Raw genomic sequence first — 57,442 nt, 5'->3', positions numbered from 1 at the left:
CATAACGTACATAATACGCAGTCATGTGTGATTAATTTCAAAGATAGTATTATCATCGTTTCGCCTTAAAACCCTTGTTCCAACTGACTCTCACGCTTCTTGCGTCGACCAGAGTTTTCTTATGGCACTTGAAATCTAATAATTATATGTGCGGCCAGCGTCTACACAATTCAATCTTCATTCAGCAAATCTAATTGACGAGAAACTTTGTCCATCTGGTTTAACTTATCTTGCCACTTCTCTGTTTGCACTAACGAACCGCCGCGCTGTGTGTGATTCTTGTGAGCATTGGTGTTGCTTATTTTCCAGATTTCACACACGCGACCAATGTTTATTATCAACTGCACATGCTAGCTCTCGTTTAAATCTATCAACTAATAAAGTTCGTCTTTTTACGTAGATTAGCACACAGATTTTTCAAACCTGTCTAACGACGCTCTAGCGTTATACTTTGTGTTTAGTGAGATTATTAAACGGCAATGTATATCCTATGTTGTTTGTAATAACATGCCAAACAAGCGCAAACATGTTTGTATAGATTCATTACACTTATTCGTTGGTACACAACACCGATACTTGGGAGATCCATAATCACGGTTTGCCCTGATATTACGTTCAATTGGATTTAGGTAGCTTTGGTAATAAACCTAAGAGTTACTTTAAACCCATTGCGCTTAGTTTTGCTTTACTTGTTTTCTCTAACTGATATGCCCGCTTTTGAAGTCGCAATGGTGTTACCGCCTGAGATTAGAAAGCTTATAAAGCGTTTAATGGTTATCGACACATGTAATCAACAAAAAAGTGACACTGTAGCTATCTGTACAGGTAAAAGCTTGATCGTATGGAACACAAAATCAAGACCTTAACTAATAACTGTATGTTTATACAGTCAAATTGTTAACCCCACAAAAACGTCACCTTTCGTATAAATACCGAACAAAAACAACGCTATTTAGGCATATATCGATCGCTGGGCGCGTATTTTTTGGTGAAGAACGACTGTATCTAGCTTGTTGACCAAACGATACTAGCCAAAATCGAATCCCTAGATACTCCATTATGCATAATGTTACAGGTTTACGTACGAAATATATTATGAGCGACAAATCATTCCGAAAACTCAACATATTCCTTTCGATTTTTTGCCTAGCAATCACGCTAGTGTCGTTGATCTCTTTTAGGATAAGAACTACATCATCACACCAGACAGATAGCCTACGCGCGTAAATACAGACAGAGACCACGATGGTGGCACCGTAGGATCATTACATAAGTCAGAAGATGGAATTGAGTTACAGTGTGACTTTTAACGAACCTATAGCTTACCCTTCTGTGAAATTGAGTTCGTTATATCGACCCAAAATAAAGGGCTCGATCTCTCAACATTCGATTCGGTCACCATCAATATGGAATATGAAGGTCAAGAGGATCCAAGGTTTCGATTCTACATACGTAACCACGACGACAACTACAGCGCTCAAAGCGACCCTATTTCTAACAAGTTCAATCGCTTAGACTTATCACTCCCCGATAGAAAACACATCGATTTAGCATTCTCAAATTGATACGCGTCGCAATCCTTAATCGACTTCTACACAACTCCTTACGCCTCGTAAGCTTTTTAAATACTTATTCTGTACAGCACATATGTGGAAACGAAGCTTACTCTAAGCGGTGGTAAGTCACTCTCGCTGCGAGTCTTTATCATTACCGCTGTGGCTTGTCTCGCTCTGTTCTTCGATGAAATCCTTATTTGTCTGCTTCTGAACATTGAACACTCATGCACTCGCATCCGTTCAAAATACAAGTCACAACGTCACTAGCCTTAAAAAACGCCTTATATTTAGTAACTTAGGTATGGTGACATAAATACTGACACCTAAAGTGGCGATTGTTTTACTTTCAGATCTTGCTGTAATTTAATTACAACTAAACGCCAAGCAAGGCCTTAAAAGTGAATTACTCTGCTATAACTTACTGAATAAAATGAATTTAAGGATTTTGGAAAGGTCGTGGTTTAGGTTGAATAAAAAGTTGGTATGTACGAAATAATATACTAGAGGGTAATTCTTTTAGTTATAGTGCACTAAGGGGTAAAAAAAGAAGGGCTGATGCCCTACTCTTTTTTATTACTCATTTCTTCACGAATTTGCTCAGCGACGATTTTGATAGCTTGTGCTGTACTGATTCCCTGAGTCATCATTTCTTGGATACGTTCAACAGCTTTCTGTTGTTCTTCGTGAGAAAGGGTTGGTAAATCGTTTAACATGCTCTGCTCCTTTGTTTAGGAGCAGAACTATATAAGGAGTGCTAGTAACTAGCAAGGAAATTGATTGATGCACCCATAGCATTTTCATTTGTGTAGTTGGCACTTAAATCTAACTGAAACAAATTGAGTGGCGAAAGACCAATACCGGCTGTCACGGTTCCTTCTGAATCTGAATAAGCCAGATTTTTGTAGTACCCTCCTCTTAACTTAAGCTGACGTAGCAGATCAACTTCAGCACCCACACGAATCATCTGTTCATTGTCTTCAAACGAAGTAAACTTTTCAGTCTCGTTTAGGTCATAATCCACACTAAAAGAAAAGTAATCTGATACGATTCCTGCACCAACCGTGTAAACCGGTTCTAGTTGGTAAGTGTACTTACCGCCCACGTCATTATACTTGCTTGAATCTGTGCTGCTCACTATTCTTTTTGATGTATCTTTGGTCTCTATGTCTCTTGAGAACAAGTTCGTTGCAGCAACACCCACTCGGAATGGGCCGAAAAACCAAAGTGCACCTGCATCCATGTTGAATGCGCTTTCACCATCACTGTTTTCTCGTACGTCAGATAAATCGTAATCATTAACCGATGCAACATAGTTATACGTGTAAATACGCTGGATCTTAGGTGTAATACCAAATGAGATATGTTGCCCCATAAAGGTTTGGTATTTTGCTAAAGAAAGGCCGACTTCTGCGACACCGATTGAAACCGCTTCAACTGTAGACAACTCTACTTTATCTTCGTCTGAACCTATCGTGTAAACGTTAGGCGTAGCAAATGATTCTGTATAGGCTTTAGCGAAAAGGTTTGCTGCTACAAACTGATTAGGAAGAGCAAATGCGACAACACCACCAAGTTCTACATTAGCTTGGTTACCATCAAGTTTATTAAGCGCTGCATCCAAGTCTGCGGTACTTGACGCATCAACGACACTATCGATGTTCGATTTCATGTCGTTAGGATCGTTATAGCTACCGCCAAAGCTTGGCGTGATCATGCCCATGTCATCGTTACGACGATATATTGCAACCAGTGCTGGATTATAAAATGGAGCGGTTAGGAAGTTTGCAGAAACAACACCAACACCACCCATAGCATCACCACGCGCTTCAATGGCGTAGTTGGCTGCTGAAAGAGGAAGACTGGCGAATGCAATTGACGTTGCGAGTAGTTTAGTAGTTTTTTTCATGCCGTTTATCTTTGTTAGATCCCTTACATAGTTAACGGCTCAATTTTAAATTACTTTAACTCTTCTTCGCTAGAAATATCATAAGTTTTACTGATAGTTTGTGCTTGTTCTATCGCTATGTCGCCCTGCCAGCGATAATGCACCATTGAAATGGCCAAAACATAGCGATCATTGGGTAGCTCTTCACCTGTGAGGTTCATCGGATAGTCAGATTCATAGCTCTTACCCCACACCTGCTCATAGTGCTCGTCGATATAATCGTACAAACCGACTTCAAGCTTAGGCAGTGGGCAATAAGGGTTAAGGAGTTCTTTTTTATCGATTCGCCAAGTGTCTTTAGATGCCCAGCGAACTTGCTGACGCATGGCGACCTCACCAAGAATAACCCAAGTACTCCAAGAATTGCCGTCATCACCTTTTACGCTTAAACGATATAAACCAGAGTCGAGTTGAGACGCTAAGTTATAACGCTTGAGATATAAATTGACTGAGGCATTGTTGACGACTTCGCTTTCCTTAGTAAATTCGCTATCAGACGAAACAACTTTATCGACCCACTTCTCGAAGGTGATATCTTGAATGTTGTTATCAGATTCGACCTCAATCGCAACGCGAAATGTATCTCGCCCCGGGCTTTGGATGACGTGCCTTTTTACGACCACCGAACTGATCCAATCAGGTAGTGTTTTTTTTGTGAGGGTTTTACCGCAATCTTTATTCAACGCTTGGTCGAACAGTTCATTTAGGTGATCTTCTCGAGACTGAGAAGCATTGATTTGCCAAACTTCCACTAATGAATCAAACATAAGGGATAAGTCATTATCCAATAGATGTTTGTGCACTTGAGTTAGAGCATCGCTATTTTTAAACCAATCTGTTGCTTGCGCGGTATTCACCACGCAAGACAACATTAATAATGGAAGTAAGGCTTTTTTCATTACGCTTTCATCTTGTAACCAACGCCACGTAGCGTTTCGATTTCTAGACCCGGCAGTTTCTGTCTAAGTTGCAAAACATGGGTATCGACTGTACGTGTTGTTGGGAAGTGGTTGTAACCCCAAACGTGGTCAAGCAACTCGTCACGGGTGAATACGCGGCCAAGATTACTTGCCAAGAACAATAGCAGGTCAAACTCTGTGCGCGTTAACGTGACTTCTTGCTCGTTAAAAAACACTTCACGAGTCGCTTTATCGATAACAAGATTTTGAGCGATTACTTTTGATTCATCCTGCTCTTCTGCGTCTGGTAGGCGAAGTTGAGCACGAATACGAGCAAACAACTCAGCCTCGGCAAATGGCTTTGTTAAGTAGTCGTTCGCACCTGAATCGAGACCCGCTACTTTGTCTTTTACTGTAACGAGAGCTGTCAGCAAAATTACGGGGATATCTTTCTTCTTTTTCCAACCGGGAAGAGCATCTACTGAGTCACCATCAGGAAGCTGACGATCTAGAATCACTAGATCCGCTTGCTCCCAATAGGCATCAACTTCAGAGACTAGTTCTGCATGCAAACATTCATACCCAGCTTGCTCAAGGCTAACTAATAGACCGTCAGCTAAATTTTTATCATCTTCAACGAGAAGCAATGTCTGTTTCACAAGGTATCTCCAAAATAAATGTTGTTGGGGGGCCGATAAGCGTCATGTGACCGCCCATTTTTCCAACCATAGATTCCACTATCGTCAGACCTAAACCGAGTCCACTCTTACTAACAAATGGCTTTCTTAGTTGCCCCCAATCTTTGCGGGACAAGTCTCCATTATCTATAACTTTGAATGTCAGCTTCTTGTCAGAAGTATTCAGTTCTAGTATCACTGGTGCGACACCGTATTTAACAGCATTCCTGATCAGGTTATCGATGCACGTCCCTAACCAATATACGTTCACTTTTGCGGCAATGTCTTTATTCACACGGAGTTCAATTCCCGGCGCGAAATCTTCTTCAACTTTGTATTGAAGCCACTCTTCGACACTTGGTACCCACTCAGTTGCGAGTGGTTGATTATCTGATTGCAAATAGTCTTTACTTGCTTCGGCTAACTGTCTTAAACGACGAGTATCTTCACACAGCCTACGAAACTCATCATATACCGATTCTGGCAAGTGTTCGAACTCGCGTCTGAACCCTTCAACCGTCAATGATAAACTCGCAATCGGCGTTCTTAATTCATGCGTTAAAATTTGAAGAACAAGCATGCGGCTCTTCATTTCTTGTTTTTTGCTGTTCCAACGATACACGGCCCAACCGAGTACAAGCATGATGTTGGCAATCACCAAGATAAACATCGCGATTTGCAATAACTCTGAATGATCTTCTATTTCCCAACATACATTACCGCGTTGCACAAAACAGCTGTTACCTTCAAAAGATAAACTGAACGCTAACCCAGCAGCCGTTGCATTTTCGTTCCACACAGATTCGTTATACAGATAATATCTGTCGCCGCGCTTCACCCACATTTCATCAAGCTCAACAAACATGCTTGCCCCAGCTAGCAGCGCCGCTATGGCTTCATTGTCCATTTTTTGTAAACGAGATAACAGTTCATCATCTTCAGTATTTGGACGCTCTTGAATATGCATAAAACGCTTCAAAGAATCGAACTTTTCTGGGTACTTCTCAACATAACGTGCCGCATAAGACCCACCACCAGGATGAATCAAGCCACTGCGACTAAACCAACGGTCGGAAAGTTTCGTTCCCTTACATAATGCACGAGTGAAAACTAAAGGCTCTGTGATCAAAGGACTTAACGGCAACTTTCCGCTGCAAGTTTTAGATAATTGGTATAGGCGTTGGATATCTTTTAATGGATACTCTGCCGTTTGCGGCAGCATTGAAGACGGCATGATCAAGCGAGTTGGATAATCAGCCTGAAGCAGTCGAATGTCATAAGATTCAACTGCCGTTTCATGATCAAAAAGTTTGGTGAAGTTATCGATACGCTCAGGCAAAGAGTCAGCAAATGCGTTTACTGAAACTGACAACGTAATAATAAGAAGCGTAAATTTTCTTTTGATGATCACAAACCAGCGCAAATTCATATAGATCAGACAAATATATACCATTCGCTATCAAAGATAAATTTTTAAGCGCATGAAAAGCAGCGAAAGCAGCGAATATCAATGATTAATTCCATCTCCATCATCATATGGATACATTGTAAGGGTGTACCAGTGCGTTGATTTAATAATCCAGCAATCCAAGCGAGTGTGCTATTACGTAGTTTCTTTCCAATCGTTTATGAATAATAGTCAACGATCACTTTTACCGAGCAAAAAAAAGAGCTCAAATGAGCCCCTTTTATTTAAAGGTGTTTGTCAGACAGATCTTTACAGGTGTTCTAGAATTCCTAGACAGCTCTGTTTCGCATCACCAAACAACATCTGTGTATTCTCTTTAAAGAACAGTGGGTTTTGCACACCTGCGTAACCAGTGTTCATCGAACGCTTGAACACGATAACGTTTTGAGAATTCCAAACTTCAAGTACAGGCATGCCAGCAATTGGGCTGTTTGGATCTTCTAATGCTGCTGGGTTCACAGTATCATTCGCACCAATAACCAATACAGTGTCTGTCTCATCGAAGTCATCATTGATTTCGTCCATTTCAAGAACGATATCGTAAGGTACTTTTGCTTCAGCAAGCAGCACGTTCATGTGACCCGGTAACCTACCAGCAACAGGGTGGATACCAAAGCGAACGTTAATACCTTGTGCTCTTAGCTTCTCAGTGATTTCATGCACTGGGTATTGAGCTTGGGCTACTGCCATGCCGTACCCCGGAGTGATGATGACTGACTTGGAGTTCTTAAGCATGTCAGCCACGTCTTCAGCTGAGGTTTCACGGTGTTCGCCCTGCTCTTCATCGCCATCAGAAACTGTGACTTCTTGGCCAAAGCCACCAGCGATAACACTAATGAACGAACGGTTCATTGCTTTACACATAATGTACGACAGAATTGCACCTGACGAACCAACTAGTGCACCGGTTACGATAAGCAAGTCGTTCGCAAGCATGAAACCTGCCGCCGCCGCTGCCCAACCAGAGTACGAGTTAAGCATAGAAACCACCACAGGCATATCTGCACCGCCAATCGATGCCACTAGGTGGTAACCGAATGCAAACGCGATCAATGTCATCACCATAAGTGCGAACATGCTGCCGTCTGCTTTCACGAACATGATCATTAGCAATGTAGAAACAACAATAGCCGCTAGGTTCCACTTATGCTTATGAGGGATATTCAGTGCCGACGAAGAGATAACGCCACGAAGCTTACCAAACGCAACAATCGAACCAGTGAACGTAACCGCACCGATAAACACCCCAAGGAACACTTCCACTAGGTGAATCACATGCTCTGCGTGTGTTGCCGCTTCAGGAGCATCAATGTAACTGTTGTAACCCACAAGTACCGCAGCCATACCCACGAAGCTGTGCAGAATAGCCACTAGCTCAGGCATTTCCGTCATTTCAACTTTCTTAGCGTAGTGGATACCAATACCACCACCGATCACCATTGCGATGATGATCCACACAATACCTGTAGAGTGAGGGCCAAAGATCGTTGCGATCAATGCGATTGCCATACCCGTAATACCGTAATAGTTACCTGCACGTGCAGATTCCTGTTTCGATAATCCAGCCAAGCTCATGATAAAGAATACAGCAGCAACAATATAAGCTGCTTGTACTAATCCTTCAGACATCTGTTACTCCTTAGTCTTTACGGAACATTTCAAGCATACGTTTGGTCACGGTAAAGCCACCAAAGATATTGATACTTGCAATTAATACGGCAATAAATGATAAGAACGTGACGACGCCACTTCCTTGTCCTATTTGTAACAGTGCACCTACTACAATGATCCCTGAAATCGCGTTAGTCACGGACATCAAAGGCGTATGCAGAGAATGGCTTACATTCCAAACTACGTAATAACCCACCACACAAGCGAGAACAAAAACGGTAAAGTGAGATAAGAACGCAGCAGGAGCAACCGAAGCTACCCAAGCGAATGCACCAACAGCTACCGCCATACCCGCTACTTTCTTAATTGGAGAAACAGGTTCTTCAACTTTAGGCTCTGGTTTGGCCGCTTTTGGCTTAGCTTGTTGTGGTTGAGCTGAAACTTGAATTGGTGGAGCTGGCCAAGTGACCTCACCCTCCTTAACGACAGTAACACCACGCAGAACAACATCTTCAAAGTCTATATTGATGTTGCCATCTTTCTCTTTGCAAAGTAGTTTCAGCAAGTTAACTAGGTTCGTTGCATACAACTGAGAAGACTGAGTCGGTAGACGACCAACCATATCAGTGTAACCAACCACCTTCACGCCGTTTGCCGTTGTAATGACTTGATCCGCAACCGTGTATTCACAGTTACCGCCATTGGCTGCCGCAAGGTCTACAATCACACTACCTGCACTCATACTGTCTACCATCTCTTGGGTAATCAGCTTCGGAGCCGGGCGACCTGGGATCAGCGCTGTTGTAATGATGATATCAACGTCTTTCGCTTGAGCTGCATAAAGCTCTTCGGCTTTCTTATTGAATGCTTCAGACATCTCTTTTGCGTAGCCGTCACCAGCACTGGTATCTTCTTTGAAATCCACTTCCAAGAATTCAGCGCCCATCGACTCAACTTGTTCTTTAACTTCAGGACGAACATCGAATGAACGAACGATCGCACCTAAGCTACCCGCAGCGCCAATTGCCGCTAGGCCAGCAACACCTGCACCAGCAACCAGTACTTTTGCTGGTGGAACTTTACCCGCAGCCGTAATCTGACCCGTGAAGAATCGACCAAACTCGTGCGCCGCTTCAACAACAGCACGATAACCCGCGATGTTTGCCATAGAACTCAATGCATCTAACGCCTGAGCTCTTGAAATTCGTGGTACAGAATCCATCGCCATCACGTTGATGTTACGACTGGATAATTGTTCCATTAACTCTGGATTTTGAGCAGGCCAAATAAAGCTGACCAATGTTGCGCCATCTTTAAGAAGATCGATTTCATTTTTAGACTCGTCAACGATCGGAGCGTTAACTTTAAAGATAATATCGGATTTCCAAGCTTCATCTGCGGTGACAATTTTTGCTCCAGCTTGTTCATAAGCTGCATCTTCAAAACTTGCTAACGCACCTGCTTGTGATTCAACACAAACTTCAAATCCTAATTTTAGAAGCTGTTCTACCGATTTCGGCGAAGCAGCGACTCGCGTTTCACCTGCGAGCGTTTCTCTTGGTACACCAATTTGCATAGCTATTCCTTGACTATTGGCACGAATGACTTATTCGTTTGTATCTAACGACAACTAATACTTCAAGCGTTTTGTTCAAAGAACAGGAAAAGTTATTACTTATAACGATTTGGATGGAATTTGAGCGCTTCATTTGGAGAAATGACGACCGTCTCGAACGAAGAGGTCAAACCACTCGCAAATAATCCTTTTAATAACAACCTACTAGCTGTTCTTTGTCCCTAAAACTAAAAAGAGCTTTCAGCATATACACTGAAAGCTCTCTAAATTATGACCAACATCAATTCTAACCCTATTTGGTTAGCTAAATATATTGTCGCCCATTTGGTCGATGAACATCTGCGATTTTTTTAGCATCAATTCATCGGCATCTTGTTTGTTTGAAACAACATCTGAACGAATAAAACGATGAGTTTTGATTTCACCGTCGAATTCTTTCTCGATTCGCCCAGCAACACGGTATTGACCAGATTCTGCAATGGCATCTTGATAGATATTGAAACCTTTATATTCGACTGGCTCAATCTCTACTTTTTGTTCGGTTTTTTCTTTGCCACCAAATAATCTAGAAAAGAATCCCACGTTTTTTACTCCTTAAATGACCGTATTCACCGTAAACTATCATGACTGTTTACGGTTCAACAACGGCTTTTCGTACCATTGCAATTCTACGTCATCATCAAAATTGTGTTGACTAAATATAACGGGCACATTGTCGTCACGTTCACGTCTTCGATCGTCAATGATCATACTTTCAGCATTTTTGACCGCGATCTCGCTATTGCGTTTATAGAGCACCAATTTGTCTTCTGGCAATGCTGAGAGAAAATCGATATCAAAACGAATATAGATAGGTTTTAGCTGACCTAAAGCCAAGCACGCGAGGTCGGCCAACTGTTCATTGGTATAACTAGACACATATTCCTCCGTAGCCAAAACATGACCTACCAGAGTTTCCATATAGTTATGTACATCAACACTAATTTGCATACCACACCTCCATTTGTAGCGGTTGTTTATGACCTAGTTTTGATCAATCAACAACCTTATCCCAGAACTTACATTAATTCCGTTCTAGACCTTACTCGAACTTCATTACAGATTTACAGTTCTCGCTTGTTGGTCATCATGTAACCATTAAGTACAAACCACCTAGATTTTGCTAAGTATCTATAACGACTAATTAATTTCTCATATATACTGTTTAGTTCGTTCTATGGTTAATAGCAACTCAAATACATATAAAAATGGTTGCACCAATAGCGAGCTATGGCTATGTTTTTGCTCTCATTTAAGCAAAATGCTTGGCAATTGCTTGTTTAACCGTATCCTACGTATAGTATTAATTAATAAGAACATCATTATAGTTAGGCTCACCACATAAATGGCATCTTCTTTTGTAACGTCGAGCATGTTTCGATTCTGCTTTCCCTTACTTCTATTAGCAATGTTATTCGTAGGTATGAACAACGTCATTCTCGTGACAGATTCAAACTTAGGGTTTGCTAGCAACCTTCCGTATATTTTATTAAGCGTTGCCGTTTTGCTGTGTCACACATTTAGGCAAGGTCGTATGGCTATGGTGTCTCTCACCATGCTTGTCGCTTATCTGATCATCCAAGTTCGCTTACAGACGCCTCTCAATACCGGCACAACACTATTGGAGCTATCAATACTTGCTGCATTAGTACCTGTCACTTGCCTACTTGTTTATGCCTTCCCTGATAACGGCGTAAACTCAAAGTCGATGCTGCTCTACGCCATCGTTCTTATTCTGTTTATGGTGTGGGCGCAATTAATCGTCTCTCACTTCCACGCCGGCGGTTTTAAATCATGGAGTGAAGGTCTTCTGTTTATTGTTCGAGACTTCTCCAAACTGCCTTTTGTTTTGGTGTTGTATAGCCTTTGCTTACTTGGCCTTACTGCCATTCTAGTGTTGGTGTATAACCGCTCTATCGATGTTGTGGTTTATAGCGCTATCCTGCTTTCTTCTTGTACGTTCATCTTCTTCGACGTTCAGTACATCTCGAGCACCATGTTCTCGTTGTCAGGCACGTTGATCATCGTCTATGTGATGTCTGCTAGTCATGATATGGCCTTTAATGACCAACTGACTAACATTCCAGGTCGACACGCCTTAGAAGTCGATATGAAGCACTTAGGGCGTAAGTATTCGATGGCGATGGTCGATATCGATCACTTCAAGAAATTTAATGATACCTACGGGCATGATATTGGCGACGATGTGCTGAAACTAGTGGCTCGTGTATTGAAAGAAACAACAGGCGGAGCTCGTGCCTACCGCTATGGTGGTGAAGAGTTCACGATCATTTTTAAAGGTAAGTACACCGAACAAGTGAAAGAGCACCTTCAGGCTCTGATTTCTGAGATCCAGAATTACGACATCACCATTCGTAACACTCACGAGCGTCCTGATGACCATGAAGTCGGTATGAAAAAGCGTGGCAAGAATAGTAAACCAGCAGATGTTGTGAATGTTACGGTAAGTATTGGGTTGGCTGATAGTACGACCACAAGACAGCCCGAAGAAGTTTTGAAGCTAGCGGATAATGCACTGTACAAAGCTAAAGAAACCGGCCGAAACAAACTGTGTGTTAAAAGTTAGTTCTAAGTGGCAGTTAAGCGCATCTACAGTTAGCTAGAGCCTTCAACAATAAACATCAATAAATTGAGAGCCGAATAGGACAGGATAAGTTTGAAGACTAATCTTGGTTGAAGAAGATGATCAAGCTCCCTCCTTTCAAACTGCTTCCGTAATTGATCGTAAAGCCAATGCCTACATTATCAACCCATTCATTAAATAGGTTGGGGTTAAGCAACCAGCCCACACTACCTTCGTAATACGACGTCGTTCCCATAAGAGCAACTGTATCACCTCCAATATCAATTCTCCTGATACTGGAGTACATAGACGTAATGTTTTTATCCCAACGTACTAGGTCGTAAAAAATCTTCGCTTCATTGGCTATATACCAACCTTCTGGATGGCCAATATTACCGTTATTAGCTTCGCCCCAACCGACACCATTAAAGTAACGCTAACTGGTACTGAGTTTGTATTTTCCCCAATCGTTCTTGTCTTCAAAGATCAACTTGATTTTAGGCTCAATGATATAGGCCCAAGCATCAGTATTGAGATAAGTCCCGTCAAGTTGGCCAGCAAACGGCTTAAGCAGATTAGCACGATAATCGAAGTCATTACGATAGTAAGAAACATGATTACCAACCCCTGAATGGAAACTCCAATACTCATTCAATGAGAAACGTTAGCGAACTCAACATATCCCGATACTATGGTCTCTTTTTGAAAATCAGTTACTGTCGTTGAGTCATATTGAACATCTCTTTCAACACGCAATGCAGACAAACTAAGAGTCACCTTTTGATGGTTATCTTCGATGTAAGCTGGTAGTTCAAATGTGTATGGTAGGCTGAGGGACGTAATACTTTTTCGGCGACTTACGGAATCGTTCGAACCAATCGCATCATTGTCTAAACTAAATACTTTATTTGGATCAAAGTTATTGATACCAAAAGTGAAAACATCGGTATCGTTAAGCAGTACACTCGTCGCAAAACTCTGTTCGATATTTTTACGAAAAAGGTCAGATAGCGGCGTGGCAGCATTAACAACGGTAGGAACAACAAAACAAAGTACAGAAACGACCTGTGTCCAACCTCTATTAACCATAAAAAATGGCTTTGAGTGCGGCATTTTATCCCTTAAATCCTTTTCTATCTTCAACACTAATAGAAGTGTCATGTCAAATATCTAACGAGCAGATCAACTAAACTGCAACATCCAAAATGTTTCTTTGTATGTAAGTATTTCTACCACTTTGTTTGGCTTGATAAAGCACTTGATCAACTTTTTCGTAAACAAAGTCAATAGATTCATTACCACAGGGAATGAAAGATAGCACCCCTTGCGACACTGTAACTCTATCAGAAACGGTTGAGTAATTGTGTGTATAGTTCATTTCATGAAGTGCTTCTTCTACCCGATCCGCATGTAATTTAGCTGCTTTGATATCCGTATCACTCAAAATCAACACAAACTCTTCACCGCCATAACGACCTACAAACTCTCCAGCTCGAACAAAGAGGCGCTTTAATGTACTAGCAAGTTCTTGCAAACACTTATCTCCTTGAATATGGCCGTAATTATCGTTATAAGACTTAAAGAAATCTACATCTAGGAGTATCACGGTCATGGGCATATTACGCCTTCCGTGCCATGCGATGCTCTCTTCAAGCTTAGTATCCATATATCGACGGTTGTACAATTTGGTTAAACCGTCTTCGTTGGCTTGCTGTTGAAGAAGGATGTTCAATTCTTCTAGTTTGGCTGTGCTCTGCTTTAACTCACGCCTCATGTGCGCAATACGCTGCATCGCTATCAACTTAGAATTCAAAACAACTTTGTTCACTGGCTTGATCAGATAATCATCGCCACCAGCATCAATCGCTTTTGCAATCATTTCAGGCTCTTCGTGACCACTCAAAAAGATGATGGGAACCCACTCGGGGAATTGATGACGCACCTCGTTTGCAACCTCAAAACCGTCCATATCAGGCATAGTGATATCAAGCAACACGAGTTCAGGATCAAAATTAGAGTAAATATTTAGGGCTTCCTTACCACTTCCAACAGCTTCAACAATATGGCCCAGTTGCTTGAGTCGAATAGCAAGCTGCATTCTGTCTAGTTGAACGTCATCAACCAGTAATATGCGCATCGAAGCTCCCTTTTCTATCATCACATCACCTTTATATTGTGCTGAATATTCAAAGTAGCTCAATTTTGGGCTTAAATCATGCACTAATCTCTATATTATATTGACTTTTTTACAGATCTTTTTAGCATTGTTTTCTTTTTAAAGAGAAATATTATGTCAGACGCTAAAAGCAACGAACAACCAGAAATCGATTTAACCACTATCTCACCAGAGCTTCGTCAAGTTATCGAATTTGATGAAGTGCCAAAAGAGATGCACTTCATGGTTACTTCTATTCACGAAGTGTCTGAAGAAGCGGTACGTGAAGCTTGGGATAGCCTTCCAGCAAGCGCACAAAATGTTTTAGACAACTTTGAACAGTTTCACGCTCTAATTTCTGTGAGCCAAGCGTTCGCTGGCGTCAACGTGATGGAAGAGTTCCCGACTCTTAAACTTCCAGAAGACATGACTGACGAAGAAAAAGAAGAGTACCGAGCTCAACTGCTAGACCAAGTCCTACACAACTGTGTAAAAGACATGGTTAAGCAAATCAAGAAAGCGCGTCGTGATGCTATCTTGAAGCGTGATTTTAAAGAAGTTTTTACTAAGTAAATCGCTAACAGTACTATTTATGATTAAGCCGCTTACAACTTAAAAGTAGCGGCTTTCTTTGTGCCCGCGACTTTTTCTTGTCGTTGTTACTCTATAACAACCTGTGCTTAACTGACGCCCCCTAAAGTCTAGTTCACGATCTAAACTTTCAATTAACGATTTAGTGTGTAACAGCAATATCTCTCTGCGTGACACTAACCCCCTTGATCTGAGCATAAACACGCTGGCCAATTTCTAGATTGAGTTCATCCAAAGCCCATAACGTGATTGTTGCCCAAAGGTAACACCCTAACTCTAACTCCAACTTAACCCCTACACTCTGCCTATTATTGCCCTGTTGCTGCGTCTCTACGCTTTCAATGGTTACAGGGAGGATATTACGTATCGAAGTACCTTTCGGCTTATGTAGTGCGATAGAAACATCATTTGCTCTAACTTGTAATCTCACCGCGGCACCAATCTCACTCGACACCTTCTGAACCCATAACGACGTCGATTTACCAAGCGTCAGACGAGACAGAGTATAATCGTTATTGTGTTCCGTTAATGTTGCTTCAAATAGCGAGCTTTGCTCTGAGAAAGATTGCCAAGGCTGCATGGCTCTAGATGCCCATACTTTTTCGGTTACGCCCGATGAAATGACTTTACCCTGATCGATAATCACTAAGTAGTTCGCCAAGCGTAATATTTCATTAAGACTGTGTGTGACATAGATAACCGGGATTTGAACGGTTTCGGATAAGTTCTCCAAAAACGGCATCACTTCACGCTTACGAGGCAAGTCGAGAGAGGCTAAAGGCTCATCCATCAACAAAATGCTCGGCTTAGACAACAAAGCACGGCCAATCGCCACACGTTGCTTCTCACCACCAGACAAACGTGCCGGATAGCGATCAAGCAATGAGCCCAAAGACAACAGTGAAACGATTTGCTCAAAATGCGTTTTATCAACGCCCTTCATTCCGTATTTGAGGTTCGCTGACACCTTTAGATGTGGAAACAATCTCGACTCTTGGAAAACATAACCGACGTTGCGTTTGTGTGTCGGCAAGTTAATGCCCTTGTCACTATCAAATAAGGTGGTTCCCGATACGCTGATCAAGCCCTTATCTGGCTGTTTAAGACCACTAATTGCATTTATTAACGAGGTTTTACCCGCACCTGAACGGCCAAAAATCGCAGTGATACCGTGGCTAGGTAACATTAAGTCGATATCAAAAAAAGTTTCACCAAGCTGTTGTTGGTATTGGAGTATTAAGGCACTCATGCATTACCTCCTAATCGTTGTGCAGACTTTTTATTTAGCCACTCAGATAGCATCAATGAACCAAGCGCTATCACGATAGAAATGGCACATAAACGTGCGGCTTCCATCTCCGCACCAGGCGTTTCGATAAAGGTGTACATAGCCAAAGGGATAGTTTGGGTTTCACCGGGAATATTTGAAACGAAGCTAATCGTCGCGCCAAACTCACCAAGGCTTCTCGCAAAAGAGAGCATGGTACCGGTAATGATCCCAGGGAGCATCAGAGGTAATGTGATTGTGAAAAACACACGAATCGGCGACGCGCCCAATGTGGCTGCCGCTTCTTCAAGTTTACTATCGACCGTCTCTAGGCTAAGTCGGATAGAGCGAACCATTAATGGCAACGCGACAACAACGCACGCCAATGCCGCCCCCTTCCAGCTAAAGCTGAATACAATACCAAACACCTCATTGAGCCATGAGCCAATAATGCCTTGCCTGCCCATCATCACCAACAACAGATAGCCTATGACCACAGGAGGTAACACTAAAGGCAGATGCACAAAGCTCTCTACAATGCTTTTACCAAAAAATTGTTTCTTAGCAAGCAGCCACGCTAAACCAATGCCGATAGGAATCAGCCATAAGATGGCAAAACCAGCGACTTTCAAGCTCAGCATTAAGGCTTGGTATTCGTATTCTGATAAATACATAATTTAACGTACTTCAAACCCAAAACTATTTAAGGTGTCTTTCGCTTTTTCGCTCTTTAAGAAAGTATAGAACTGTTCTGCAACTACTTTATCGCTCAACTTCGCTACAGGGTAACGTATTGGAGTATGCAAATCTGCAGGGAACGTCTCGACTAAACTCACTTCTTTAGAAAGTAGAGCATCAGTTTTATAGACAATTCCAAGTTTAGCTTCATTACGTTCTACCAAAGCCAATGCCATACGTACATTGTTACTTGGTGCTAACCGATCGCTCACGTCATCCCACACACCCAAAGCTTCTAATGCTTCCTTCGCATAGATACCAGCAGGAACCGACATCGTATTTCCAACTGCAAGTCTTTCATCAGTAAGCAATTTAGTCCATTGGTCACCCTTTGAGATATCCAACGATACCGGCGTACCTTTCGGTGAAATTAGCACAAGTTCGTTCTCACACAGATTGGTGACGTTGTCACTAGATGCGTATTTTCGATCAACTAAATACGTCATCCATTTTTCATTCGCCGAGATAAAAATGTCTGCAGACGCCCCTCTTTCAATCTGACGTACCAATGAAGAAGTACTAGCGTACACAGGAATAACATCGACAGAATGGTCTTTCTCAAACTCATCAACCAATAGGTTAACCGCGTTTGTCATCGACGATGCAGCATAAACTCTTAGCTTTTCGGCCGCTAAAAGATGAGTCGAACTCAACGAAGTCGTTAACGCTAAGGTGACGAGGGTAGCTAGCTTTTTCATTATTCTCACTTATCTATTATTCGTTTTAGTTATTAACCGATATTCCCATTCAAACCCGAGCTTTAAACTCAGGCCAAAGCAATTCAAGATTTAAGTGCTCTTCGATGGCGTCAGCGATTCGATTAATACCCAACTCTTTAAGCTGTTCGTGGTCAATCGCTGTTACATCATTGGCTCCTGCCCATTCGCAGATAAGCGATAACGCATCACTGTTATCGAATATGCCGTGCAGATAAGTACCAAATATCGAGTTGTCTTGATTTATAGCACCATCAAGGCTGCCTGATTCTAACTGAACCGGTAATACTGTTTCTTTGACATCAGTGCTACCTACGTGAATTTCGTAACCTTTTACTTGTGCTGATTTTCCATCCAGCGTCATAGTACCGATCACGTTAGTTAAGGTTTTCTGCTGCGTTAAGGTAGTGTCCGTATCAAGGTAACCTAGCCCTTCACTGCTACCTGGCTCGCCCTCAACTCCATCTGGGTCGTGGATAATGTTTCCTAGCATCTGGTAACCGCCACAAATACCCATAACCTTGCCATCTAAACGGAGGTGACGCTGAATATCTCTATCCCAACCCTGTTCTTTTAGGTAGCCCAAATCTGCTCTGACTGACTTTGTACCCGGTAAGATAATCAAATCCGCGTTGTTCAGACGTTCGCCTTTGCCTACGTAACGTAAATCAATCGACGGGTTAAGTCGCAGCGCGTCAAAGTCTGTATGGTTACTTATTCGAGTTAGTACTGGCACAACGACCTTGAGCTTAGCTTCTCCATCTGACTCTTGAGCGGAGGTAATGGCATCTTCTGCTTCAAGGTTAAAACCATGCAAGTACGGCAATACACCAATCACAGGCTTGCCAGTTTTCTCTTCTAACCAATCTAGGCCAGATTGCAGCAGCGCAATGTCGCCTCTAAAACGGTTAATCACGAAACCTTTCACTCGTGCCTGCTCAGATTCAGATAATAGAGCCAATGTGCCGTAAAGGTGGGCGAAAACGCCGCCACGGTCGATATCCGCTACGATAATGACTGGGATATCCGCTCTCTCAGCAAATCCCATGTTGGCGATATCATTTTCACGCAGATTGATTTCAGCTGGGCTACCTGCACCTTCGATCATGACACTTTCATATTTTGCAGAAAGTCGGTCGAATGAATCGATAACCGTATTCATCGCGACCTTCTTATAATCGTGATAACCGGTCGCTTCCATATTGCTTAACGCACGACCTTGCAAAATCACTTGTGCACCCGTGTCTGAGTTCGGTTTCAGCAATACAGGATTCATGTGAACAGACGCTTCAATATTACAAGCTTGTGCCTGAACCGCTTGCGCGCGACCAATTTCGCCACCGTCTTTTGTCACGGCACTGTTTAACGCCATGTTTTGTGGCTTAAAAGGGGCCACTTTAATGCCTTTCCTAGCCAATACACGGCATAAACCTGCCACCAAAACACTTTTCCCAGCATCTGACGTTGTCCCTTGAACCATAAGGGCGCTTAATGGTGATCGCATTTGTACTTAAATCCTTAATTTCTTGCCGTTTGGCAATATTTATCTGCCCCTATATTAGCGTCATTGTCGAGTTGATGCCCAGCAAAATGAATGGAAAATGAATACCTTACTCACTCTGGATTCAAACTTAATGTTGTTTACTAGCATTATCGAAGCTAAACGCCTCTTCCAAAGAAATTGTCTTAGCTAAAGAAGACGTTTCAACTAAAAAACAATACTAAGGAATTCATCATGAAAAAAACTGTACTAGCAATTGTATCAACCATCACCTTAGCCCCTGCCTTCGCAATGGCTGGTGACCACAGTAATAATCAACACAAAGGCCCTATTGCTTACACAGGACCAATCGAAACCGTTTCTGTTGCTACACTGCTTGCAGACACAAGCATGTTCACAGAGCAGGACGCGATCGTAGACGGCAGGATTGTTCGTCAGATAAAAAATGACACGTTTATCTTCTCTGACGGACAGAGTGAAATTCAAATAGAGCTGGATGACGATATCCGTCTATCACAACCTCTAGCTGCTGATACCAAAGTACGTATCTTTGGTGAGTACGAAGGTGGCAAAACACCAGAGATCGAAGTTGATCATATTCAAGTTTTGTAAGCTTCAAAACTCAACTATTTAGCTTTAAATTACGCACTTCAATAAATTGGCCTGCATGTTGCAGGCTTTTTTGTATATACTGCCGAAAAATACAATTTATATGGAGTCACCATGCTAGGTCGCACAAACAAGACTGTCCTTCTGGGGTTAGCTGCACTGTGTTCATTCTCTGCGTCTGCAAACAACTTTAACTACAACACATTCGAGCTGCGCATGGGTACAAGCCCGAGTACTTTCGGTGGTGAAGTCACAACAATGTTTACTCAGAACTCACACATCATTGCACGTATCGATTCTGAATTTGAGAGCGATTGGGATGCCGCTGTAGGTATGGGGTTTAACGGTCCGATTAATCAATTTGCTGATGTGACAGGCCAAATGCTATTGCACAACATTGAACGTAATGACAACAATGACATTAAAACTGAAATAAACATCGGCATAAAAGCATGGTTAATGGCAAATGTTGAGGTTAACGCACGTCTTGGCCAATTGATCGACAACGACGATACGCGTTCAATTGTAGGGGTTGGTGCTCGCTTTCACTCGACAGATCAACTTTCTGTTGGTCTTGATATGCGAAACAACGGCACTTACGGTCACCAACTCCTAATGTCAGCTCGATTCGGTTTCTAAGCTAGGTTTCGTCACTAAGTAATACCAATCACAGTAAGTAAGTGATCAGTTATTTACTACGATTGGTATAATAAGTAGCTGGACAAATTAAATAGAAAAAGCCCCGAACAAATTAATGTTCGGGGCTTTTTGTTTGTTAGTTAGTTTCGCTAGCTTTTAGTTGTGAAAAACCTAGGCCAGCAACTTACTCTATAAATTAACCATCAGCACCTTTTTCTGGTGATCTAAGTACTCTTCATAAGTACCTTGGAAGCTCACTAGCTGTTGGTCTTTTACATCGATGATGTGTGTTGCTAATGAAGAAACGAACTCACGGTCATGACTTACGAAGATAAGCGTGCCAGTGTAAACTTTCAACGCGTCGTTCAGGGCTTGGATTGCTTCCATGTCCATGTGGTTCGTTGGTTCGTCCATTACCAGAACGTTGATGTCTTGCATCATTAGCTTGCCGAATAACAGACGGTTCTTCTCACCACCAGAACAGTTACGCGCTTTTTTGTTCGCATCGTCAGCAGTAAACAATAGACGACCTAGAATGCCACGTACCATAAGGTCATCGTGCTTCACTGTGCGCCATTGTGAGATCCAATCGAAGATGCTCAGGTCGTTATCAAAGTCAGACGTGCTATCTTGTGGGCAGTAGCCTACTGATGCGTTTTCAGACCATTTAACGATACCTTCGTTTTGCGCTAGCTCTTGAACTAGACAACGTAGCAGCGTGGTTTTACCCACACCGTTCTCACCGATAACCGCAAGACGAGTACCCGCTTCAAGCAGCAAGTTACCACCAGCAAATAATGTTTCGCCATCGAAGCCGTGACCAAGATCTTGAAGTTCAAGTGCTTGACGGTGCAGTTTCTTACCTTCGCCAAAATCAATAGATGGGCTCATACGGCTCGATGATTTCACTTCATCAAGCGTGATTTTGTCCATTTTCTTAGCGCGAGAGCTTGCTTGTTTTGCTTTAGATGCGTTAGCACCAAAACGGTTTACGAAATCTTGAAGCTCGCTGATTTCAGCCGCTTTCTTAGCATTGCTTGCTAGAAGTTGCTCACGAATCAAGCCAGATGCTTCTAGGAAGTACTCGTAGTTACCAGGGTAAACACGTAGCTCACCGTAGTCGATATCTGCCATGTGCGTACACACAGAGTTCAGGAAGTGTCTGTCGTGCGAAATGATGATCATTGTACATTTACGCTGGTTGAGCTCTTCAGCAAGCCAGTTGATCGTGTGAATGTCCAAGTTGTTGGTTGGTTCATCAAGAAGCAAGATATCTGGGTTTGCAAACAGCGCTTGTGCCAATAGCACACGCAGTTTCCAGCCTGGAGCAACTTGTTGCATCAAGCCGAAATGGAACTCTTCTTCAATACCCGCTTGGATTAGGATATCGCCAGCACGGCTTTCTGCTGTGTAACCATCCATTTCCGCGAATTCGCTTTCAAGTTCCGCGACTTTCATGCCGTCGTCTTCGCTCATTTCTGGTAAAGAGTAAATGCGATCACGCTCTTGTTTTACTTCCCACAGCTTTCTGTCGCCCATTATTACAACGTCGATAACGCTGTATTGTTCGAATGCGAACTGATCTTGGCTCAAAACCCCCAGCTTTTCTCCTGGAGTGATAGAAACGTTACCCGAACTTGGCGTTAGTGCACCACTTAGGATTTTCATGAACGTTGATTTGCCGCAGCCATTAGCGCCGATCAAACCATAGCGGTTGCCGTTACCAAATTTAGCAGAGATGTTTTCAAACAGCGGCTCTGCGCCAAATTGCATTGTGATGTTCGCGGTAGATATCAAAGAACTAATTCCTAAGCGTGTACTGACACATAATTATTAAGCAGAAAGACGTGCCTATATAAGAAGTACGAAAGTATGGGTTAAACATAAAACGAAGCGCGGATTATATAGAGATCAGGATCACATTGTCGAGGTTAAACGGTGAAAGGATGGCGAACAGTGCAAAATTAAATACAATTCCTCTGTGATTAGGCCATAAATAGAAAAAATCCCCATTAATTCGATTAACGGGGATTCAATTAATCAAAAACAGAAGCGTCCTATTGAGGACGAACTCATGCTCTTAATTCTATTTAGTTATTTTCTTCTGGACGTATTTTTGGCTTACATCAACAACCGCAACATCTCTAAAGAAACTTCTACCCAACAGAAGTGGGAAAGAAAGATGCGTTCTGTCTGCTAACGTAAATTCCGTTTTATCTTTTAGATCACCAATTTGAATCGCGGCAACGACAACAGCACGTCGTTGTGTACCCTCAGCGCTTGACTGCTTGATCTTAACCCAACGCTCTACTGGTAAGCTGATCTCTTCGGTTGTGATGTTGTCATGTTCAATTTTGAACTTAACCCAGTCTTTGCCGTCACGTTCAAAATCGACAATATCAACCGCACTGATTGATGATGTTGTGGCACCTGTATCGACACGTGCTTTAAACGCTTCTTTTAAACCAGGAACAAACACCCACTCCTCTTCCCCAAGAATCAGTTTGCCATCGTTTGTTTTTCTAACCTTTTCTACCGGCTTTTCAACAGGCACAGGTTTTACCTCAGGTTCAGTTGGTTTTACTTCTTCAGGCTTTTCTGTAGGTTCTGTGACTTTTTCGCCTTCTGCTGCGTCAGCTTCTGAAGAATCATCCACAATAGGTTGCTCGACTTGAGGCTTTTGCTCTGGCTCGACAGGTACTTGAGTTGTCGAGCAAGCAAAAAGACCGCCACTTAACATTAGGACTATAATCGCTTTCCAATTATACATTCAGTCACCTTCTATTTTGATACGTTGGCTATCGCTTTTGCTACGTAAGGAATATGCGATTCAGAAAGACCTGCAATATTGATGCGTCCATCACCAACACCATAGATGCCATACTCTTCACGTAACTGATTCATTTGAGTTTCTTTAAAGCCTAGTACAGTAAACATACCTTTATGGCTTTCAATGAAATCAAATTGTGACGTGTTATAAGTATTTCGCAATTCATCACATAAACTTTGGCGCAAATTTAACAAACGCTGCTGCATTTCACTCAACTCTTGCTTCCAAACCTTCGTTAACTCTTGATTCTGAAGAATTGTTTTCACCAGAGCCGCACCGTGATCGGGTGGCATAGTGTAAGTTGAGCGAGCCAGCGTAAGAAGCTTACCTCTTGCGTTGCCAACGTGCTCGTTGTTCTTACCGATAACGATCGCCGCACCCGTTCTTTCACGGTATAAACCGAAGTTTTTCGAGCAAGATGTTGTTATCAGCATTTCTTCAACGTTGTTAGCCATGTGTTGAAGACCTTTCGCATCTTCTTCTAAGCCGTCTCCAAAGCCTTGGTAGGCAATGTCAACGAACGGTAAGAAGCCATTCTTTTGCGATAACCTGGTGATTTCTTGCCATGCTTCAAAGTCGATATCAGCCCCCGTTGGGTTATGACAACAACCGTGCAGTAATACCACGTCTGATGGACCTGCTTTTGCAAGGTCTTCCAACATTTTTTCAGTATCAACTTGCTTCGTTTCAGGAGTGAAGTAATTGTAGTATCGAACTTTTAAGCCTGCCGCTTCCATCACCGGTTTGTGGTTAACGTAGCTTGGGTTTGAAATCCAAACTGTGGTGTCTGGTTGAGAAACTTTCATTAAGTCGCCCAACATACGAAGTGCACCACTTGCACCCGGTGTTTGAATCGCAGCAACGCGATCCATTGCAGAAGTCCCTTTAAGCAGAAGATCAACCATACTTTGGTTGAACTCTTCACAGCCTGCTAGGCCAACGTAAGCTTTGGTTTTCTGCGTTTCAACAACGATATCTTGAGCCATAGAAACAGCTTTCATGATCGGTGTTTCGCCTTGGTCGTTTTTATAAACGCCAATGCCCAAGTCGACTTTATCAGTACGAGTATCGCCGCGGTAAGCAACAGAAAGAGATAGAATTGGATCTAAAGTTGGTTTTGGTAGATGTGAAAACATGAAAGTCACAACCCTTTGAAATTCAAGTAATGAGTTTCACGTTAACATTATCGTAGACAAATCAGAAACATTTTTTAATAGAAGCGCTTAGTTAGAATAAGTAATCAGAGATTGGTCATTTTACGTCACTAAACAGCGCAAATATCGAACACTTTTAGTGCTTTATCAATAGAGCAGTAGCTTGTTTAAAAAGTACCTTGTTGATTTTCGGCTAAATACCTTGTTTGAATTGCCTTGGTGTCATGCCCGACCAAGTCTTAAATCGAGTACTAAAGTTAGCCGCATTCGGGTAACCCACGATCTCGCCAATATGTTGAATCGACCAATCACTCGACCTGAGTAATCGCGCCGCGTACTCCATTCTCATACGCATAATGTGGGTCATCGGGCTATGAGAATAATATCGTTGACACAAGCGATGGAAATGCGGCTCTGAGCACGGGAACAAGCTCGCAAGCTCATGAACATTCCACTCTTTATGGAGCTGCTTTTGTACGTTGTCGAACACGCGTCTTAAACGAATTATGTTACGTGATTGTTGCTGAGGCACTGGTGCATTAATCATAAACTCTATTTGAGCCACACTGTGATTGGCGATCGCTCCACCCAAATCGATGGGCAGCGCAATGCTTCTTAACAAGGTATGAATGCAAGACGACACCACCTCTGCTGCTGGCGAAAGTGTGTAACTCACTTCATCGCTCACTACTTTATCCCATTGCTTATCTGGCGAGAGAAAGATCCATGCGATTTGCCATGTTTCTTCTTCAATCCCAAAGCCATTTTCTGTGCCCGCAGGAACCGTAATGCATGACCCTGGCTCTAGAAGATAGCGACACGCCCCGCTTTCTAACCACCCTTTACCCCTAACCGTGTATAGCAGCATGTGTTTCTGAGGATTCTTCCGATGTACCGAAAAGAAATCTCGGCACGACGCCGTCCCACACTGAACGATACCTAATTGTTCGAATGCCAATACATGGCTTTGATCGACAAACTCTTGGTGTGTCTGATCAGAGATCTCGTAGCGTTCGTGTTTCTCACTCATTTCACTGGTCGCTCATTAGGTTTGTCTGCAATTGAATCGCCACATTAGTCATTCGATAGTTTTGAAGTAGATGATTTTGAAAACAGATCGCTTTGACAAATAGACAGCTTTTGAAAATAGATAGTTTGGCAAAAGTTTGTGATGAACCTGAACAATACAGCCGAAACAAATGCCGATAAACTTCTCGCATATTAACTACAGGGGAAATGCGATGCGCTCGACATATCGTCATCTAGACAAAGATTTTTGGCAACAGCTGTTACACATTGGTTTGCCTGTATCGCTACAAACCATGTTGTTCTCATTACTCGGTGTGGTCGATATTTTTATGGTTAACCAACTGGGTGACTCTGCAACCGCCGCTGTTGGTGTGGGTAACCGTATATTTTTCTTCAACTTGATCATGGTATCCGGGATTAGCGGCGCCGTCAGTGTGCTAGCTTCACAATATTTCGGTGCGGGAGATTTCAACGGAATTAGACGCACATTAGCTCAATCATGGACACTGTCTGTCTTTGCCATCATCCCCTTTGTGTTCATTTATACATTGGCTCCTGAATCAGTCGTGTCTGTGGTGGCCTCAGACCCTGATTACGTCCGCTTGGCAACGGATTACCTTTGGATAACAGGAGCCAGCCTTATTGGAACCGCTATAGTTGTGCCGCTAGAAACTGCGCTTCGTTCTGTGGGCGAAGCCAAGCTGCCCACCAAAATCAGTATTTGGGCGATCATCGTGAACGCGATTCTCAATGCATTGCTGATATTCGGCTTATTTGGCATCCCTGAACTGGGGGTGGTTGGCGCGGCAATTGGCACCACCATATCTCGATTCTTTCAAACGATTGCCCTGCTTGGTATGGCGAAGAGACACTACGCTCACCTGTTCCCAACACTGACTAATTGGCGCGATGCAATATTGCCTAAACATAGAAAGAAGTATCTCAAGATAGCGATTCCGATGTTGGTTCATGATACGGCTTGGGCGGGTGGAATACTGATTTATAACGTTATTGTTGGTCAGATGGGTGTTGGCGAGCTTGCGATAGTCTCACTGTTATCGCCAGTAGAAAGCATCTTGATCTCGGCGTTTATGGGTTTTGCAGTCGCGGCATCGATCATTTTAGGCAACGAGATCGGCGCGAAAAACTATCAACGTGTTGAGAACACCGCTTGGGGGTATGTATTGGTCAGCTGTGGGCTTGCGGCTTTACTAGCCTTGATGTGCTGGTTTGCTAAACCCGCGATCGTATACATGATCGGCCTTACTCACTTAGAGCTCAAAGAGACGGCTGTTAACGTCACCTTAGTCATGGCACTCGGCATGATACTAAGAGTCTTCAATATGGTTGGCATTGGTGGTGTGTTGAAAAGCGGTGGAGACATCAACTACAGTATATTCATCGACTTGTTTGGCCAATGGGCAATCGGTATCCCCCTTGCCTACTTTACTGCGCTGGTGTTGGGTTGGCCGCTAGAATGGGTTTTGATGATTGTGCTGCTGGAAGAGCTAGCCAAAATAGCTCTGACCAGTCAGAGGATTCAATCTAAGAAATGGATAAACAATTTAATCGACGAGCCTGAGCACATTCCTATTTAAGCAGGCGCCAAACCGACACTAACGTGCGGGCGATAGATTCAAAGAACTCACACCCAAGGGCTGATTTGTAGCATTTCGCTAACGATGAAGCCCTTTTTTCTGTTTCTGTTTACGAGAGTACTAAATCAGAACAAGCTTATAAGTCAGCAAAGCTATAAGTCAGTAAATCGATGAATGATTTGGTTTGAACTACCACGCCAATCCAACATTGGATCTGCTTTATCTTGCTCAAAGCGGCCATCAATCAAAGTATCAACGTATTCCAGTACTTGCTTCTGTTTTTCATCAAGCTCATCTAACTCGTAACCAGTCCACATCCAGATGTCTTTGCCTTCACATTCTGCTTTTACACGCTGAACAAGCTTAAGCACTTCAGAAACGTTTGCAGGATGCAAAGGATCACCACCAGAAAGCGACAAGCCACGACGCTTGATTCGTGGATCATTGAGATCAGCGATAATGTGGTCTTGTAGTTCTTGAGTAAACAAATGCCCTGAGTCCAACCTTTGCGTCGATTGGTTATAACACCCGCGACACTGGTGTACACAACCCGACACAAACAAAGTGCAGCGTGTTCCTGGGCCATTTACAACGTCGATTGGGTGGTATTGGTGATAATTCATAAGGCAGTATTGAAAACTCGTGATTACTTAATAGTTTGAGAAGATGTGTTGTAACAACTGAAACGAAAGAATTGGTATCGACATAGCGTCGATACCAATCTTATTTCTTGGAACGTAGCTCTTCTAAGTTCACTAGCTAACGATCGCAGATCTTAACCAAGATCCTTCGTTAGATTAAAGGTGCTTAACGCGGCGTTTAACTTCTTCTTGCTTACCAAAGTTAAATGGTCGTGCATCTGGGCTACCAAGGTAACCACAAACACGGCGTGTTACCGATACTTTGGTTGAGTCATGGTTGCCACACTTAGGACACGTAAAGCCCTTACTTGTACAGTCGAACTCACCGTTGTAACCACATTCGTAGCACTCATCTATCGGCGTGTTGGTGCCGTAGTAAGGAACACGTGTGTAGCTGTAATCCCATACGTTTTCTAGTGCTTCGATGTTCTTCTGCATGTTCGGGAATTCGCCGTAACAGATAAAACCGCCGCTAGAAATTTCAGGATAAGGCATCTCGAAATCGATCTTGTCGTATGGGTTCACTTTCTTCTGCACATCTAAGTGGAAGCTGTTTGTGTAGTAACCACGGTCTGTTACGCCATCAATCACACCAAACTCTTTAGTGTCGATGCTGCAGAAACGGCTACATAGGTTTTCACTTGGTGTGCCGTATAGGCTGAATGCGTAACCTGTCTCTTTCGTCCAAGATTCCACTTCACGCTTCATGTACTCCACCAGCTCAAGCGCTTTAGCACGCATTTCGCCGTCGTCGTACAAGTGAACGTCTGTGCCGTAAAGCGCAGTCATTGCTTCGTGGATACCAATGTAACCAAGAGAAACAGATGCACGACCATTCTTGAAGATATCTGCAATAGAGTCATCTGCTTTCAAGCGAACGCCACATGCACCTTCCATGTATAGAATTGGAGCAACACGTGCTTTCACGTTTTCTAGACGAGAAATACGAGTTTCTAGCGCACGACGAGCTAGCTTCAGTTTTTCATCAAGCAGTTCGTAGAACTTAGTCATATCTTGTTTTGCGTTAATCGCAATACGTGGCAAGTTCAGGCTAACAACACCTAAGTTGTTACGGCCTTCATGAATTAACTCACCGTTTTCTTCGTAAGTATTCAAGAAGCTACGGCAACCCATAGGGGTTTTAAATGACCCTGTCACTTCTACTATTTTGTCGTAGTTAAGGATGTCTGGATACATACGCTTAGACGCACATTCAAGCGCTAATTGCTTGATGTCGTAGTTTGAATCTTGCTTCTGGTGGTTCAAACCATCTTTGATTGCAAACACCAGTTTAGGGAATACCGCTGTTTTGCGGTTCTTACCCAAACCTGCGATGCGGTTTTTCAAGATAGATTGCTGAATCAGTTTTGAACCCCAGCTTTCGCCTAGACCAAAACCAAACGTAACGAATGGTGTTTGACCGTTAGCCGTGTGTAGCGTGTTTACTTCGTATTCCAAAGATTGGAACGCGTCGTAACACTCTTTCTCGGTACGAGAGATAGCAAAAGCTTCTGGGCTATGAATGTCCCACTCTTTCGCTAGCGATAAGTGCTTTTCGTAACTCGCCATCACGTAAGGTTCTAGAACCTCGTCGATACGGTTAATCGTAGTACCGCCGTAAATGTGGCTCGCCACTTGTGCGATGATCTGTGCCGTTACCGCTGTTGCTGTAGAAATCGATTTAGGTGTGTCGATTTCCGCGTTACCCATCTTGAAGCCATGCGTTAACATGCCTTTCAAGTCGATAAGCATACAGTTAAACATTGGGAAGAACGGTGCGTAGTCTAGATCGTGGTAGTGAATGTCACCACACTCGTGAGCTTGTACGATGTCACGCGGCAAAATGTGAGTTTTTGCATAGTGTTTAGCCACGATACCCGCCAGCAAGTCACGCTGAGTTGGGATAACTTTACCGTCTTTGTTGGCATTCTCATTGATCAGATCAACATTGCTTTCTTCGATCAAACCTTCGATCTCGCGAGTTAAAGCGCTTTGCTTCTCACGTGCGATGTCGCGGTCATGACGATATTCAATGTAGGCACGAGCCAGAGACTTGTATGGTCCCTGCATTAGCTCGTTCTCGACCATGGTTTGAATTTCAGAGATATGAACTTCATCGTAGTCTTCGAGCTTCAACTCAACTGCTAATGCCACATTCAGTGCATAAATAGCAATTTCCTTATCGGCTTTGTCTGACGCTGCTTCCACTGCAGCTTGGATGCGATCTCTATTGAATGGAGCTCTTGAGCCATCACGCTTGATTACGATTGATTTCACCACTTCTCCTTACTCTTGAGGTACTCACAGACTTATCCACAAACACACTATATAGAGCGATTTATCGTTTAACTAACACTAGATATTGTGGCGTATTTAACGAGAACCACCAACTTTGAGTATTGATTTGGATCAATAAAACGCGCACGCTGAACAAGATAAATCCAATATTATTACGTGAGTTCTCAAGTCGAAAAGAAACAATGTAACAATAAAAAAACTGCTAAAAAGAGTTGAATTTTTGGTAAGTGTTGTAGGATAACGGCTCAACTATATTGGACACCAAAATTAGGGATATTTGGGATGAAACGACTTCAAAAGTGGATAATGTTAGCTTGCTTACTCAGTAGCCAGACATTTGCTGAACCTTTGACCATATCCAGTTGGAATATCGAATGGTTATCAACCAACGAGGCTGTGAATAAGTTTTCTGCCCAACGTGATCAAGCTGATTTCGACAAACTTGAAGAATACTTTCAATCCTTAGATGCGGATGTGGTCGCCTTTCAAGAAGTCGACGACGTCAATGCCATTCAGCGCATCGCCGGCGATCAATACAAAATATTGATGTCTGACCGTGCATTGCCCAAAAATAGTAACCGACAATTCAAAGAAGTGAACCAATATACGGGCTTCGCGGTTCGTAAAGGAATCACACTCACCGACTACGCTGACTTTCCTCTGGAAACGAGTGCTAACAGCAAGCTCAGATTTGCCAGTTATATGGTTGTGGAAACGGATTCAAATCCAATTCACATGTTGTCAGTGCACTTAAAGGCCGGATGCAGCGGCGCTTACAAGTCGAACCGTGACTGTTCAAGACTTAAAGACCAAGCTAAGCAACTGAATAAGTGGATACAGCAAAGAGAACGTAAAGGCGAAGACTACGCGATTCTGGGCGACTTCAACCATAACCTATCCTATTCAAGAGATTGGATGTGGAAAGATATGACGCAAAATACCGATGCTCAGTTGGCAACAAGAAAAACTCGAGCAGATTGTAAGGTGCGATCTAACCGCAATAACCATCGCACGCACCAGTTCCGCTCTGTGATTGATCATATTGTAGTGAGTAAGTCGCTAAATGCTTCTCCTGCAAAGCAGAAGGTCTTTGAAACGCAAGATGTGCTTGATTACAAACTTAGCGACCACTGCCCAGTTTCAACGACTATCAAATAGTAGGTAGAGATGTAAAAAGAGGCTTACCTGCTTTGCAATTAAAGTCAATCAGCCTCTCAAATGCTCATATCAAGCCTACTCGATAAGCGGTAGGTTTAACGCTAGCAAGTTCTATTCGTACGTCCCGCCAGCCACATTCCCACCAGCATACTTAAGACGAACAACCACACCGTGGGGTTGCCGCCACTAAGGCTGGTTACTGCAGGGCCCGGGCAAAAACCTGCAATCCCCCAACCTAAACCAAAGGCAGTTGAACCTAGAATCAGCTTTCTGTCGATTAGCGGGTTGTTACGGCTATCTAACGGCTCGCCATTGACCGCTTTAGCACGCTTTTTAATGACCAGATGATAAAACGGTGCGAAGACCAATAACGCGCCACCCATCACGAATGCCAAGCTGATATCCCAGTCGCCAGTAATGTCTAAAAAGCCAAGTACTTTGTTTGGATCAACCATGCCTGAAATGATCATGCCAGAGCCGAAAAGAAGACCTGCGAGCAAGCCAATAACGATAGTAAATGAAGAGTTTTTCATTACGCCCCCAAACCAATCATATTCTTAACCAACACAGTTGTCATTGCCACACCCATAAACACACAAGTGGCGACAATTGAACGTTTAGACAAGCGAGCCATTCCCACAATACCATGACCACTCGTACAGCCATTTGCGACCTTGGTGCCGAAGCCCACCAATAGTCCGGCTATGATAACCACTGCAAAGTTGATTTCTTCTAACTGAGGAAGTTGATAGCCAGTTGGAATCAACAACCAACCGCTCACAACCATTCCGACAACAAAGGCAAGTCTCCAATGTTTCTCGGTTTTCTCAATACGCGTGTCCGAGCTGGATTCAGATCCTGATTCTAAGCTTTTATTCTTTCTAGACGGTAATAAACGACTAACGATTCCGCTGATTCCTGCTACTCGCCCGATGCCCAACATCAGAATAATTGCCGACGCGCCTAGCAGCATGCCGCCGAAAAACGCATCCCAAGGTATAAAACTAATCACTGACCTCTCCTATCCACAAACTCTAATCTAACTCACCACAAGTTAAATTAGAGTTTACTAATAAATATAAATTAGTCAATGCTAATGTAATGGCACTATGTTTCGGTTTGCAAGTCTAGTGTCTAAAGCCAAGAAGCTTCACCCATGAAAAAGCCCCTAGGCGTTAACCTAAGGGCTTAAGATTTATTCTGTCTTTTGGTAAAGAACCGCTATTTGATCTTGTTCTTCTCAGCAATCCACTGCGACATGTACTTAGTGCTCGCCATGCTGTGGTGCTTCAGCATAGAGCCAAAGAAGTTATCCAGTCGATGAGACTCAAGCTCGGAGTCTAACGTAATCAATCGCTCGATCAATTTATCGCCCAGTTGATTCTGTTCATAGTGCGCTTCAAGAATTGAATGACACTGACTTTGAGCCTTGAGCCACTTCTCTTCATCGTTATAAAGAGCAACAGCTTGTTCAACAAACTCGTCGATATCGTCTGCAACCGCGCCCGGCCATTGCAACTCACCTTGCGGTAACATGCCTTCACTACCAATTTCACTGGTCACGTTTGGAGTTTGAAGTTTCATTGCATCAAGCAACTTACCTTTAATGCCCGCACCAAAACGCAGTGGCGCGACACACACACGTGCCTGCTCCATCACTTCTTGAGCATCTTTCGCCCAACCTTTGATATGGAAACCGGTTTTAGGGTTGTGTAATGCGGTCGCTTTTGGCGGCGGATACGATCCATAAATATGAAGTTCAGTGTCAGGCAGCTGTTTGCGAATCTTCGGCCAAATCTTCTGTAACTGAAGCACAGCATCCCAATTCGGTGCGTGTCTAAAGTTACCTATCGTCATGAAATGCTGACGTTCTTCAAAGCTTTTCGTGCTTTCAGGAAGCGTATTAAGATCAACCATGAAAGGTAGATGGTGAAGCAGTTTGGGATCGATATTGAACTCGGATTGAAGCAGTTCCATCTCGTAACTTGAAATGATCAACGAAAGATCACAGCGCAGAATAGCGGCAATTTCACGTTTAGCTAAATCGCTGTACAAATGTGCTTTGGTCAATTCCGTTTCTTTCTTAACAGCTTCATGTCGAGCATTGCGTAGGAACTGTAAATCTTCAGTATCCAGTAGCTTAAAGGCATTCGGACATACCTTCTCAACGCGCCAGCCAAATTGTTCTTCCATCATGAAACGGTCAAACATAACAACATCAGGCTGCAACTCTTCGATGTACTGGTCAAAGCTATCGCAATTTAGCTGAATAGATTGGCTCGTGATGCCCTCTTCAGAGAGATCGATCATGTGCTCGGTTTCTTGAGCTGGCGTTGCAAATTCAACTGACCAACCTTGTCTCTTGAACAGGCGTAAAAGAGACATCATATGGCTGCCAGCCGCCGATGAATTCGGTTCTGGCCAAACGTAGCCAATTGCTAAAACTTTCTTCAAAACACTTCCTAAGAAATAACAAAAGGGACTGTAGAAGTCCCTAATTAAACGTAAGTCGATTTATACCACTGATTATAATGAGTTCTAAAAACTCAGCGATCAGATTCGCTCACCTACATTGCGAGCGATCATAAGTACTTCATCAGCTGAGTACAGGTTTGAAATCGTGGTTTCGACTTCTGCACCCAACGTAGTTTGATAAAGCTTTTGTGCAAAGTTGTCTACTCTGGTGGTAACCAGAACATGTTTGAGCGTCGAGCCTTGATCCACCAAATGCTGTTTTACCTGCGGCAGGGAATCTAGAATCAGCGTTTTACCCAATCCTTTACCCTGCGCAGTTGGTAGCACGGCAAGTTGCTCTAACTCTAATACAGCTTCAGGTCTAAACCCACTCTTCTGAACCCAGATGATGTAACCCACGATCTCACCTTCACTCTCTGCAACAAAGTTAAGAAAGCGTGGCGCGGCATTTAAGTTACACTGTAACCAATCTTTTGAGTTCTGTTGTCGAACAAACGTTGCTTGGTGGACTAAAGCCGCCCCATCTAGGTCGGCTTTAGTCATAAGACGTACTTTGGTTACTGTGTCCATCAGCGTTATTCGCTCGCTGAATTCGGGTGTGTTTTACAGTGTAAAATGGCTCTTTCTAGAAGCTCTAACGCAGATTTGTCGGCTTCTGGAAGCTTAGCATCCGATTGACCTAGCGGTTCAACGCGGCTGCCCCACTTAATGTGGCCAGCACCCCAAGTTAAACCAGCACCAAATGCTGCAACAAGAATGTTTGAGTTAGGTTTAACAAAGCCTTGCTCTAGCGATTCACACAGTGCAATAGGTACGGTTGCAGCCGATGTGTTGCCGTAGTTTTGGATGTTAACAAATGCTTTCTCGCGCTCAATACCCGCCATATCACACAGAGTTTGAATGATTCGGATGTTCGCTTGATGCGGAATCACAACATCGATGTTTTCAGTTGAGATGCCAGTGCGGCTCAACACTGTGTGTGCCGCTGCGCCCATGCCTTTCACTGCACGCTTGAAGATCTCTTTACCAACGAAATCAAAGTCCCAGTAACCGTTATCAGCAGCAAAGCGGTCCATAGATGTACCGAATTTTGGTACTGCTAGAATGTCACGGCCCTCTGCGTCACAACCGATTTGCGCTTCTTGTAAGCCAACTTGTTCTTCGGTGCGAGATAGAACCACAGCGCCAGCGCCATCACCGAAAAGAACCGCGGTATCACGCTTGGTCCAATCAATGAAGAATGACAGGCGTTCTGCGCCTACAACGATCGCATTGCGGTAGTTACCCGCTTGAATCAGTCGAGTCGCCGTTTCAACACCGTAAATGAAGCCAGTACACGCAGCGTTAAGGTCGAAAGCCGCTGCGCTTTTAATGCCTAGGTTCTGTTGAACCTTAGATGCAGTGTTTGGGATCAGTGAGTCTGGGCTGCACGTCGCGATGATAACGAGGTCGATGTCTTCAGCCGTTAGACCAGCACACGCCATGGCATGTTTCGCAGCAACAGTCGCTAGCTCAGAGGTATTTACATGACTGATACGACGGTTTTCGATACCAGTTCGAGTTCGAATCCACTCGTCAGACGTATCAATGAAAGTGCTTAGATCATCATTGGACAGCACGGCTGGTGGCAGACACTTTCCCCAGCCAGTAATTTCGGCGTAAAATTTTGTCATCATTTACCTATTTATTGTTTGTTTTTATTTAAGTATCGTATTCTAGTTTTAAACAGTATAAGCGCTCTGTGCGTGATTCGTAAATCGCGTTAGCCACGGAGTTGCAATAAAAAGAGAAAGTTATGTCTACATTCAACACACGCTGCCCTTCTTGTAATGGCGTAAACCGAGTTCCTTCAGAAAGAATTTCAGAAAGCCCAACTTGTGGTAAGTGCAAAACAGCACTGCTCGATGGAGCTCCTATCGAGGGAACGTCACTTAATTTTCAATCTATCTTGAACAGTTCACAACCTGTGGTTGTCGATTTCTGGGCGACATGGTGCAACCCATGCGTGGGCTTTGCGCCAGTGTTCAGTGACGTTGCTAAAGAGCGTTCGGGAGATGTTCGATTCGTTAAGATTGATACTGAAGCTCAGCAACAACTTGCCGCGATGTACCAAATCAGAAGCATTCCGACCGTGATGGTGTTTAAAGACGGTAAACGTGTCGATACGATTAACGGTGCACTGCCAAAAGGTCAATTTGATCAGTGGCTTAATCAAGCACTAGCTAAGTAATACTATTAGCTAAACTATTGTTTAAGCTATTGATTTAGAATTACTTAATTCTAAGTAAGCACACAAAAATAGGTTAGAGAGTCTTATCAAACCAAGACTCTCTAACCTACTGTTTTATTTATGGTTATCACTTAACTTCTTGAATTAAACCACAGCTTCGCCTTTCTCTTGAATACTAGATTCTTGCTTACCTAACCCGTATTGCTGTTTGATCTGGTCTGCGACTTTCTCGGCAATCATAATGGTTGGTGCATTGGTGTTTGCCCCAATCAGTGTCGGCATCACAGAAGCATCAATGACTCTCAAATTATCCAATCCATAAACTTTGAGATCTTTGTCCACCACGGCTAATGAATCGCTACTAGGTCCCATTTTACAGGTACCCACTGGGTGATATTGTGTGTCTGCACGGTTGCGAATATCTTGCTCGATAGCCTTATCATCACTGGCGTCTACGGGGTAGAAAGCATTGCCACGGATATCATCAAACGCGGAGCTCTCTAACATTTGATACTGCTTCTTCCAACCCTTAATCATGATCTCCATGTCTTCAGGATGACTGAAAAACGCAGGATCGATCTTAGGCGGATCATAGGGATCATTACTATTGAGCGTAACTGTGCCATGGCTCTTCGGTCGTAACAGCGTGACATGAGAGGTAAACCCATGACTGATATGGATTTTTCGGGCATGGTCATCGACAACAGCGACCACAAATACAAACTCTAAATCCGGTACAGCGATATGATCTTCGGAGCAGAGAAAGCCTATCCCCTCTGCAAAATTGCTACTCATCTTACCGCGGCGTTCTTTGTGCCAGAGCGGTAAGGCTTTGGTCATTTCAGAGGCCATTTGCAGCGAGATGCCGAAGGTTTCACGCTTTTCACTGCATTTGTACGAGTGCACTAAGTCGATATGGTCTTGAAGGTTCTTTCCCACTCCAGGTAATTCATGAACTTGTTCGATGCCATGTGTCTCTAGTTCAGCTTCAGCACCGACACCCGACAGTAACAGCAATTGCGGAGAACCAAACGCGCCAGCAGATAGAATCACCTCTTTGTTAGAACGTATTTGATAACGCTTTCCGTTAGAGCCATATTCAACGCCGACCGCCTTCTTGCCTTCAAACAAGACCTTATGTGTGGTGGCTTTAGTAACGACCGTGAGATTCGATCGTGAAAGGTTTGGCGTTAAGTAAGCCTTGGCAGCACTGCATCGTTCGCCATTCAGCTGTGTTACCTGCGTCGGCATCGCCCCAAACTGAGCAGCACCGTTAATATCCTCATTGCGAGGCACACCTATCGATTCACACGCCGTTAAATAACGTTCCAACATAGGGCTTGGAGATCGAAGGTTAGCCACATTAAGAGGACCACCTTGGCCGTGATATTCATCTTGGTGGACTTCGTTATTCTCTGCTTTTTTAAAGTAAGGCAGACACGATTCATAGTTCCAGCCAGCATTACCTAAGCTTTCCCATGTGTCGTAGTCGTAGCGGTGCCCACGGGCATACATCATTGCATTGATAGAACTAGACCCGCCAAGTGTCTTTCCCCTTGGTTGGTAGCCTTTACGACCGTTCAAACCCGGCTGTTCAACCGTTTCGAATGCCCAATTATTGAGTTTGGTTGGCATCATCACGACCACGCCAACGGGTGTGTGAATAAAGGGGCTCGTGTCTTTACCGCCCGCTTCTAACAAGCAAACCGTCACATTAGGATCTTCCGACAACCGAGAAGCCATCACACACCCAGCCGAACCTCCGCCAACAACAATAAAATCATAACTATCCATTGGTCATCTCCGCTATTTCTAGTGGGTGTAATTCTCGTTTCAAAATTTTGCCTGTCGCCGTCATTGGTAGCGCTTTACGAATGAACACCTTGCGAGGGTATTGGTAGTCGGCGAGTTGCTCACGACACCATGCTATCAACATAGCACTATCACATTGTGTATGTTCGTGAAGCACCACATGAGCGCGAATTTTTTCGCCTAGATTTCGCCTAGAGGATCATGATCGTTCACCCACCACCGCGACCATTTCCACATCGGGGTGGCACATCAACACTTCTTCGATTACTCGCGGATACACGCGTGTCTATGTACGGTTCATTAAATTTGTTTTGTAATCAAGTTCAGATCAACGGTCTACTATCTTCCAAATTAAAGGCCAATGAGAAAAGGATTAACGGCTTTTCTAATCTTATAAATTGATAACAGATCATAAAATATCTTCATTGTATTTTGGTGTATATAGACGATAGATCTCTTTTATCTTAACGACCATTTTTATTCGTTTTACCCAATTCACTTTCTACTACATAGTCGCGGAAAATTCTTAATTTCTTTCACTTTAGATAGAGGCTCCTGCATTGGAAAACGTTCAACCACCAACTCGCATCACCGTTCCGGTTATTGCGCTGTCTTTTTACGCGATCGCTTCAGGCTACTTAATGAGCTCACTACCATTAATGCTTTCTGAGTATGGCCTAGACAGTAGTTTATCGAGTTGGCTGGCGAGTGCATTCTATGCGGGTCTACTGGCTGGTACGTTATTGATTGAACGTGCAATTGCTCGTATTGGTCACAAAGACGCATTTGTGATGGCACTGAGCATTTTCATCTCTACAATCATTGTGTTACCAATGCTTCCACACCAAACAATATGGTTACTTGCTCGCTTTGTCGCAGGTGTTTCTGTGGCAGGCATTTTCGTGATCGTTGAATCTTGGTTAATGAGCGGTGAAGAGTCACAACGAGCAAAACGCTTAGCTATCTATATGTGTTCACTCTATGGTGGCTCGGCTATTGGTCAGCTTGGCATTGGTTACCTAGGGATTACAGGCGGTGTCCCTTTCATCGCAATTTTCACCCTGTTGTTTGGGGCAATCATTGTATTAATATACGGACAAGCGACACCACCACCGATCCACGATGCGCAGTCTTTGTCTTTTAAGCAAGTCAGCAAGTTGAGCCACAGCGCTCTAATTGGTTGTATCGTATCGGGCCTAACGCTAGGCGCGATTTATGGCTTGATGCCTGTTGAGCTAGCTCAGCGCAACATTTCTCAATCTGACATTGGAAGCTTAATGGCTTTGGTTATTATGGGGGGTATGGCTGTTCAGCCTATGGTGACTTGGTTATCACGTTATGTAGGTCAAGTTCTGTTGATGGCTTTGTTCAGCTTACTCGGTGTCGCGAGCATTGCTGCATTGACTATGAATCACGAGCTTCAAATGTTAGGCATGAGCTTGTTTGTGTTGGGGATGGCGACATTTGCCCTTTACCCTATAGCAATTAACTTAGGTTGCCGTAACTTAGACCCAAGCTATCTGGTTTCAGTGACTCAAATCATGCTGCTTTGTTACAGCATTGGTTCGGTTGCAGGCCCACTAGTAGCAGACAGCTTCATGGATTCACAAGCAGGTCTATTTACTTACCTATTTGCGTCTCTGCTTGCGACAACTATTTACATGCTTATGGCGAGCCTCAAACGCTCTCCTCTTCAAATCGCAGGCGAGTAAGTAATTAAATCGCGTCTGTATCATTGAATTATAATCACACAAGTCGCTGCATTGTGACAATTGATGATGTTTGGGGGCTCTCATTCAGACTATTTAGTTTCAAGGAGAAGCCCCCTTTTCAATTTTGGGAAGTCAACCTCGATAAGAAAACCCATAAACACATAAAATTCGACGCCAAAATTGAAAAACATCAACATCACAACCTTCCTAACCCTTCAAACAAAAGAGCAGTCGCTTAACTTGTGACTCGGTGACTCTTTCGGTATTGACTTGGTGACAGCCCAAAATGCTTTTTGAAACGATGTGAGAAATTATAAGGATCTTTGTAGCCTAATCGATTGGCAATCATCGACACCGACCAATCTTGATGTTTCAACAAACTGGTCGCTTTGTCCATTCTAAGCTGGATCAACTTGCTACGAGGGGAAACGTTAAACAGTAATTTAGTCACTCGGTTTAGCTGTTCTTCACTGATAAACACCCGCTCCGCCATACCTGCCACTGTCCACGTTAAATGCAGACTACTTTCGATTTCGTTGTATAACGCTTGAACACGCGCTGTGGTGTTGGTCGATTTAGGCTCAAACCCCGTTAGGGTTCGAATGATCTCGCTCATGAGGAGTTTTCTATAACTTGCACGGCCGCCAATTTCAAAGTGAATCAAGTTCATCAGCGACCAAACCTGTTCGCACTCTCCGAAAGGCACAATACTCTGACCCAAGCCCGCAATATGTTGCCATTGCAATGTATCAGGCGTCAGCATCCACGCCATTTTCCAATAATTGTATTGAGGATCAAGCTCGAAGCGAAATGACGTTCCCGCAGGCAGAACCACAAGCGTGTATGGCGTGATGGCTTGTACCGAGGTTGAGGTGGTGAGTATTCCGCCTCCTTCTTGAGTAAAAATCAACGTATGAACATTCACAGATTCACGCTCAACCCAATACGCGTCATACAGCTTCGCCATGCCACCCATATAGACACCGCAGCTTTTCATCTCTGGGATATCTTCAACGGTCAAAAAACGTTCTTTGCAATGCTCTGCGAGAAAAACTTCATCTTGCCACGTTGTTTTAGGCTTCATAACATCAATGACGGATTCGCACAGGTTTTGTTGTTTTTTAAACATGTTGTTACTTCACTCAAGTCACTATAGTTCTGCCATAAATCGGAGAGCTTATGACAACTAACATCAACCCTAACTCATCTATGAATAACAAGCCAGAAAGCATCTTACCTCGTATCGTTAAACTTGGTTTGCCCGTTGCTTTGCAAAGTGCACTGGTGGCTATTCTTGCCCTTGCTGACGTCTTAATGGTCAGTGATTATGGTATGGAAGCAGCTGCCGCTGTGGGAATTGCATCAAAATGGCACTTCGTTGCGATTATGATTATGGCAGGGTTGGCCTCAGCAAACGGAACATTAGTTGCTCAATACTGGGGAAGGAATGACCGAAAAAGCGCGCGAACAGTATCATCTATCGCGATGGTGTTTGGCTTAAAAGTTCTGTTGCCTGTTACTGCAATCATCACTCTTGGTTCTCAGTTTTTAATGATGTTGCAAACCAGCGATCAAACCGTAATTGAACTTGGCGCGACTTACCTATGGTATGGCTTCCCTGTTCTACTGCTGACTCACATTGTCGTCGTAGTAGAAGCAAGCATGCGCTCATCGGGTGACACCGTAACTCCACTACTATTGGGCGCGGTGACCATTGCACTCAACATTGCGCTTAACTTCGTTCTAATCAAAGGTGCTTTTGGTATTCCCGCTATGGGCGTAGCAGGTGCAGCACTGGCGACGACACTCGCTCGCGCAATTCAAGTTGGCTTAATGTACGGCTACATGCGCATGCGTAAACACTGGTTGTTAACCACGCCTAGCTCACCACATCGTCCGTCATTATGGTTATCTTACCGTCGTATTGCTTTGCCACTCACGATGAATGCCGTGTTATGGGCAATGGGAACGATGGCGTACCAAATGATCTTCGGTCACATGGGCACAACGGAACTTGCCGTGTTCTCTATGCTCGCGCCGTTTGAGTCGTTGTGTTACTCGATTTTCTTTGGTATTTCGGTGGCATGTTCAGTGCTACTTGGTCACTCACTGGGTCGTGATGAATTTGATGATGCAATGAGCATGGGGTTGACATTCATTAAAGCCGTCGTTGGCTTCGGCGCGGTTGTTGGATTGCTACTGTTTATGGGCAAAGAGCATGTTCTAACATGGCTGAACCTTTCTACAGGTGCACTCTACCCACTCGCTTCACCTGCAATAGCCATTATGTGTTTTGCTGTGGTGATTCGCATGCTGAACATGGTGATCATCAACGGTATTATTCGCGCTGGTGGCGATAATGCGTTCTGCCTGCGTATGGATTTCATTGCGATGTGGATGGTGGGTATTCCAGTATGTGTCTACGGCGCGTTTGTCGCTGGATGGGATTTCAAATACATCTATGGTTTGATGTTGGTAGAAGAAGTGGTGAAACTGGTAATTTGTTCTCATCGTTACCTAAGCCGACGCTGGATCAACAACCTAACGGTGACATACGAAGAACCACAAGCGGCATAATCTCTTACGTTCAAGGTTTTAGGTTTAGGCATCGGCTATAAACACAAAAAGGTCTGATAAATCAGACCTTTTTCATTTTTGGTATAACCGTTTTTAGAGCATAATTTACTTCTTGTTCATTCTCATATGGCGGTTAGACACATTCGGCAGTGGCTTCTCTGGCACCTTTCGTTTTTCATGTATCAAATGTCGAATCGCTAAGATAGGATGCTTAAGTAGCATTCGTGGCCCGGCATAACGCATCACTAAATGCATTTGCTCTTTCGGATCAGGTTTATAGCAATGAATTGGACACTTGTTACAGGTCGGTTTTGCTTCACCATAAGGACATCTATCGAGCCGTGTTTCGGCGTAACGCAACAGTTGCTCACACTCTTCACATAACGCGTTATTCTGACGATCTTCACCGTGGTGAGCTTTACAGTAGATGTGCACCATCGCTATAACGGTTTTGTACTCCGTTGCGAGTTCACCTTGAAGAATGTTGTTATGTTGAAACATGATTAATTGCCCAGAGATAAACCGTACAGGTTGAGATTGACGCTTTCACTTAATACGTCTTCGACTCGCTCAAACACAAAACCTAGTTTAGTCAGCAATGCGATACTTCGAATGTTATCAGAGGTTGTGATGGCAACTAAATGACCGATGTCAGCATTCTGCTTAGCTTGTTCAATTATCGCTTCCGCTGCTTCTTGGGCAAAACCTTTACCATAGACTTCAGGAACGAAACCATAACCAATATCATGCGACTCTAAGGTATCCCTTTTGATTAATCCGCAGATACCAATTGGTGTTGAAGAATCCTTGATTTCAACCATCAACAAACAGACGCCTTTCTCTTCATGCATCTTAAGAATGTTGTTTTCGATGTACTCCACAGCCTTTTCAGTATCGCTGATTTCCTTATCACCAATGTAACGCAGGAAATCTTCTGAGCTGTATAATCGTTGAATAAACGCCGCATCTTGATAGGTAATCATTCTTAATCGTAAACGTTCGGTCTCGACTGCCTGCATAGTGATATTTTCCTTGCTGAGTACCATGTAAATATTGAGTTCTAGAACTAAAATGATTATCCTCCACCGCCTAAACTAAATACAAGGCTATGCAGCAATGAACCGTAAGAAAAAAATTAATCAAATTCTAAAAAAGAAGCAGAAACAGGCGAATTCAAAACTGCATGGTAGCAACAAACCTCGCTACATTTCTAAAGCTGACCGCGCAAAAATGGAAGCGGAAGAACAAGAGAAAGCCGCTCAAGAACAAGTTGAGGGGGCAGTCGAAGCAACTGTTGAAGCTGAAGAGGAAAAAGCTGTAGAGTAAATTGTAAACTCGCAGTTCTCTTGTCTAACACTCTAAACGGAGCCAATGGACAAATACAAAAAAGCAGCCTCTATTTAGGCTGCTTTTTTTGATCCTACCGCTTTTAATTTCACTGATTAACTTTTGAAAGGCTGTACTTCCCAACGGGCAAACGGCGCTTTTGCATCAATCCCCACTCGTCCCCAACGATCAACGGAATCAACCACTAAGATACGCTCATTCGGAACTAGTGATTTAATTAAGTTGCTTGGCTTTTTCGCTGTGACTAACCATAGAGTATCATCTTCAGAAAACATCGCTTTGAGCTTGGCTTTGTCTTGTTTTGTCCATTCCAGTTCGGCTTTGAACATACGTTCTTCAACAAACAGTTGGCTACCTGAAACAAAATCTTCCAAGCTTTCTGAAAGCAACAACACTGAATCTACGTCGTTATCCAATAACACCGCCTGTTGCTTGTTAATCAGTTCACGAACATCAAGCATCACGCGTTGTAGGTTGCTATCAATCGTCTCAGATTGTGCTGGCCACAATAACTTAAAGTCGTCAGCTACAATTGCCGCCATACGCGTTAAGTTAGTTGGGTTTAACCAGGCGTATTTAGACACATCACCATTCGGCAATGTAATCGCCGCAACACCTTGTGCACGCGGTGTAATCGCTTGAGCCGCATCCACCTCAACCAAACGGATGTTACCTTGTCTTGCGTATACAAAGGTAGGATCAGCTTGCCAGATGGATGACAACGTTAACGCAACGGTCGCCTTTTCACCTGATTTAAGTACTTTGCTTACGCCCTTGGTACCAAACCAATTCGGCAGACGATCAATACCGTAGCGTTTTGGTGGTAGGTACTCGGTCGTAATGTCAGTGCCTTTGGTTAGCTCTGTCGCTAACGCGTAGGTCACGGGCGTACTGGTGAGGATATCCTCTGCATTTACGTTGAAAGACACGATTGGGGTACCTAACAATATGCTGCTGACTGCACTCACTTGAGCCATTGCTTTTAGTGAACTTGAAATACGATTCATTAAAGAAGTCATGATTATGCCTTTCTTACAATTCGGTATAGCGTTGCCGCTAGGAAAAATGTTGCGGAAACGATGATGATTGAAGCGCCGGATGGCACTGGCAGTTTTAGCTCCATAGGCAATACTGTTCCGACCAAACATGCGATAGTTGCCAACAACGCAGACAGTAAAACAAAGCTGCCCATGCGTTTGGTTAGCAGTCGAGCCGTAGCACCTGGGATCAGTAATAACGCGCCAACCAGAACCGCACCCACTATCTTCACGGCTGCAATCGTCACTAAGGTGATCATCATGACAAACAAGTAATCATAGAAACTGGTGTTGTAACCACGTACCTTTGCAATATCAGGGCTGATACAAGTCAGGAGAATACGGTTGAACGTTGGTATCAAGAGCAAAATGATGAGTGCGCAACTGCCTGCGAGAATCATCAAGTCTTGGTCCGTTACGGTAAGAATTGAACCAAACAGTACGTTCTCAAGCATGTGAATATTGATCTTACGTGCCACATACATCAGCAATGCCGCACCAACCGCTAACGCTAGTGCAAGGAAAACACCGACTAAGGTATCGTATGGAACGTTGGTCCTATTTCTTACAAAATGAAGAAGCAGAGCGAAGATCATACAGAAGCTAAACAAACCAATGATTGGGTTTTCTGGTGGCTCGCCAAGCAAAACACCAATAGCGATACCGGTTAACGCTGCGTGACCGACGGCTTCAGAGAAGAAGGCCAGACGCTTCGCGATCACCAAAGTACCAAGGCCACCTAGTAATGGGCCAAGTAATAACGCGGCAACCAGTGCATTCACCATGAACGCATACATGAAGCTGTCTGATAACCAACCCGCTTCAACACCAGTTACGGCAAGTTGTCGTAACCAATCCATTACGCCACCTCCTTCGAGTTAACGATGGCTGTACCACTGCTGTAATGCTGGAATAAGCTTTCAATTTTGCTTTGATGCAATACTTGTTCGTGTGGACCGCTATCAACCAAGAATCGATTAATAACATGTACGTTCGCTTCAAGGCGACGCACTGCGGTGACATCGTGGTGAACCGCAAGAATCGTGCGGCCTTCATCAACGCATTCACGAATGAGAGATTCAAGATAACGAACGCCCTGCTCGTCCATACCAGTCGTCGGTTCGTCCAACACCAGTAAGCTTGGGTTATCCAATAAGGCTTGTGCAAACAACACACGTTGTTGTTCACCGCCCGATAACTGCCCCATACGACGGTCACTACGAGTCGCCATACCAACACGGTCTAGCTGCGCTAATGCAAGATCCAATTGCTTGGATTTGCGACGCCAAAACAGTGGGATTCGAGTTTGATTGAGTAACACAAAATCCATGACCGTCAGAGGTAAGCTCGATTCGAAGGTCGCCTTTTGAGGAACATAACCAATACTTGGCTTTTCTGGCCAATGAATATTGATTTGTCCAGAGAAAGGCGTAAGACCAAGTACAGAGCGCAGCAAAGAGGTTTTGCCACCGCCGTTTGGCCCCATGATCACGTGACACTGACCCGCTTTAAGTTCGAGCGAGATATCATCAAGAATCACATTATTGTCGTATTGTAGACCGAGTTGATTAATTGAAATCGATGGACCCAGCATTATGCGTTCCCGCTTTTATCTTGGTTCGCTGCCGCAAATTTCATTGCTTCGATTAACGTTTCTAGGTTCTTCTTCATCTCAACTTCGACTTTATCGTCTTCATATTCGCCGTGCGTCATGTGAGAGAAACGGTAAAGCTGAACGCCAGTTTCCGCTTCAATGGTGTCAACAAAACGGTTTGGCATGTTGAGCTCGTAGAACAGAACATCAATGCCCGATGCGCGGATCTTTTCGATCGTTTCTTGTAGCTGGCTCGCACTTGGTTCAACACCGTGTGCAGGTTCTATCACTGCCGCCACATCAACACCAAATTCTTGAAGGATGTAGCCATAAGCATTGTGCGTAGTCGCTACTTTCATACCTGATGTATCTAACTCACCTAATGACAACATCGCATCACGCTTCATAAAGCGAAATTGCTTGGCGTACTTACGTGCGTTCTTGCGATAAAACGTAGCGTTGTCTGGGTCGAGTTTAGAGACTTCACTGGCGATGGTGTAAACCTTTTGAATCGTTGTCGAAAGCCCAACAAAGGTATGCGGGTTAACGGCACCTTGACCAACAGACTGGCCAAGAGCAGGAAGCAAAGGCACTTCCTTGTTTGCCTCAATCACGACTAAGTCATCACGTTGTGCGGCTGAAATCACTTTAAGCGCGAAGTCATCATGACCAATACCGTTTACCACGATGGCGTCCATCTGGCTCAAACGTTTCAAGTCGTTCGGTTGTGGCAAGTAGTTATGCGGATTAAAGCCAGCATCAACCAAAGGAAGGATGTTCACTTTGTCACCCGCCACGGCTTTTACGTAGCTGTAGTAAGGCTGAAGGGTTATGCCAATCGTTAGCTTATCGCTATCGATCTTGTATTCTTTTGCCAATGCATTGGGTGTCATTAACACCGCCAATAACGACATCAATAGAGTCATAATTCGCATAGTAATTCTCTTATTATTAGTGAGCATCGCTTTCATGATGCTGTTCAATTTCTGATTCGTTCACGACCATTTTCCAGCCCGTAGACTCAAGCGTGTGTTGGTCAAAAGTAGCTGGCTGTTTCGCTACACCACCCAAGAAGATCCAGATCTCAGGAGAAACGCTGTTCGCATTTAAAATAAAGGAATCCGCAGAACCATGATCGGTTGGCGTAGCTTGTTCACTTGGACTAGAAAAGTAATAACCACGCTCGTCCAGTACCCAAGCATGAGAGCCTTTGCGCTTCCAACTCTGATCTTCAACAAATGGCGCGACCCATTCATCTTTCAGTGATGCAACACTTGGCCATTCGCCGTCTGAGTCCATACGCAGATCACGAATCTCTTCATGCGCTAAACGCAGTTCTGACAACATTGCCAAGTTTTCTTGTTCAACATCGGTCACCAGAATTTGATGATCAAGTATCGCTTTCACGCGGGATTCTGCTTGATGAAATGGGATAGCAACCGTGGCAAAGCTCAGAATGAACACAATGATCAGCCCTACCCATTTGCCTTCTCTGCCGCCCGTGTCAGCACGTACACCTTGGATGATCATTTCTCGCTGATCTCAACAACGTCTACTTCAACAGGAAACTCGTGGCCTGAATCAAACACAAGGTAGAACTCAGTGTCAGGGTTTGGAAACTCAACGATGGAGCGCTTATCCGTCATCTCTTTTGCAATCAAGTTGTCTTCGTAATCGTACATCTCAACCGCATAATCAATCGCTTTACTACCGTCTGAGTAGCCAACTTCACAGGCCACGGTTTTGCCTTCAAACCAGCAGCTCATCAATGGAAAATGTGCTTGCGCAGGTAATGCAGCGGAACCAAGTCCTAAAGCCAAGCATGGAGTGATGAGAGATTTTAGTTTTGTTTTTATTGTCATGGTTCGTACCTTAGCCACAGTGCAAATTCTCAGTAGTAAACTGAGCGATAAAGGGCTCAAATGAGCCCTTATGTTTTTGGTTGCTTAATCAGAGATCTAGCCCTGATATCACAGGTTATTGAAGCAGTGCTTCGAACGTTAGGTGAACGTTCGCGCTTGCTTTGTCTGCAAGTGGGTTGTCAATCAACTCACCTTTGTAGTTCGCTTTCATTACGTAACGACCCGCTACATCTGGAGTGAACGTGATTTCACCGTTCTCATCGCTGACGACATCAATCTGCTCTTGGTGGTTGCGATAAAGCGTACCTTCACGAGTGATCTCAGCTTTCACGTCTTTTTGAATTTCACCGTTGTAGAAGAATTGGAACGTCACTGGTTCGCCTTCAACGATGTCTGAAGGGTGTGTCACAGGCTTCATTTCTAGAAGCTTCCCTTCGATTTTGAATACTGAATCCGTTGGCTTACCTACTGTGATGTAGCTTTCTGCACGAGTGAAACCGACTTGAGTTACAACGTCACGCGACTTTTCAGGAAGAACAGAGTCACGTTCCGCTTTGTTTGCTTTGATCCATTTCACCGTGTCACGACGGCCCGCTTTGTATTGCGTGTAGTAAGACGGCTGGTTGTTAATCGCTACTTTATGTGTGCCTTCTTCTTCAAAATAGAAGTCGAAGATTGAACGACGTTTGCCGCGAATCACAAAGTTAGGACGCTCGCTGCGGCCATCAGGCATGATGACATGAGCGTTTTCACTGCCTGCAGGCTTATCGAAAACGAACGTACCGTGAGATGCAGTTACGTCGAACGTTAGCCAGTCACCGCCTTCTTTAGACACGGTAAAATGAGACGGCAGGATCCAACGTGGGTGAGCTTGCGCTGTTGTCGTTACCGCTAGGCCGAATGCCATCACACCCGCTAGTGCAAGTGCTTTGATTTTTGTCTGTTTCATTATGTTTAATTCCATTATTTATAATTTTTAGCTGTGTCGCTTAACCTAAGCCTGCGAGGAATGCTGTTTATTCTGTTCACGCTTTTTTACTTAGCGATATAGTTCAGAGTGATTTTCCCCGTCTCTTCCGTTGCCTTTAATTCATAAGACGCGTTTGTATCAGTGAGTGATACTTTTTGACGAAGATAGTTACGCCCACCGTGTTCGCGAACGACTTCGATATGAACCGTGTACTCGCCTTGATCTAGGATTTCACCGTTGTCGCTCTTACCATCCCAAACGAATCGATAGTTCCCAGCAGGACGCGTAGCTGATGTCACAGCATCAACCAATTCACGATCGTAACGTCCAACCTTTCGCCACCAGCTACGCAAATCTTTAAGCCATTCGTCTTTACCGACCCAAAGTTCAATCGTTTTCACTGACTTTCGTTCACTGTTTTCAACCCAGATCGCAACGTATGGACGGGCGTACATTGAAGTATCAATCTTCGGTAGCTCGAAGTTCACATCCAGTTTTGCCGTGTCAGGAATTGTTTGTGCCATACCTAAGCTTGGCAAAAGAGACAAAACAAGAAGTATCTTGCTCCAGTTCATTTTTTTCATGTTTAACAACCTTTTAAATCCGTTTAACCTTTTATTCATTACTCAATTCGATTAATCAATCGAATAAGCGTTAAGGCACGGCGACAAAATAGATAACAAGTGAGATTGCAGACCCAAACACTGTCCATTTTATAGAGGTATTCAGTGTTTTTTTCTTAGGTAACAGTAAACACACGCCAGTAAGCACAAAGAAGATCATCAGTAGTGCTGTGATATCGATAAACCATTTCCAAACTTCACCGCTATTACGCCCTTTATGTAGATCATTCAAAAGCGCGATAACGCCGTAATTGGTGGTTTCGACTTCGACCATTTCAGACGTCACGTCGACAAATACAGAAGCGTTGTAGCCTGGCCCTTTGAAGTCCATGGATACTTCCCCTATCAGCAACTCACCGTCTTCAATCTCCGCGTAGATGTCTAAGCCGGAAGGAACACCAGACAGATTGGCTTCTTCAAACAGAAACATCTCGAAAGCAGGCTCATCAGCTTTTAATCGACCGTTTTGGATGGTGAACAAACTCGTAGGAAGCGTTAACGTAGAGCGCTGGGTATTGGGATGACTTAATTCAAATAACTCAGGTCGATTGAGGGTTATACCTGTTACTGAGAAGAAAAGAACAACGAACAGAAGCGCCATTGAAATATAAACATGAAGTCGACGAGCCCATGATTGAACTTCCCTACTTTTTAGCGACATACGAACCAATACCTATAATTTTTATGGCGTCAATTTAGTTGATAATAATTCGTATTGGCATTCAATTTACATTGTTTACGTTTGCCGAGCGATGTAAGGAGATTTACATAACATTACATCGGAAGTCATCGAGCTGTATGCATATTCTTGCTAGCTTGTACTGAAGGTAATTGATAACTTGTATTGGAGGTGACTGAGAACAACGTCAAACCTCAAAAAACCTTAGCCTCAACATGCTCGATTGAGGTGGGTTTAAAATAAGCGCTGTGGCGTTAAGAAACGAAGTTAGGACTATTTGATCGTTGGAACACTTTGACGATCAAGAACAAATGTGGACTCATCGGTTGATATGGTTTACTAAAAAATAGAACCCATAACCGATTTGAAGATAGCTAATTAAGCTGAAAGGGATTTTGAAATGCGTATTATTGTTTTGGCTTTTGCTACGCTAGCAACTGCGTGTACTAGCCAAATAACCAACACGGAAGAGCGCATCCAAGAATATATCGGTTCAGACATAACTGATGTACAAGAACAGTATCTAACTGAACGCTCACGCCCTATCAGTTTTTGGGCATCTCGAAACTATGCTTGGATTGAGACGAAGAAGCCATTAGATAATGGTTATACTTTATATATATTTAAGAATCCTTATCGAGACTGTACCATTAACTGGATAGCTGTCACCGGAGGCGTGATTCAAAGCGCAACGTTTAGTGGCACGATGTGCAGCCCTTGAGCAAATTATCCAAACAGTAAAACGGAATGTACTTCAGCCGCCAGAATTAAAAAGGGTGTCATTTGAACCATCAGATGACACCCTTTTACTTATTTGTTTTTATCTTCTTTTTTCACTATAAGCAGTTAGACATTTCCGTTATCACTGACTGTTCTAAGCTGAGTAAGATATTTAATCCAACCTTTTGCTTCAGACGAGGGATCGATGTTGTTTGCACGCTTCGCTTGAGCAAGAGCGTTATCTAGGTTCTTTAGCTTATACCATGAACGCACTTTTGCTAAAGCAACGTCGGCCTGTTTGTTTTTGTCTTTCACTTTGTCGAGAACAACCAGCGCTCGATCATAGTAACCTTGCTGAACCAACAGCTGAGCGACATTCCAATGATATTGGATGTCTTTTTTAGCCGCTAGCGTCCACACTTCAATAGCACTGTCCCACTCTTTAGCTAACTGCCAGTAGGTTGCTTGCTCAGCCAGAAGCTGAACATCACTGTTCGCATCATCTAACTTAGCGATCTCTTGAGCAGCACGCTCTGGAATGCCGCGTTTCGCGTAAAGCTGTGCTAACAAGCGGCGATCTGAGTTTTTCAGCTCAACGCCTTGTAAATCAGCCAGTGCTAACGTGTTCAACGCATCACGGTTACGTTCTAGTCTTAACTGAATACCCACAAGTTGACGCCACCAGTTATCTTTCTCTGGTTGGAGTTCAATAAGGCTTTCCAGTGTAGGGATAGACTGCTTCCACTGCTTTAACTGGAGCTGTGCGCCGAGTTTTAGCGATAGAGATGATAACTCTGGTTTCGAATTCAATTTGTCGTGGTTACCGATGGCAACTAGGACTTTCGACCAGTTTTCAATTTGGTATTCCGCTTGTGCAATTCGCATCCAAAGCGTGTCTTTCTTTTCCGTTTCTGGGGCCGTTTTTACTAGCTGGTAGTAGTGCGGAAGCGCTTTTTTGAATTGCTGATCATTTAACAACAAATCAGCAAGCATGCGCTTCGTTACCCAAGCTTGTTCATCAACCAGTAAATTACTATCGACCGCATAAGTAAGCTGCTTAATTGCCGTATCCGTTTTACCCTCTTGCCAGTAAAACACACCTAACATACGAGCAACGTACGCCTTATCGTAGCCTTTAGAAAGCTCCAAGCCTGCAAGTACGTCAATTGCCTGTTTAACCTGTTCATCTTGAGCAAGCTTATGCGCCTTTTGAACACGAATTGCAGTATATTGGGTTAGGTCTTTTGCTTGCGTTGTAAGGGGCATGAACAACAAGCCCACTAATATCCATATCTGTTTCATCATTTTGCCAACTTAAACTCTAGTTTCACGGTTTGACCAACCTGAGCTATCGCTTTTCCATCGACGACTTTCGGTTGATATTTCCATTTTTTAAGTGCTCTCATCGCTTCACGTTCAAACATACGACGTGGGTTTGCATCAGTGACTTCAATGTCAACTGGGCGTCCCGTTTCGTCGATGGTAAAAGACATTATCACATGGCCTTCAGCGCCACGCTTCAGCGCTTTTGGTGGGTAACGAGGTTCTACTCGATACAGAGGCATTGCTTGTTGGTTTGACCCAAAATCAGAAAATGTCGGTGCGTTAATCGCTAGGCCATCAATGGATGTATTCAAATCCAGTGAAGGCAAAGAAGACATCGAATTCAGAGGCGTAACTTCAGCTTGTGACTGAGACGTTTGCGCTTCCGGTGGCGGTTCAGGCATTTCAGGTTTTTCAGGGACTGCGCGCTGTCTTCTTTGAACTTCTTGTTCTTGTTCCACCATTACCATGTTGAAACTTAACGTTTCACTGTTATCTGGTGAACGTTGATGGCCATTATCAACCATCCAAGCCATGAAAGAAAACAGAGCTAAGCCCAATGCTCCCGCTAACGGTAGAGCAAGAAATAGGCGAATCATTTATAAAGATCCTCCAAGATCATCGCTTATCAGCAGCAAGCGCTATGTTTTTCACACCCGCACCTTTAGCGGCATCCATTACTTTAACAACCGTACCGTTGTAAGCGTGTTCATCCGCTTGAATCACTAAAGAAGCATCAGGCTGTTCTAACAGTAAGTGTTCTAGTGTTGCTTGAACACGTTCTACATCCACAACACGTTTATCAATGAAGATATCGTTAGCCGATGTGATAGCAACGAAGATACCGGCATCTTTTTGGCTAACCACATTAGAAGCCTGCGGACGATTGACTTCGACTCCGGATTCACGCACAAATGAACTGGTCACAATAAAGAAAATGAGCATGATAAATACAATATCAAGCATCGAAGTTAGGTCTATTTGAGCCTCTTCATTTTTAGAATGACGTCGACCGAGTCTCATCGTTGACTCCTTAAAGATTTTTCTAATTTTAATTCCAAGCGGCTACACACTTTTGCTAGGCGAGCATGAACAAACATCCCCGCTAATGCCGCGACCATACCTGCCATGGTCGGCAGCGTCGCCAACGAGATACCTGAAGCCATTAATTTAGGGTCACTACTGCCTTGAGTCGCCATGACATCAAAAACAGAGATCATACCGGTTACGGTACCTAGCAAACCCAACATCGGACAAATAGCGACTAACAGTTTAATAAAGTTCAAGTTTTGATGTAGCAAGATACTTGCCTGCCCCAACCAGCCTTCACGAATGGCTTTAGCATGCCAAGAAGAGTGATCTTCTCTTTCACGCCACTTCTCAACCCACACTTTACGTTGCTTTGGAAAGTAGAACGCAAGATAAAGTACGCGTTCTACCACAAGCACCCAATAAACAAGGACAACAGCCGCTAGCCACCACAGAACGAAACCGCCCTGCTCCATAAAGCTTGATAAAGACAGCAGCCAGTCACTCGTTAACCAACTCGCTGGTAATAGAGAACCCGACAAAATATCCATTACGCAGCAGTCCCAACTGATGAAACAACAGCGTTTGAATCAATCGTCTTTTCTGCTTGCTCAGCCACAAGGCCAATACCTTGTTTCTCTAGAATATTGCGAATATTTTCTGCCTGAGTGCTAAGAATGTTGTGTGCAAGAAGAAGTGGCATGGCTGCAACAAGGCCAAGCACGGTGGTCACTAGAGCCATAGAAATACCACCCGCCATCACTTTAGGGTCGCCATTACCAAACTGGGTGATCACTTGGAATGTCTCGATCATGCCGGTAACCGTACCAAGTAGGCCAAGCATAGGGGCAAGAGCAGCAAGCAGTTTCAGCATTGATAAACCTTTCTCTAAATGAGTTTGCTCATCAACCACCGCTTCTAGCAGTCTTAGCTCAAGGGCTTCAACCGTTTGGTTTTGCTCTTTGTCATAAACGGCAAGGATACGGCCAAGTGGATTGTCACCCGCTTGCTCTGAATTTTTCAATTGAGAACGAATTTTTTGACGAGCAATCATCAAAGAAACACCACGAACAAGCGCGATAATCAAACCAATTGCAAGTAAACCAAGAATCACTTTACCGACTACGCCACCAGCTTGAAGGCGATCGGCTAGGCTTGGTGATAACGCCAACTGTTCCAACATAAAACCGCGAGAAGGATCGACAACCACGTTAGACACTTCGCCATTTGCTAATGCAGATAGCGACGCCAAGGTCGGACCATTCGATGGCTGTTTTAGATACGCAATCGCATCCTCACGTTGGGTGTTCCAGCTCACGTAGCCTTGCTCTGTAACTAGGCCAATTGAACCTAGGCGGTAAGCATCAACGGTTTGTGTGTTTCCTTCACCATTGATGAACGCAATTTGAGATTTGCTAAGCTCTGAGCTCGCTTGAATTTGCTCATTCATGCTCGCCCAAAGACCCGATAGTTGTGGCATTGATGGCAGTGATTTAGCGTCAATGATCTGATTGACAGTCTCGGTGTGTGCGCCTCGGTCCACGCTATTGATCGTGGAATTTAATTCGGCACCTAACTCTTTTGCATTTTGACGAACAACACCAAACAACTCGCCTAAACTGCCCGTTTCTAAACGAAGCTTCTCTTCTAAACGCGCAAGTTTGTTTTCATTTTCACTGAAGGTTCTGGTCAACGCATCTGTAGCGGCTTGGATTGAAGCTCGCTTCGTTGCCAGTTGTGCTTTGATCGCTTTCAGCTCTTGCTCTGTTCTTTTGAATTCAGATTCACGAACAACGTTATGAGAAGCTTGAATACGACTCTCTGATTTAGCTTTATTAACCAGTTGAGCCGTCGTATCTGATGCAGAAAAAGCAGAAAATGAAATAGATGTAATACAAAGTAATACTGCTAATGGCTGTAAGTTCATTACTTAACCTCCGCAACAGTTAAAGAAACAGGTAAAGTAATTAAGCTTGGTGCCGCTTGCTGGCTAGCAACATCATAAGCCTTATCTAGCTCAGGTTTGATTGATGAATCAAGCTCTTGCCATTGATCTTTTACCTGATTCCAAGACCAATACTGGCTGCCATTCAAGTTACGAGCCACTAGAGAAATTCGTCCCAGATACAAAACATCGGCCTCAATTGTTTTCTCGCTAGTTAATGCTACTCGACCTTGATAAACCCCCAACTTAATGCCGTAGTCCATCTCGATTTGATACGCTTCTAAAATACGGCGATATTTCTCTGCGTCACTGACATCAGCACGAGTCATCATTGCTTGTAGCTTTTCAACTCTTTCTAGACGTTGCTCTTTCTTGATTGGCACATCTTGCTCTACTAACTGTTGAAGGCCATCAATCATTTGATACATCAAAGGTACAACACCCTGGCGTGTATATTTGATTTCGTCGATCTGCCCTTTAATACTTTGAGCTTCGTTGTTTTGACTCTCGACCAATGCGGCAAGATGATCGTGATAGACTTCTAGATTTTTCACTTCTTCTTGCAGACGTTCAATCTCAGCTTGAAGCATCAAAGTGGCTTGTGAGCTTTTATCAATAACTTTCTGGCTCGATGCCGACGCGTTATTGGTCTTGTTTTGAATAGATTGAGCTTGATCCAAGCTGTTTGCCATAGAAGGCACAGTAACCAAACTAATGGTAAGTGCTAGGCTAATTTTTAAAAGATTCATAATTGTAGTCATTTACTATAGAAGAAGGTCAAATGAGTTTTATTGATAAGCAGTCTCATTATCATTAAAAGTCACTCACATTACTAGGTATATTTTATGAAGTAGCAAAATAACAAAAGGGGAAAGCCTAAACTTCCCCCTAAACATTTATACTACCAATGACACCCTACCAACAAATTAGTATTTTATCTGTAGTGTAGCCATGTAGTTACGGCCTTCGCCGATTACTACGTCTTCTGCAAATTGATGGCTTGACGAAGTAGAACCACCACCTGCTAGGTATTCTTTATCAAATACGTTTTCAACCGTTAGACGAGCCACAAAGTCTAAAGAATCATCGTATTTCATCGTATATGCAGCACCCATATCGACACGAGCATAGCCATCTTTCTTAAATGTATTCGCACTATCACCGTAGCGTGAACCTTCGTAGATAAGGCCTAAATTCACATCAACTTCGTTGGTTGCAGCATAAGTAGACCAAACACTTGCTGCAAACTCAGGTACATCTGCAGGGCGATTACCTCCATATGTTTCATGGTTAGCAATTTCAGCGTCTAAGTACATTGCAGAACCAGACATTGAGAATCTTTCCGAAATGAAACCTTGCGCACCTAACTCAGCGCCACGGTGAACTTGCTCGCCGCCTTGTGTCTTAGTCCAATCACCAGACGCAGTATCTTCTACGTCCATTGAGATATTTTCTTGAGTAATGTCAAAGACTGCACCCGATACAAATAGGCGCTCGTCCATCAACTCCCACTTAGTACCTACTTCGTACGATACACCGGTTGCGGCATCAAGAAGTTGGCCATCATTGGTGTACGTGCGTCTGCCACTAGAAACAACACCTTGAGGTTCGAAGCTTTCAGAGTAAGAAGCGTAAATGCTACCGTTTGAAGCTGGATGGTAAATCACGCCTAGCTTAGGTGCTACGTTCTCTTCTGCCACACCAGAACTTACTTTACGGTCGAAACGAGCGCCCGCAAGAACTTGCCATTCATCGTTGATAGTAATCAAATCTTGGATATAGAAACCCCAAGTATCGTAAGTACTCATCTTTCCTAACGATGTTGGACCCACTGACGGAGCTGGTACTGTAGCATCTGGTGCATATTCGCCACTATTGAAACGGTCCATACCGCGATAGTAGCTGTAGCCCAACCAGTTAGCACCGAATAATAGTTTGTGCTCTGTGTCCGCGAGCTCAGCAGTTGTTGTAAGATCCACATAAGCCGTTCTGAAACGCCACTTATCATGACGATAGTTACCGCCTTGAGTCACGGTACCCGTACCATCAGAGTTCATATTTTTAAAGCTTGGGTAGCTTTCCATATCAATACGTTCGAAATCTTGGTAGTTAAAACCTGTTTTTACTGACCATGTATCCGTTAGGTTAGCGGCAATATCAAAACCAACGTTCTCAACATCGTTTTCAATCTGTGACCACTGCGCATCCCAAATATGCTTGTCGCTACC

The 57,442-nt window shown here is 43.6% G+C and carries 57 protein-coding genes and 3 pseudogenes (1 of these 60 running past the window's edge); 12 read left to right on the top strand and 48 right to left on the bottom strand.

The window, feature by feature from the left end; translation table 11 throughout:
* Positions 1 to 170: 170 nt before the first annotated feature.
* Positions 171 to 347 carry a hypothetical protein gene (locus WR49_RS21300; RefSeq protein WP_017058285.1) on the bottom strand — a complete coding sequence of 59 codons (177 nt, stop codon included), beginning with the start codon at positions 345 to 347 and terminating at the stop codon, positions 171 to 173.
* Between the two features lie 748 nt (positions 348 to 1,095).
* On the opposite strand from WR49_RS21300, the pseudogene WR49_RS21580 reads away from it, so the two are divergent.
* Positions 1,096 to 1,562, top strand: a pseudogene (locus WR49_RS21580) (GGDEF domain-containing protein); the annotation flags it as partial.
* Between the two features lie 554 nt (positions 1,563 to 2,116).
* Here WR49_RS21580 and WR49_RS20975 read toward each other — a convergent pair.
* The 9 genes from WR49_RS20975 to WR49_RS07355 form a co-directional block, all read right to left on the bottom strand.
* Positions 2,117 to 2,269 (bottom strand): YoaH family protein, encoded by a 153-nt coding sequence (locus tag WR49_RS20975; protein ID WP_082082749.1) that lies wholly within the window; start codon positions 2,267 to 2,269, stop codon positions 2,117 to 2,119.
* Positions 2,270 to 2,310: 41 nt separating this feature from the next.
* The gene (locus tag WR49_RS07390; RefSeq protein WP_046223577.1) at positions 2,311 to 3,462 is read right to left on the bottom strand and encodes a conjugal transfer protein TraF; all 1,152 of its coding nucleotides are present in this window, start codon (positions 3,460 to 3,462) and stop codon (positions 2,311 to 2,313) included.
* A gap of 50 nt (positions 3,463 to 3,512) precedes the next feature.
* Positions 3,513 to 4,400: a DUF2861 family protein gene (locus WR49_RS07385; RefSeq protein WP_046223576.1), complete on the bottom strand. Its 888-nt coding sequence runs from the start codon at positions 4,398 to 4,400 to the stop codon at positions 3,513 to 3,515.
* Positions 4,400 to 5,059, bottom strand: coding sequence for a response regulator transcription factor VxrB (gene vxrB, locus WR49_RS07380; protein ID WP_017058282.1), 660 nt, complete (start codon positions 5,057 to 5,059; stop codon positions 4,400 to 4,402). Before vxrB ends, WR49_RS07385 begins: the two co-directional genes overlap by 1 nt.
* Complete coding sequence (vxrA, locus tag WR49_RS07375; protein WP_046223575.1) at positions 5,034 to 6,506, bottom strand: sensor histidine kinase VxrA; 1,473 nt, start codon at positions 6,504 to 6,506, stop codon at positions 5,034 to 5,036. Before vxrA ends, vxrB begins: the two co-directional genes overlap by 26 nt.
* Before the next feature lie 288 nt (positions 6,507 to 6,794).
* On the bottom strand, positions 6,795 to 8,174 hold the full coding sequence (gene pntB / locus WR49_RS07370) for a Re/Si-specific NAD(P)(+) transhydrogenase subunit beta (RefSeq protein WP_046223574.1): 1,380 nt from the start codon (positions 8,172 to 8,174) through the stop codon (positions 6,795 to 6,797).
* A gap of 10 nt (positions 8,175 to 8,184) precedes the next feature.
* Entirely contained in the window at positions 8,185 to 9,732 is a 1,548-nt protein-coding gene (pntA, locus tag WR49_RS07365; protein WP_046223573.1) for a Re/Si-specific NAD(P)(+) transhydrogenase subunit alpha, read from the bottom strand.
* 300 nt (positions 9,733 to 10,032) lie between these two features.
* Positions 10,033 to 10,314 (bottom strand): HlyU family transcriptional regulator, encoded by a 282-nt coding sequence (locus tag WR49_RS07360; protein ID WP_004731023.1) that lies wholly within the window; start codon positions 10,312 to 10,314, stop codon positions 10,033 to 10,035.
* 39 nt (positions 10,315 to 10,353) lie between these two features.
* On the bottom strand, positions 10,354 to 10,722 hold the full coding sequence (locus tag WR49_RS07355) for a late competence development ComFB family protein (protein ID WP_017060104.1): 369 nt from the start codon (positions 10,720 to 10,722) through the stop codon (positions 10,354 to 10,356).
* Between the two features lie 394 nt (positions 10,723 to 11,116).
* Between WR49_RS07355 and WR49_RS07350 the strand changes: the two genes are divergently transcribed.
* Complete coding sequence (locus WR49_RS07350) at positions 11,117 to 12,358, top strand: GGDEF domain-containing protein (RefSeq protein WP_046223572.1); 1,242 nt, start codon at positions 11,117 to 11,119, stop codon at positions 12,356 to 12,358.
* Between the two features lie 97 nt (positions 12,359 to 12,455).
* Here the strand turns inward: WR49_RS07350 and WR49_RS07345 are convergent.
* Both WR49_RS07345 and WR49_RS07340 read right to left on the bottom strand, forming a co-directional pair.
* Positions 12,456 to 13,468: pseudogene (locus WR49_RS07345) on the bottom strand (Solitary outer membrane autotransporter beta-barrel domain).
* Positions 13,469 to 13,541: 73 nt separating this feature from the next.
* Positions 13,542 to 14,492 (bottom strand): GGDEF domain-containing response regulator, encoded by a 951-nt coding sequence (locus tag WR49_RS07340; protein WP_017058273.1) that lies wholly within the window; start codon positions 14,490 to 14,492, stop codon positions 13,542 to 13,544.
* A gap of 153 nt (positions 14,493 to 14,645) precedes the next feature.
* Here WR49_RS07340 and WR49_RS07335 point away from each other — a divergent pair, with 153 nt between their 5' ends.
* Complete coding sequence (locus WR49_RS07335) at positions 14,646 to 15,083, top strand: DUF3069 domain-containing protein (RefSeq protein ID WP_017058272.1); 438 nt, start codon at positions 14,646 to 14,648, stop codon at positions 15,081 to 15,083.
* Positions 15,084 to 15,243: 160 nt separating this feature from the next.
* On the opposite strand, the gene modC is transcribed toward WR49_RS07335, so the two are convergent.
* The 4 genes from modC to WR49_RS07315 are packed head-to-tail and all read right to left on the bottom strand — an operon-like array spanning position 15,244 to position 19,326.
* Positions 15,244 to 16,350 (bottom strand): molybdenum ABC transporter ATP-binding protein ModC, encoded by a 1,107-nt coding sequence (gene modC, locus WR49_RS07330; RefSeq protein ID WP_046223571.1) that lies wholly within the window; start codon positions 16,348 to 16,350, stop codon positions 15,244 to 15,246.
* Positions 16,347 to 17,045: a molybdate ABC transporter permease subunit gene (gene modB, locus WR49_RS07325; RefSeq protein WP_046223570.1), complete on the bottom strand. Its 699-nt coding sequence runs from the start codon at positions 17,043 to 17,045 to the stop codon at positions 16,347 to 16,349. The genes modC and modB overlap by 4 nt, the downstream gene beginning before the upstream one ends.
* Positions 17,046 to 17,804, bottom strand: coding sequence for a molybdate ABC transporter substrate-binding protein (gene modA, locus WR49_RS07320; RefSeq protein ID WP_017058269.1), 759 nt, complete (start codon positions 17,802 to 17,804; stop codon positions 17,046 to 17,048). It lies immediately after the preceding gene.
* Between the two features lie 49 nt (positions 17,805 to 17,853).
* Positions 17,854 to 19,326 carry a cobyric acid synthase gene (locus WR49_RS07315; RefSeq protein ID WP_046223569.1) on the bottom strand — a complete coding sequence of 491 codons (1,473 nt, stop codon included), beginning with the start codon at positions 19,324 to 19,326 and terminating at the stop codon, positions 17,854 to 17,856.
* Between the two features lie 231 nt (positions 19,327 to 19,557).
* On the opposite strand from WR49_RS07315, the gene WR49_RS07310 reads away from it, so the two are divergent.
* Positions 19,558 to 19,935, top strand: coding sequence for a YgiW/YdeI family stress tolerance OB fold protein (locus tag WR49_RS07310; RefSeq protein ID WP_046223568.1), 378 nt, complete (start codon positions 19,558 to 19,560; stop codon positions 19,933 to 19,935).
* Positions 19,936 to 20,046: 111 nt separating this feature from the next.
* On the top strand, positions 20,047 to 20,571 hold the full coding sequence (locus WR49_RS07305) for a hypothetical protein (protein WP_046223567.1): 525 nt from the start codon (positions 20,047 to 20,049) through the stop codon (positions 20,569 to 20,571).
* 189 nt (positions 20,572 to 20,760) lie between these two features.
* Here the strand turns inward: WR49_RS07305 and WR49_RS07300 are convergent, their stop codons facing one another.
* The 4 genes from WR49_RS07300 to WR49_RS07285 all read right to left on the bottom strand — a co-directional run bounded on the left by WR49_RS07300 (position 20,761) and on the right by WR49_RS07285 (position 25,585).
* A complete protein-coding gene (locus tag WR49_RS07300; protein ID WP_077681451.1) occupies positions 20,761 to 22,368 on the bottom strand; it encodes an ABC-F family ATPase in 1,608 nt (535 codons plus the stop codon).
* A 289-nt stretch (positions 22,369 to 22,657) separates the two neighbouring features.
* Positions 22,658 to 23,341, bottom strand: coding sequence for a putative ATP-dependent zinc protease (locus tag WR49_RS07295; RefSeq protein ID WP_017058264.1), 684 nt, complete (start codon positions 23,339 to 23,341; stop codon positions 22,658 to 22,660).
* Positions 23,342 to 23,352: 11 nt separating this feature from the next.
* The gene (locus tag WR49_RS07290; protein WP_046223566.1) at positions 23,353 to 24,537 is read right to left on the bottom strand and encodes an amino acid aminotransferase; all 1,185 of its coding nucleotides are present in this window, start codon (positions 24,535 to 24,537) and stop codon (positions 23,353 to 23,355) included.
* A gap of 211 nt (positions 24,538 to 24,748) precedes the next feature.
* Positions 24,749 to 25,585, bottom strand: coding sequence for an AraC family transcriptional regulator (locus WR49_RS07285; protein ID WP_046223565.1), 837 nt, complete (start codon positions 25,583 to 25,585; stop codon positions 24,749 to 24,751).
* A 169-nt stretch (positions 25,586 to 25,754) separates the two neighbouring features.
* Here WR49_RS07285 and WR49_RS07280 point away from each other — a divergent pair, with 169 nt between their 5' ends.
* The gene (locus tag WR49_RS07280; protein WP_046223564.1) at positions 25,755 to 27,182 is read left to right on the top strand and encodes an MATE family efflux transporter; all 1,428 of its coding nucleotides are present in this window, start codon (positions 25,755 to 25,757) and stop codon (positions 27,180 to 27,182) included.
* A 152-nt stretch (positions 27,183 to 27,334) separates the two neighbouring features.
* On the opposite strand, the gene nrdG is transcribed toward WR49_RS07280, so the two are convergent.
* Positions 27,335 to 27,805 carry an anaerobic ribonucleoside-triphosphate reductase-activating protein gene (nrdG, locus tag WR49_RS07275; protein WP_017058260.1) on the bottom strand — a complete coding sequence of 157 codons (471 nt, stop codon included), beginning with the start codon at positions 27,803 to 27,805 and terminating at the stop codon, positions 27,335 to 27,337.
* 174 nt (positions 27,806 to 27,979) lie between these two features.
* Positions 27,980 to 30,100 (bottom strand): anaerobic ribonucleoside-triphosphate reductase, encoded by a 2,121-nt coding sequence (nrdD, locus tag WR49_RS07270; RefSeq protein WP_046223563.1) that lies wholly within the window; start codon positions 30,098 to 30,100, stop codon positions 27,980 to 27,982.
* A 303-nt stretch (positions 30,101 to 30,403) separates the two neighbouring features.
* Here nrdD and WR49_RS07265 point away from each other — a divergent pair, with 303 nt between their 5' ends.
* Positions 30,404 to 31,279: an endonuclease/exonuclease/phosphatase family protein gene (locus tag WR49_RS07265; protein WP_046223562.1), complete on the top strand. Its 876-nt coding sequence runs from the start codon at positions 30,404 to 30,406 to the stop codon at positions 31,277 to 31,279.
* Between the two features lie 101 nt (positions 31,280 to 31,380).
* Here the strand turns inward: WR49_RS07265 and WR49_RS07260 are convergent, their stop codons facing one another.
* From WR49_RS07260 to WR49_RS07240, 5 genes are all read right to left on the bottom strand, one after another.
* Positions 31,381 to 31,812, bottom strand: coding sequence for a YeeE/YedE family protein (locus tag WR49_RS07260; protein ID WP_046223561.1), 432 nt, complete (start codon positions 31,810 to 31,812; stop codon positions 31,381 to 31,383).
* The gene (locus WR49_RS07255) at positions 31,812 to 32,288 is read right to left on the bottom strand and encodes a YeeE/YedE family protein (protein ID WP_082082753.1); all 477 of its coding nucleotides are present in this window, start codon (positions 32,286 to 32,288) and stop codon (positions 31,812 to 31,814) included. Before WR49_RS07255 ends, WR49_RS07260 begins: the two co-directional genes overlap by 1 nt.
* Positions 32,289 to 32,500: 212 nt before the next feature.
* Complete coding sequence (locus tag WR49_RS07250) at positions 32,501 to 33,733, bottom strand: glycosyltransferase (RefSeq protein WP_046223559.1); 1,233 nt, start codon at positions 33,731 to 33,733, stop codon at positions 32,501 to 32,503.
* Between the two features lie 99 nt (positions 33,734 to 33,832).
* Positions 33,833 to 34,297, bottom strand: a complete 465-nt coding sequence (locus WR49_RS07245; RefSeq protein ID WP_046223558.1) for a GNAT family N-acetyltransferase — start codon at positions 34,295 to 34,297, stop codon at positions 33,833 to 33,835.
* Between the two features lie 32 nt (positions 34,298 to 34,329).
* Positions 34,330 to 35,427: a ketoacyl-ACP synthase III gene (locus tag WR49_RS07240; protein ID WP_046223557.1), complete on the bottom strand. Its 1,098-nt coding sequence runs from the start codon at positions 35,425 to 35,427 to the stop codon at positions 34,330 to 34,332.
* 122 nt (positions 35,428 to 35,549) lie between these two features.
* Between WR49_RS07240 and trxC the strand changes: the two genes are divergently transcribed.
* Positions 35,550 to 35,984 (top strand): thioredoxin TrxC, encoded by a 435-nt coding sequence (gene trxC / locus WR49_RS07235; RefSeq protein ID WP_016787647.1) that lies wholly within the window; start codon positions 35,550 to 35,552, stop codon positions 35,982 to 35,984.
* Positions 35,985 to 36,128: 144 nt separating this feature from the next.
* Here the strand turns inward: trxC and WR49_RS07230 are convergent, their stop codons facing one another.
* Both WR49_RS07230 and WR49_RS20970 read right to left on the bottom strand, forming a co-directional pair.
* A complete protein-coding gene (locus WR49_RS07230) occupies positions 36,129 to 37,778 on the bottom strand; it encodes a GMC family oxidoreductase (protein WP_046223556.1) in 1,650 nt (549 codons plus the stop codon).
* Positions 37,771 to 38,076: pseudogene (locus WR49_RS20970) on the bottom strand (AMP-binding enzyme); the annotation flags it as partial. The gene WR49_RS07230 and the pseudogene WR49_RS20970, both read right to left, overlap by 8 nt.
* A 280-nt stretch (positions 38,077 to 38,356) precedes the next feature.
* Between WR49_RS20970 and WR49_RS07225 the strand changes: the two are divergent.
* Entirely contained in the window at positions 38,357 to 39,508 is a 1,152-nt protein-coding gene (locus tag WR49_RS07225) for an MFS transporter (RefSeq protein ID WP_017058251.1), read from the top strand.
* Positions 39,509 to 39,743: 235 nt separating this feature from the next.
* Here the strand turns inward: WR49_RS07225 and WR49_RS07220 are convergent, their stop codons facing one another.
* The gene (locus WR49_RS07220; protein WP_017058249.1) at positions 39,744 to 40,637 is read right to left on the bottom strand and encodes a helix-turn-helix domain-containing protein; all 894 of its coding nucleotides are present in this window, start codon (positions 40,635 to 40,637) and stop codon (positions 39,744 to 39,746) included.
* 50 nt (positions 40,638 to 40,687) lie between these two features.
* Between WR49_RS07220 and WR49_RS07215 the strand changes: the two genes are divergently transcribed.
* Positions 40,688 to 42,085: an MATE family efflux transporter gene (locus tag WR49_RS07215; protein WP_046223555.1), complete on the top strand. Its 1,398-nt coding sequence runs from the start codon at positions 40,688 to 40,690 to the stop codon at positions 42,083 to 42,085.
* A 105-nt stretch (positions 42,086 to 42,190) separates the two neighbouring features.
* Here WR49_RS07215 and WR49_RS07210 read toward each other — a convergent pair whose 3' ends face one another.
* Both WR49_RS07210 and WR49_RS07205 read right to left on the bottom strand, forming a co-directional pair.
* Positions 42,191 to 42,586 (bottom strand): nitrous oxide-stimulated promoter family protein, encoded by a 396-nt coding sequence (locus WR49_RS07210; protein ID WP_046223554.1) that lies wholly within the window; start codon positions 42,584 to 42,586, stop codon positions 42,191 to 42,193.
* 2 nt (positions 42,587 to 42,588) lie between these two features.
* Positions 42,589 to 43,104: a GNAT family N-acetyltransferase gene (locus WR49_RS07205; RefSeq protein ID WP_046223553.1), complete on the bottom strand. Its 516-nt coding sequence runs from the start codon at positions 43,102 to 43,104 to the stop codon at positions 42,589 to 42,591.
* A 97-nt stretch (positions 43,105 to 43,201) separates the two neighbouring features.
* On the opposite strand from WR49_RS07205, the gene WR49_RS07200 reads away from it, so the two are divergent.
* On the top strand, positions 43,202 to 43,411 hold the full coding sequence (locus WR49_RS07200) for a DUF2986 domain-containing protein (RefSeq protein WP_046223552.1): 210 nt from the start codon (positions 43,202 to 43,204) through the stop codon (positions 43,409 to 43,411).
* Positions 43,412 to 43,527: 116 nt separating this feature from the next.
* Here the strand turns inward: WR49_RS07200 and WR49_RS07195 are convergent, their stop codons facing one another.
* The 9 genes from WR49_RS07195 to WR49_RS07155 form a co-directional block, all read right to left on the bottom strand.
* Positions 43,528 to 44,451, bottom strand: a complete 924-nt coding sequence (locus WR49_RS07195) for an ABC transporter substrate-binding protein (RefSeq protein ID WP_046223551.1) — start codon at positions 44,449 to 44,451, stop codon at positions 43,528 to 43,530.
* Positions 44,452 to 44,453: 2 nt separating this feature from the next.
* Entirely contained in the window at positions 44,454 to 45,329 is an 876-nt protein-coding gene (locus tag WR49_RS07190) for a metal ABC transporter permease (RefSeq protein WP_017058243.1), read from the bottom strand.
* Positions 45,329 to 46,063 carry a metal ABC transporter ATP-binding protein gene (locus WR49_RS07185; RefSeq protein ID WP_046223550.1) on the bottom strand — a complete coding sequence of 245 codons (735 nt, stop codon included), beginning with the start codon at positions 46,061 to 46,063 and terminating at the stop codon, positions 45,329 to 45,331. The genes WR49_RS07190 and WR49_RS07185 overlap by 1 nt, the downstream gene beginning before the upstream one ends.
* Positions 46,063 to 46,998 (bottom strand): metal ABC transporter solute-binding protein, Zn/Mn family, encoded by a 936-nt coding sequence (locus tag WR49_RS07180; protein WP_046223549.1) that lies wholly within the window; start codon positions 46,996 to 46,998, stop codon positions 46,063 to 46,065. Before WR49_RS07180 ends, WR49_RS07185 begins: the two co-directional genes overlap by 1 nt.
* Positions 46,999 to 47,014: 16 nt before the next feature.
* The gene (locus WR49_RS07175) at positions 47,015 to 47,593 is read right to left on the bottom strand and encodes a DUF6162 family protein (RefSeq protein ID WP_046223548.1); all 579 of its coding nucleotides are present in this window, start codon (positions 47,591 to 47,593) and stop codon (positions 47,015 to 47,017) included.
* Complete coding sequence (locus tag WR49_RS07170; protein ID WP_046223547.1) at positions 47,590 to 47,925, bottom strand: hypothetical protein; 336 nt, start codon at positions 47,923 to 47,925, stop codon at positions 47,590 to 47,592. Before WR49_RS07170 ends, WR49_RS07175 begins: the two co-directional genes overlap by 4 nt.
* 115 nt (positions 47,926 to 48,040) lie before the next feature.
* Positions 48,041 to 48,877, bottom strand: coding sequence for a DUF4198 domain-containing protein (locus WR49_RS07165; protein WP_082082752.1), 837 nt, complete (start codon positions 48,875 to 48,877; stop codon positions 48,041 to 48,043).
* A gap of 83 nt (positions 48,878 to 48,960) precedes the next feature.
* Positions 48,961 to 49,479 carry a DUF2271 domain-containing protein gene (locus tag WR49_RS07160; RefSeq protein WP_046223545.1) on the bottom strand — a complete coding sequence of 173 codons (519 nt, stop codon included), beginning with the start codon at positions 49,477 to 49,479 and terminating at the stop codon, positions 48,961 to 48,963.
* Between the two features lie 70 nt (positions 49,480 to 49,549).
* Positions 49,550 to 50,179: a PepSY-associated TM helix domain-containing protein gene (locus WR49_RS07155; protein WP_046223544.1), complete on the bottom strand. Its 630-nt coding sequence runs from the start codon at positions 50,177 to 50,179 to the stop codon at positions 49,550 to 49,552.
* Positions 50,180 to 50,597: 418 nt separating this feature from the next.
* Between WR49_RS07155 and WR49_RS07150 the strand changes: the two genes are divergently transcribed.
* A complete protein-coding gene (locus WR49_RS07150) occupies positions 50,598 to 50,918 on the top strand; it encodes a hypothetical protein (protein ID WP_017058235.1) in 321 nt (106 codons plus the stop codon).
* A gap of 125 nt (positions 50,919 to 51,043) precedes the next feature.
* Here WR49_RS07150 and WR49_RS07145 read toward each other — a convergent pair whose 3' ends face one another.
* The 7 genes from WR49_RS07145 to WR49_RS07115 form a co-directional block, all read right to left on the bottom strand.
* Positions 51,044 to 52,222, bottom strand: coding sequence for a tetratricopeptide repeat protein (locus WR49_RS07145; protein ID WP_046223543.1), 1,179 nt, complete (start codon positions 52,220 to 52,222; stop codon positions 51,044 to 51,046).
* Positions 52,219 to 52,839: an energy transducer TonB gene (locus WR49_RS07140; RefSeq protein WP_046223542.1), complete on the bottom strand. Its 621-nt coding sequence runs from the start codon at positions 52,837 to 52,839 to the stop codon at positions 52,219 to 52,221. The genes WR49_RS07145 and WR49_RS07140 overlap by 4 nt, the downstream gene beginning before the upstream one ends.
* 19 nt (positions 52,840 to 52,858) lie before the next feature.
* Positions 52,859 to 53,263 carry an ExbD/TolR family protein gene (locus WR49_RS07135; protein ID WP_004739212.1) on the bottom strand — a complete coding sequence of 135 codons (405 nt, stop codon included), beginning with the start codon at positions 53,261 to 53,263 and terminating at the stop codon, positions 52,859 to 52,861.
* Entirely contained in the window at positions 53,260 to 53,820 is a 561-nt protein-coding gene (locus WR49_RS07130) for a MotA/TolQ/ExbB proton channel family protein (protein ID WP_017058232.1), read from the bottom strand. The genes WR49_RS07135 and WR49_RS07130 overlap by 4 nt, the downstream gene beginning before the upstream one ends.
* On the bottom strand, positions 53,820 to 55,196 hold the full coding sequence (locus WR49_RS07125) for a MotA/TolQ/ExbB proton channel family protein (protein ID WP_046223541.1): 1,377 nt from the start codon (positions 55,194 to 55,196) through the stop codon (positions 53,820 to 53,822). The genes WR49_RS07130 and WR49_RS07125 overlap by 1 nt, the downstream gene beginning before the upstream one ends.
* Positions 55,196 to 55,963 (bottom strand): DUF3450 domain-containing protein, encoded by a 768-nt coding sequence (locus tag WR49_RS07120; protein ID WP_017058230.1) that lies wholly within the window; start codon positions 55,961 to 55,963, stop codon positions 55,196 to 55,198. Before WR49_RS07120 ends, WR49_RS07125 begins: the two co-directional genes overlap by 1 nt.
* 177 nt (positions 55,964 to 56,140) lie before the next feature.
* Positions 56,141 to 57,442: the 3' portion of a TonB-dependent siderophore receptor gene (locus WR49_RS07115; RefSeq protein ID WP_046223540.1), read on the bottom strand. The gene runs 795 nt beyond the window's last position; only the last 1,302 of its 2,097 coding nucleotides appear in the window; its start codon lies off the right edge, out of view; the stop codon is at positions 56,141 to 56,143.

This window comes from Vibrio sp. ECSMB14106, from assembly GCF_000972265.1.
Taxonomy (GTDB): Bacteria; Pseudomonadota; Gammaproteobacteria; order Enterobacterales; family Vibrionaceae; genus Vibrio; species Vibrio kanaloae.
The sequence above is the reverse complement of the archived record's forward strand: the minus strand, read 5'-3'. Positions and strand labels throughout refer to the sequence as shown.

Bases quoted from the DNA above. Each gene is read 5' to 3' on its own strand.
- WR49_RS20975 (WP_082082749.1), bottom strand. From the start codon at position 2,269: ATGTTAAACGATTTACCAACCCTTTCTCACGAAGAACAACAGAAAGCT.
- WR49_RS07390 (WP_046223577.1), bottom strand. From the start codon at position 3,462: ATGAAAAAAACTACTAAACTACTCGCAACGTCAATTGCATTCGCCAGT.
- WR49_RS07385 (WP_046223576.1), bottom strand. From the start codon at position 4,400: ATGAAAAAAGCCTTACTTCCATTATTAATGTTGTCTTGCGTGGTGAAT.
- vxrA (WP_046223575.1), bottom strand. From the start codon at position 6,506: ATGAATTTGCGCTGGTTTGTGATCATCAAAAGAAAATTTACGCTTCTT.
- pntB (WP_046223574.1), bottom strand. From the start codon at position 8,174: ATGTCTGAAGGATTAGTACAAGCAGCTTATATTGTTGCTGCTGTATTC.
- pntA (WP_046223573.1), bottom strand. From the start codon at position 9,732: ATGCAAATTGGTGTACCAAGAGAAACGCTCGCAGGTGAAACGCGAGTC.
- WR49_RS07355 (WP_017060104.1), bottom strand. From the start codon at position 10,722: ATGCAAATTAGTGTTGATGTACATAACTATATGGAAACTCTGGTAGGT.
- WR49_RS07350 (WP_046223572.1), top strand. From the start codon at position 11,117: ATGGCATCTTCTTTTGTAACGTCGAGCATGTTTCGATTCTGCTTTCCC.
- WR49_RS07340 (WP_017058273.1), bottom strand. From the start codon at position 14,492: ATGCGCATATTACTGGTTGATGACGTTCAACTAGACAGAATGCAGCTT.
- WR49_RS07335 (WP_017058272.1), top strand. From the start codon at position 14,646: ATGTCAGACGCTAAAAGCAACGAACAACCAGAAATCGATTTAACCACT.
- modC (WP_046223571.1), bottom strand. From the start codon at position 16,350: ATGAGTGCCTTAATACTCCAATACCAACAACAGCTTGGTGAAACTTTT.
- modA (WP_017058269.1), bottom strand. From the start codon at position 17,804: ATGAAAAAGCTAGCTACCCTCGTCACCTTAGCGTTAACGACTTCGTTG.
- WR49_RS07315 (WP_046223569.1), bottom strand. From the start codon at position 19,326: ATGCGATCACCATTAAGCGCCCTTATGGTTCAAGGGACAACGTCAGAT.
- WR49_RS07310 (WP_046223568.1), top strand. From the start codon at position 19,558: ATGAAAAAAACTGTACTAGCAATTGTATCAACCATCACCTTAGCCCCT.
- WR49_RS07305 (WP_046223567.1), top strand. From the start codon at position 20,047: ATGCTAGGTCGCACAAACAAGACTGTCCTTCTGGGGTTAGCTGCACTG.
- WR49_RS07295 (WP_017058264.1), bottom strand. From the start codon at position 23,341: ATGTATAATTGGAAAGCGATTATAGTCCTAATGTTAAGTGGCGGTCTT.
- WR49_RS07290 (WP_046223566.1), bottom strand. From the start codon at position 24,537: ATGTTTTCACATCTACCAAAACCAACTTTAGATCCAATTCTATCTCTT.
- WR49_RS07285 (WP_046223565.1), bottom strand. From the start codon at position 25,585: ATGAGTGAGAAACACGAACGCTACGAGATCTCTGATCAGACACACCAA.
- WR49_RS07280 (WP_046223564.1), top strand. From the start codon at position 25,755: ATGCCGATAAACTTCTCGCATATTAACTACAGGGGAAATGCGATGCGC.
- nrdG (WP_017058260.1), bottom strand. From the start codon at position 27,805: ATGAATTATCACCAATACCACCCAATCGACGTTGTAAATGGCCCAGGA.
- WR49_RS07265 (WP_046223562.1), top strand. From the start codon at position 30,404: ATGAAACGACTTCAAAAGTGGATAATGTTAGCTTGCTTACTCAGTAGC.
- WR49_RS07260 (WP_046223561.1), bottom strand. From the start codon at position 31,812: ATGAAAAACTCTTCATTTACTATCGTTATTGGCTTGCTCGCAGGTCTT.
- WR49_RS07245 (WP_046223558.1), bottom strand. From the start codon at position 34,297: ATGACTAAAGCCGACCTAGATGGGGCGGCTTTAGTCCACCAAGCAACG.
- WR49_RS07240 (WP_046223557.1), bottom strand. From the start codon at position 35,427: ATGACAAAATTTTACGCCGAAATTACTGGCTGGGGAAAGTGTCTGCCA.
- trxC (WP_016787647.1), top strand. From the start codon at position 35,550: ATGTCTACATTCAACACACGCTGCCCTTCTTGTAATGGCGTAAACCGA.
- WR49_RS07230 (WP_046223556.1), bottom strand. From the start codon at position 37,778: ATGGATAGTTATGATTTTATTGTTGTTGGCGGAGGTTCGGCTGGGTGT.
- WR49_RS07220 (WP_017058249.1), bottom strand. From the start codon at position 40,637: ATGTTTAAAAAACAACAAAACCTGTGCGAATCCGTCATTGATGTTATG.
- WR49_RS07215 (WP_046223555.1), top strand. From the start codon at position 40,688: ATGACAACTAACATCAACCCTAACTCATCTATGAATAACAAGCCAGAA.
- WR49_RS07210 (WP_046223554.1), bottom strand. From the start codon at position 42,586: ATGTTTCAACATAACAACATTCTTCAAGGTGAACTCGCAACGGAGTAC.
- WR49_RS07205 (WP_046223553.1), bottom strand. From the start codon at position 43,104: ATGCAGGCAGTCGAGACCGAACGTTTACGATTAAGAATGATTACCTAT.
- WR49_RS07200 (WP_046223552.1), top strand. From the start codon at position 43,202: ATGAACCGTAAGAAAAAAATTAATCAAATTCTAAAAAAGAAGCAGAAA.
- WR49_RS07195 (WP_046223551.1), bottom strand. From the start codon at position 44,451: ATGACTTCTTTAATGAATCGTATTTCAAGTTCACTAAAAGCAATGGCT.
- WR49_RS07190 (WP_017058243.1), bottom strand. From the start codon at position 45,329: ATGGATTGGTTACGACAACTTGCCGTAACTGGTGTTGAAGCGGGTTGG.
- WR49_RS07185 (WP_046223550.1), bottom strand. From the start codon at position 46,063: ATGCTGGGTCCATCGATTTCAATTAATCAACTCGGTCTACAATACGAC.
- WR49_RS07180 (WP_046223549.1), bottom strand. From the start codon at position 46,998: ATGCGAATTATGACTCTATTGATGTCGTTATTGGCGGTGTTAATGACA.
- WR49_RS07175 (WP_046223548.1), bottom strand. From the start codon at position 47,593: ATGATCATCCAAGGTGTACGTGCTGACACGGGCGGCAGAGAAGGCAAA.
- WR49_RS07170 (WP_046223547.1), bottom strand. From the start codon at position 47,925: ATGACAATAAAAACAAAACTAAAATCTCTCATCACTCCATGCTTGGCT.
- WR49_RS07160 (WP_046223545.1), bottom strand. From the start codon at position 49,479: ATGAAAAAAATGAACTGGAGCAAGATACTTCTTGTTTTGTCTCTTTTG.
- WR49_RS07155 (WP_046223544.1), bottom strand. From the start codon at position 50,179: ATGTCGCTAAAAAGTAGGGAAGTTCAATCATGGGCTCGTCGACTTCAT.
- WR49_RS07150 (WP_017058235.1), top strand. From the start codon at position 50,598: ATGCGTATTATTGTTTTGGCTTTTGCTACGCTAGCAACTGCGTGTACT.
- WR49_RS07145 (WP_046223543.1), bottom strand. From the start codon at position 52,222: ATGATGAAACAGATATGGATATTAGTGGGCTTGTTGTTCATGCCCCTT.
- WR49_RS07140 (WP_046223542.1), bottom strand. From the start codon at position 52,839: ATGATTCGCCTATTTCTTGCTCTACCGTTAGCGGGAGCATTGGGCTTA.
- WR49_RS07135 (WP_004739212.1), bottom strand. From the start codon at position 53,263: ATGAGACTCGGTCGACGTCATTCTAAAAATGAAGAGGCTCAAATAGAC.
- WR49_RS07130 (WP_017058232.1), bottom strand. From the start codon at position 53,820: ATGGATATTTTGTCGGGTTCTCTATTACCAGCGAGTTGGTTAACGAGT.
- WR49_RS07125 (WP_046223541.1), bottom strand. From the start codon at position 55,196: ATGAACTTACAGCCATTAGCAGTATTACTTTGTATTACATCTATTTCA.
- WR49_RS07120 (WP_017058230.1), bottom strand. From the start codon at position 55,963: ATGAATCTTTTAAAAATTAGCCTAGCACTTACCATTAGTTTGGTTACT.